Source organism: Paenibacillus sp. Soil750, assembly GCF_001428045.1.
GTDB lineage: Bacteria > Bacillota > Bacilli > Paenibacillales > NBRC-103111 > Paenibacillus_E > Paenibacillus_E allorhizoplanae.
Genome location: NZ_LMSD01000001.1, coordinates 114,862 through 172,532, shown reverse-complemented (window position 1 = coordinate 172,532; position 57,671 = coordinate 114,862). Strand labels below are relative to the sequence as shown.

The window sequence follows — 57,671 nt, the reverse complement described above, 5'->3', positions numbered from 1 at the left end:
ATTGTTTCAAAGGAAACCACTACATCTACAGACTGATTTTCAAATGGTAATTTTCCAATAGAGGCAACTTGAAAAGATAGGTTTTCATTTTCATAAGAATTTCTCGCATGATCTATGGCTTCAGTACTGATGTCTATTCCAATAACTTTGGCAGCAGTTTCAGAAAGAATAGAAGATCCGTATCCCTCTCCACATGCCGCATCCAGAACCATTTTACCTTTTACTAACTCTGTTATCGCGAAATATCGCTGAAGATGTTCTATTTTTATTTGTTCTTCTGTTAGATGGGGGACAAACCTCTCACCTGTAAATTCCATATATTTCCCTCCTTATTCTAAAGAGTAAAATTTAACATTATCCATAACAAAAAAGCCACTTAATTGATATTTTTGCACAGGCAATACCTGAATAATAATGGCATCATGTACCCAGCTATGTTGGGTATGTACTTCCTGCGACCCTGAAGCTATTGCCGGAGAAATTGAATATTGACCTATGTTTAATGGAGGGAATTCAAATTCGAAACAAAACCCATAGTATGTGTCCTGTTTCATTTCTGGAACCACTTTTTCAAGGACAAAGCTATTTGACTGAGTCACTACATTACCTAATCTATCCTTTAATGAAAAACCAATAATGGGATTTTCTATATTCGTATTCGATTTTATTTTAATATACATTTTAACAGCTTGACCTGGCTCTACAATTGAGATTTTCTGATCAGACTTCACATCGAAAAGTGATATACCTGAAATTCTTGCATCGTCATCTCCTAGCACATCCAAACTCTCATGAATATCATCAATTAGATTAATTTTATCATTCAACTGTTTTTGAGTTTCATCATTAACAGTTGTTGTTTTAGACAAATTAGAGCCAATCATAAATGCCTGGTACCTTTTTGAAAGCTCTTTGGGGATTCCGTCATCCAATACTACACCCTCATTAATCCAAATCGCTCTATTACAGTATTTATTAATCACAGACAGATCATGTGAAACAAACAAAATCGTCTTGCTATCTCTAAATTCATCTATTTTCCGAAAACACTTTTGTTGGAATCTCATGTCTCCTACACTCAAAGCTTCATCTATTATTAATATTTCGGGATCAACATTTATTGCAACGGAAAATGCTAATCGAACAAACATGCCACTAGAATAAATTTTCACGGGTTGATTTATGAACTCCCCGATGTCAGCAAACGACAAAATACCATCTAGCTTCTGGTCCATTTCTGCCTTAGTATAGCCCATTATGGTTCCATTCATATAAATATTCTCAAGACCTGTTAATTCTGGATTAAAACCAGCGCCAAGTTCCAACAAGGCTGAAATTTTTCCATTTACCATGATGTTACCCGATGATGGATTTAACACTCCCGTGATCATTTTGAGTAAAGTTGATTTCCCAGAACCATTCTTTCCAATAATACCTAACGTTTCACCTTTTCTTACTTCAAATGAAACATTGTTCACAGCGTGAAAATCTCGATGATATTTTTTATTAAAAAGGTTTAGTGACTCCAGAAGTCTATCCATTGGCTTATCATATAGCTTATAAACCTTACTTATATCAGTTACTTGAATGGCTAATTCACTCATCAGTTTAATTCTCCTTATAAGACATCCGCAAAATGAGGCTTGAGTTTTTTAAATAATACCCTTCCTACAATTAATAAGATTCCCGTAATCATCCAAAAATTAATGGTTTGATACTCGTGCTGCCAGAACCACTTGTGGTAAATGAATGCTTCTCTATAGCCTTCAGTGATATAGTACATTGGGTTTAGCTTGTAAAAAAATAAAAATTTATCAGGAATGATTTTTAATGAATAAAATATTGGCGTTAACCAGAAACCGAACTGCGTAACCATAGAAATAATTTGTCCAACATCTTTAAAGAATACTGTAATTGAAGAAGTTATCCATCCAAGACCCAATAATAATAAGATCATTGCACCCAAGTAATAAGGAATTTGTAAAAGATAAATCGTTGGTCCGTATCCATACAATAAGAACATTAGAAACAAGAAAACTAAGAAAAAAATATGTACAAAGAGCGCAGAGTAAATTTTAACAATGGGTAAAATACTAACACGAAATACGACCTTTTTCACCAAATAACTACTATCTGTTATTGCATATACGCTCGTTTGTAAACTTTCCGCAAAAAAATTCCACGCAATCATTGCTGTCGAAAGCCATAAAATAAAAGGGAAATTATCGACAGGTGTTGACTTGAAACCGACCTGAAACACAAACCATAGCAGTAATATATTAATTGTCGGTTGAATAAATGCCCAAGTAATCCCCAAATATGATCCGATGTTTTTCTTTTTAAAATCGCTTTTAGCGAGAATCCAAATCAGTTTTTGAGTAACAAGCAAATCTCGCAATCCTGTAAACCGTGACTTTTTCACCTATTTGCAAACTCCTTTGAATAAGATAATCTCGTTAATATCTAAAGCACACAGAAACATCTTATCAAAACAAGGACTTGATTACTACCTACTTAACATATTGTGAAATATGTGGAAACGAATCAAACATTTAAAGTTTATAAATGAATGGTTATTTATAAATTAAATAGCCCCACCTATAAACTACAGTGGGGGCTAATTTTATTAATCTTTATTTGGAAACCATCTTCCAGTATGCTAAAATAAAGTCGAACTTTAGCGAAGAAGGAGACTATCTGGAATGAGTGCAAGTAAGAATCCCTACGCGGCTTCGCGTGCAAAATCGAATGGAACGATAACGACGGATAAAAGCTCTGTCATCTTTTGGGTATTGGCTGTGTTTACGGGCTTGTTTATGTTCTGGGCACCTTTTCAAAGGGCGCTGTTTAATGGCGGTACATTTGAGTTTGAGCGAAGCATTTACTCCGCTTCCGTGTGGTCCTCCATCATCCTTTTACTTGTTGCGATTCTAGCGTTATTTGTGTTTAAGCTTCAAGAAAAGAAAGATATCCTTACCATTCTCGTCTTCATAATGCCGCTTACTTATGTTATTTCGTTGTCGAATTCAGCATCTCACTATTTGGCAACAAATATGGTTTACATCCAAATGCTGTATGCAACTTTCTTCATTTTAGGTGTATTTTTGACAAAAAACAAGCTCGGTGTGTCGATTGTTTCCCAACTATTCATGATCTCAGGATATTTCATCGTGATATTTGGACTTTTGTACTGGTTAGGTAACAAAACCTTCGCAGGACACCTTGTCGGATGGTTTGCACTCATGGATGGAGCCGATGCAAATCTGTACCGCGATGCGATCATGACAGATTCCAACGGTCTACGTTTAACTTCGGTCTTCCAATATGCCAACACGTATGCAGCTTTTTTAATTACGATAACGCTTAGTTCTTTATTCTTTATCATCAAATCTCGTAAATGGTACGTAGTTCTCATTCATGCGTTTTTACTGATTCCAACCATTGTATCTTTCTGGCTGACATTATCACGTGGGGCCATTGTCGTAATCCCAGTGGTGTTCCTCATCATGATGTTCTTCTTCCGGATGAGCCGTCAGATCTTAGCGTTGGTTCAACTGGGATTAGCCTTTATCACATCTCTTATTATTTTAGAAAAAGTAACGGATATTGGCATCGGACTACAAACGCAACCTAGCGCTTTAGAATCATGGCATGGATGGTGGATTCTTCTACTAGCCTCCTTAGTTTTCGCTGGACTGTCCGTCGCTATTCAACGCTTTGGTGAGCCATGGTTGGAGCGCTTAACAGCTCGATTTGACGCCAAAAAGTATGCAACATTTATTCTTCCCATCGCTGCTGTCTTGATTGGTGTGGTTGGTGCCATTCTTATCCTAAGTGACACTGGATTTAAGAACATTCTTCCCGAGAACGTAAAAACACGTGTTGAGAATATTAATTTCCAGCAACACAGTGTCTTGGAGCGTGGAACATTTTATAAAGATGCTGTTAAGCTTTGGTCGGATTATCCAATCATTGGTGCTGGTGGAGGAGCATGGGCTTCCCTTTATGAAAAGTATCAAAATAATCCTTACACAAGTCGTCAAGCCCATAACTTTGCTCTCCAATATTTGGTTGAAGCCGGTGCGCTTGGTTTCCTAGCCTTTATCGGATTTGTCATTGCCGTTAGTTGGATCTATATCAGGAGCTACATTAGAAGCTCTCAGGAAAAGCGAGACTTGCACTTCTTATTTTTCATTATCATGATTTCCTTATTGGTCCACAGTATGATCGACTTTGATTTGAGTTACGTGTACTTAGGTGCGATTCTATTCCTCGCTCTAGGCGGTATGTTGAGTAACAGCTCCTCAGGCGAGCTGCGGTTTAAGTCAAAATCAGCTGTTATTCACAAGATATTCCCTGCAAGTATTGCAGTGCTGTCGCTTGTGATGTTCTTCATCTCAGCTCAGCTTCTTTCAGCCAACGGTTCCTACAAACAAACTATTGAAGTTGTAAAAACGAGCCAAGATTACAATCAAATTGTGAAGCCTCTTGATAAAGCTATTTCGTTGCATCCTGCTCATCCGGACTATTTATTAACAGGTCAAGTGAGTCGAATAGGCGTCCTTCTTCAGGTGTACAATCAAATGCAAAAGGAAAACCCGAATGACCCTACGAAGAGTGAGCCATTTTTTAATCAAGCCCAAGACTTAATGAGTCAGCTTTTGAGAAAAGAGCCTCATAACCGCGTCGTAGCCATGCAGCAGCTAAACATGCTTCTCATCAAAGGTAATAAACAAGGGGCTTTGGATTGGTCAAACGCTCAAATTCCAAACTATCCTTGGTATATGGTTATGTATGAGAAGAGTATTTCACTGAATATTGAGCTAGCAGGAGAAGCGAATTCCAAAGGCAACGCACAAGAGTTCAACTCGAAATTAGAGAATGCTCTTGCCACGTATAACGAAGTTCTTGCGCGTATTGATTCGTTGAAAAACTTACCGAAAGAACAAGCACAAGGACGTGAATTCGCAGTCACTCCATCAATGGCACTCAACATAGGCCAAATCAGCTATATGCGCGGTGATTATAAAGGTGCTATCGCACTGATTCAACCACATATAACTGAGAATATGGATGACCAAGTGAACCGCCTATTAGTCCGCTGGTATCTAGCCATCTTGCAGAAGCAAGGTACTCCAGACCAAGCATTGATGGATAAATTAATTGCGAAGGATCCGGCTGAAAAGCAAAGTGTTGATGCGATTGTTGCAGCTGTTTTTCCAGCAAAATAAGTAAAAGCGCCACATCGCTGTGGCGCTTTTTTTATATAGCTTATTTCTCAATCCACTCACGCCTTAACGCAAAAAGCTCGCGCAGCTCGCTTGTCGACATCTCAGTGACCCAGTTCTCGCCGGTGCCGACGATTTGCTCACTGAGGTCCTGCTTACGCTCGATCATCTCATCGATTCGCTCTTCGAGCGTGCCGAGCGTAACAAACTTGTGCACCTGCACGTTGCGCGTTTGCCCGATGCGGAAGGCGCGATCCGTGGCCTGATTCTCCACGGCCGGATTCCACCAGCGGTCGTAGTGGAACACGTGATTCGCCGCTGTCAGGTTCAACCCTGTTCCTCCTGCTTTCAGCGAGAGGATGAAGATGTGGCAACGCTCCTCCGCTGGGAGCGTCGTGTCCTGGAAGCGCGCGATCATCGCATCGCGCTTCACCGCACTTATCCCCCCGTGCAAGAACTGCACGGGCTCTCCCAACGCCTGCACAAGCGTAGCCTGCAGCAGGTGGCCCATCTCGACGAACTGGGTGAAGATGAGGCAGCTGCCTCCTTCGCTCCTGAGTTCGTCTATCATTTCAACCAAACGCTCCAGCTTCGCTGAGCGTGTTCTCATCTCCGCGGCGGCGAGTGCGCCGCGCCCCTCTTTTGCTTTCGCACCTTCTTTCGTTCCTGCCCTCACGCCTGCTCTCGCGCCCGCTCCATCAATCTCCTTTAAAAACAAACCCGGATGATCGCAAATCTGCTTCAACTTCATCAGCGAAGTAAGAATAAGCCCCTTCTTCTCTATCCCACTGGATTCCTCAATCTTCTCCATCAAACTTTGCACCACATTCTCATACAACGCCCCTTGCTCGGTAGTGAGACGCACAAATGCCTTTCCCTCGTACTTATCTGGCAAATCCAGCTGAATCGCTGGATCCTTCTTCAGGCGTCTCAACAGGAACGGCCTTATCAAACGCTGAACACGAGCCGTCAGCTCCTTCGCGCCATCCCCATTTTTCTCGATCGGACCTACATATTGTCTATTAAAATGAGTCAACGTCCCAAGGTACCCTGGATTCACAAAATCAAAAATCGACCACAACTCGGTCAATCGATTCTCAATCGGCGTGCCAGTCAACGCAATTCGCTGACCCGCTTCTAGTTTACGAATGGCCTGTGATTGCTTCGAATATGCATTCTTGATATTCTGTGCCTCATCCAAGCAAAGCGTATCCCACGTAACGCTCGACAGTTCCTCTTCATCCAACTGTGCGAGAGTATAGGACGTTATCACCAAATCAGCATCACCAATAGATGCTTCGAATGCTTCCCCTTTTGCCCGCTGCGCACCATAATGAAGTTGAATCTGGAGGGTTGGTGCGAAACGCGCGAGCTCCTTCTGCCAGTTACCAAGCACAGAGGTCGGACATATGAGCAAGGAGGGTTTTGATTTTAATTTCTCCTCTGTCTTCCCCTGCTCCCTCACCTTCAACAAATATGCAATAAACTGAATCGTCTTCCCCAGCCCCATATCATCCGCCAGACAACTGCCTAGCCCCATATTACGCAGGAAAAGGAGCCACGACACCCCTTGCACCTGGTATGGTCTAAGCTCAGCGTGCAAGCCATCAATCCGTTCAACGAGTGGAATAGACTTGATCTGACCCAACTGTTTCATCAAACCACGCAAATGAGTATTGAGCTCAATCTTAATCCCGACGGCCTTCTCCTTCTCATCGCTATCCGCCGCGAGAGTCTCCTCGCCTTCTGACAGATGCATTTCCAACACATCCCGGAAAGACAGACCTTTCTTTCGCTCAACCTGCTTCATAGCATCGCGAATTTGTTCCAAATACGCAGGATCCAGCTGCACCCATTTGCCTCGGATATAGATCAGCCGCTTCTTTTCCAACGCCAACTGCCCAAATTCTTCCTCAGACAAATCTACGCCGCCTAACGCCACACGCCAATCAAACTGCATGATTTGATCCATGCCAAACATGGCTTTACGTGTTGAGCCCACGGAGCTTTTGATTTTCGCCTTTAACTGAGGACGACCCATCTTCTGAATCTCTTCCCACCATGATGGTAAAAAGACGGAAATTCCCGCAGCCACAAGCTGCAGACTCGATTCGGTTAGGAACGTCCACGCTGCTTCATCTGACAATTGCTCGATGATTTTGCCTGGTTGATAGGCGCTCTCAAGCTCTGGCAGCATCCGCAAAATACGTTTCGTTTGTTCCTGAAGATGATCAGCAATATCTGATTGCCAAGCAAGCGGTATATCACCAACTAGCACATTTCCTGTGGAACTAAACTCAACGAATCGGTTCGCATCCCGACGATCCTGTGCGATGAAACGTAGACGCCAATCCGCTGCGTTATCCTTAGCCGTTGTCGTACCGTCGACATATGTCTCCGCATATGGCTCCACGAGCTGTACACAGATGCGGTATGGCGCATCATCGTCATGAGTCCAACCAATCGCTAAGAGCCAATCCTCTTCCTGCATCCAAGACGATTCAGACAGCAAAGCCTCGAAACCCCGCGCGTTAACCTGCAGCAGCTTATGCTCTTGAACTAATCCATTCCACAATGAAGATAGCTCGAAATCCGCTTCAGTCTCTAGCATTTCTTCAACTACTCGGCTAAACCAGCTCTGCCAAAAACTTTCCGGGAAAGCCCCGTCGCACAGCTCCTTAAACCTCTCAGCCTGTCCCACAGGCCCCTTAAACTTCCAGCCATTTTTCCCCTCGCGCCAAAGTTCATAGGAAGGCAAATACCAGCCAGCATCGATCGCTTCACTTAGAAAGTTCGCCCCTTTTTGCAGCTCCATAAAACCATCTTCCCAAGTTAAACTGCTATGTAGGAGTACTCCTGGTGCACGCAAATAATCCAAAGCCATAGCCGGAGACAGCAGAATTGCATCCCCATAAGGAATCCGAGTCACTTCTAGCCCAGTCCCATAGAATGATCGCTCATGCCAAGCAAATAGCTGCTTGCGCAGCATATATCCAGGAACCGCATTCGCTTGCTCTGTTTCTCCATACAGGGCAAAACTCCCCGAAGGCAGCCTTTGAATTCTCATATGAATCGGTGCCAAAGTCATCATGGTATCAAATTCCCTTTCCGCAATTCCTCCGTGAAGGCGCGATACCGAGCGTATTGTTTCACGATTTGCTCCAAGTACGCTTCGAAACGAGGGGTTAGCTTCAGCTTTTTATAAGCAGCCGCTAATTTCTTCAACAGCTTTATAGCTTGTATATAATCGGGACGATTTTTCCCTTGAATGAATGCTTCAATAGCGTGATGATAGATCGGCAGGAGGAAGCGAACATTCGCCTTCTCGACGAGTTTTAGCTGCGCTCCATCAATGTGTTCCGTAGTTAGACTCAGAAGAAGACAGAGATCTGCCCATTCCTGGTACTCGCCTTTTGAAAGTAGGAATTTCGCATAGTGATCGTAGCTTGCAGGTAAAAGCGAAATCATGACGGCCCGCTGCTCTTTCTCAACATCTCGCTGTTCCGCTGCCAAACGCCAATAATGCAAAAATTCATCCGCATATACTCGCTCGTTCCACGCCATCTTCGGTTTTAACCACCGCAACCAGGTCAACAAACGATCCCACTGACTCTCAAAAACAAATCCATTCAAATAATCGAACCAATAATCCGGCTCAATTTCAAACATCCCATTATCAGCTCGTTCCCAAGCATTTTCATCCTCACTTCGTCTAATATCCAAATGAATAGAACCGAGAGTAGCGACTTGATGTGCTTGTTGACTCGCTCTCGGATCCGTAAGCACCTGCCTAAGCCTAGCCTTTTCTGCCTCCAGCATGTCCTTATCCTGAAATAACTGTGACCATAACAGCTTATACAAATCGAGCCAATCATAGAGGTACAAGCCTGAGCCATTATCGCAAATGTCAGCCAGATAAGCTGATAATTCCTTTAAATGTTCACCGTATTTTTTGTATGCCCTGTTAACATCCAGCACCTTAAGCGTCACTTCCAGTTGCTCGAGAGCATGCTTCAAGACACGTTTGACATAATAGTTCGTATTTTGATAAAAATCATAGGTGATCGCCTTCGATCCCGCCATCGTATCGCATAACTGTATAACATACAGCGCAACTTGAATATCATACACACCTCGAATGGTCGGCTCCCACGTATCAGCAAGCTTATTGAGCTCACGCCACGCTCGCATACAAACTTCCTCAAGACTAAATGCATTATAAATCTTGGCATTGCCATATTGTTTATGAAAATAAGTCAGCCATTTCTCACAGCTATCCGTCGAATCTGGCAGCCTAGTTGTAGGCTTAGATTTCTGTGAAATTTTCTGATCTACCTGCACCATCTTCATTTTACCAAACCGAAATTCCTCCAGATCATATCCCGCTTGCTTCGCCACTTCAAACAGCACCGCAGCCATATGCTTACAATAATAACCGTAGGGACACGTGCAGCCACTCTTTGTGAAGCTCTCGAGATCCAACGTAACCTTGTACCTTTTGGTTCCGTCCACTCTAGCTTTTATAATCGAGGTACCTTCAACTTGAATATCCCTTACAACATCTTCATTGAAATAGGCCCAACCTCTCGCGATGATCACTTTATCAAATTTAGGACGTATCCGTTCTATCCAAAACGACCAATCAATTTCTAACTCTTGCATGTGCCTTTCCCCCGTTACCAGTCAACATCCTTCCCTTATTATATAATTAACTCCCCTAACAAAAAAACACCCCCCGCCAGAATCATCGAATGATTCTTAGCGAGAAGTGCTTATCTGTTACTTCCTGAGCATACCTTGATGTGGATGTGGGTGAGTTCCGCAATACTCGTCGGTTTCTGTACATGTATACACGTGCTCATAAACCGGTACGCAGTGATGGCGATTTACAATTTGGATTGGATGAATGACTTGAACCTTTTGTGGGTGATAAAAATCTCTAACTACTCTTTCTGGATCTGTCATTATAGGGTCAGCAGGTGGACACTGAAATTGGTTTCCTTGATTTGGTTGTAAAGCCATGAATGCGTCAACTCCTCTGTTAGTATGAGATAGTATACGCCTAACCCTAGTCCAGAGAGTGTACCAATGCCTATCTTTCGCATAAATGGGCTAATGCGTGTGGGCCAAGCAGATAAATGTCCAAGCAGAATGGATGTAGCCAGGCTATGTGCGAAGGCCTATTGGTTAACAGGAGTAAACATAAGTAAGTATTCGTTATCGTTCACAGTATGGGGAATTACGCTGTAATATTAGCTGTAGTTGCTTGTCACATCATTACATAAAAAATATAAAAGAGAGGTGCCATACATGGAAGAACTACTAAATAAAATAAGGTTGCAACTAGAAACTGTGGATGCAAAAATTGACCGTATTCAGCTTACATTAGACTCACATTATCTCGAAAATATCGAATCAGATGACCGTCAACTTGAAGCAATTTACACAACCAACGACCGCTTAGACTTTCAAAGGAACAAGATCTCCAAGATCGAAGAAGACTTGTACTTACTTAAACAAAAACACTAGGAAAGGAAGGCTTTCCCCATGAGCGATTATTTATTGCTACAAATTCTAGAAGAAGTAAAAGAAATGAAAACAATACAACAAGAAATGAATGCGCACTTAAATTCAATCAAAGCTCTTGCATACGACATTCCCTTAATTAAACAAGCAGTTCTAGAAACGCGAGAAGATCTCAAACAACTAGAAAACTTTTCATAGACATTTAGCGACCGAACATCATACTTTCGCCCATCATTTTAATGTCATCGAAAAACAACTCGTTGATCACGCAATTGAAATAGACAAGTCTCTGCATTCGCAGAAGCTCTAAAGAGCATGCTAGAATCATAGTTTCACTATTTATATCCGTTCACAGTGGAACGGAGTTTTTGTGATTTTTTTGTGAGTTATTTTTATAGATTCCATCCCAGTCAGGTCCTAGTTGCTACGGCTTGGGAAGTTAGCTGATGATAGGTTAAAAGTATCAGATGCATAATCTGGAGCAATAGAAAAGGGATCGAATTTGTTCGATCTTTACACACCCGCTGTGTAATTGGTGGTCTGCTTTTAATAGGCGGCCAGTAGTTCATTGGATCACCCCAACAAAAAAGAGAGCTATCCGCTCTCTTTTTTGTTATTTTGTTCCTCAATTGATCTTTCAATTAAATATTATTCCCTACAGGCATAGTAACAATTTTTTTATTCGGCACATCCAATTTCAAAAATATAACTTTATCATTCAGAGATACCGACACTTTCGAAAAGTCATCGACATATTGAAATTCAAATTTACGATCTCCCGTATAAAATTGGAAATACAATTGTCCGTAAAGTGGCCAGTCTAGCATCCCATCTCTCAAAATATAAATTTTATAGTTGCTCAGACTTGTCCCATATTTCCCTATAGTTTCGTCGTACATCGAATTCATGAAAGTTTGATAGCCTACAAAAAAAGTATCCTTCATTTTTTCTTTGTAATAAGCATCATTTCTAAATGTAAATACTACTAATAGAATCAATACGGTATACTTGAGGTAGCTTGAAGCTATAGATTTATTAATTGAATAAGCAATAAAAATAAGAAATGCTGCGTATGGTGCGTATAGCCATCTGAATTCAAGTCTAATCGTAATTGATGAAATGAACACTAATGCTCCAACTGTTAGAACAACTAAGAGACAAATTAACAATTCTCGTGTTTTATTTGATGTCTCTTTTTGTTTTAAGATGTGCACTACATACAAGATCATAGTTAATAAAATGATGGTTGAGATTAAGATACTTGTCCAGATGGTAATATTGGTTGATTCTTGAAAAGGCTGGCCGCTTAAATAATTAGGACCATCATTGAATCCGATCATATTCACAAACCCAGTCTTTATAAATCCAACGATCAATTTTAAATGAAATTCAACCGTTGTTCCGCCTGTACCAGATAGTATTTTGCTGTCCATAAAGGATTTGATTAATAGGTTTCCTACGAAAGGAAGCACTGAAACAATAGAATATTTTATCTTTCTATTCCAATCTGTTTTAATCCCATTCTTAAAAATAACCAGTACAATAATGACTGGCGTGAGGATCAAGTATCTCTCGTGTGTAAACACGAGTAATAAATCATAGAATACTAACCAGTAGAAATATATGTTCCGATTTTCTTTATAATATAAGATTGAATAGTAAACAATCACCAGAAATAATAAAAGCCCCATCGCTTCCATTATCCCCATTATTTGCAGGATATTGTAGTACGAGAATCTAGTAGTTATTAAAATCAAGCTAAACAAGAAAGCGAAGAAGATGTTATTTGTAGTAAGCCTTATGATTTTAAAGAATAAACATGCAATAACAAAGTTTAACGCAATGCTGAAGTAATAGTACAAGGGTAAATTTGCGCCAAATAATTTAAATATAATGTAAGACACAAATGAAAATACGGGTCTGTATCTATCAAATGTGAAATCTAAAAATACATACCTCCAGAACGAAGACCCATAATTATTAAATGCGTCCAACGCTCGTAAGTCGTCACCCATTAATGAGTGGAATTTGTAGTTAGAGAACCAACTTACATTTATGACAAATAAAATAAAAAACATAATTCGAACTATAATTTTCCTATCAATCCTACTAAACATGCATATTTCCCCTTAAATTGGTTTTAATAGAGGAAATTCGACATTTTCCTTATGTTTCCTTCTTTTGTAGTTCTACCACAAATGTCATATTGCGCAAATCAATGAAATAAATGCGTTTAAAGCTGCTGCTGGAGCTAATCCCGCGGAAACAATTTCAAACGACAACGCTTGACTGTTTGGAATCCCGTTGTTATTGCTTTGAGCGACCGCGAAAAATGTATTGTTACCACTCGGATAGGTAATCGTATTCGACCAAATAATTGTCGATCCATTCGCTTTAACGTTCACAGTCAGAGTCCCTGCTGACATAGCCTGAAAGCGACAGCGATAATCCAATCAGATAGTGATGCAAAGGAACAACTATCCATTGAATTTTGTTCAAAGACCTTCTTGAGAGGAGGAAAATAATTGTCTTCCTTTGATGAAAGACTCTCAGAACTCAGGACAGAAAGAAAGAAAACGCATCAAGTTAGAATAAAATCATTCTTTTCTTAACTTACAGATTGCTATTACTATTGCCTTATTATATCATCGATTTACAAATTAAGGATAATAACTCCAGCACAAAAAAGCCCCTTAGTGGGCTTTCAGTAATATCTATAACCGCTGACACAACCATTAATAAAATAGGGAGCGTAAATTTACGCCCCTCCCCTTTTTCCTAAGTTGATCACTCCCCAATAGGAATAACTATCCCCTCCTCTATCTCACTTTCCCTAAACTATAATTTCCGTACTCTTCTACCAAATTCCCACTACCATGTACGCAGGTGTAAAGTTCGGTCGCCCTAAGAAGTCAATTTCCACAGCATTTAAAGAGAAGTATAAGGCTTGGAATAGTGGCTAGATTACCGCGACTGCTGCGAATAAGGCTCTTGGTATGAGTATACAGAAGAGTTAAAGAATACGAAGTGCAGTTAATAAGGCAATTACTCAAATACTCACTATTATCCTCAGTTATCTCCTCATCGTATCCCAAATATATTTGCGTATCAAAATGTCCCTTCAGTCTGCTCAAGCTATATATGTCTATTCCATTCCTCAATTGCTTCTATTCGATATAATGGTGCCAATGTTCTTTTAAGATCTTTTTGATACGAGAGCACGACAACCTTATAGCAGATTGATCTAGAACATATTACTCCTCCACTTCATCTCGTTGTCTTCTTTTGAATCGCTCCTGTTTTAATGCTTCATACATTCTCATAATATTGCTAATGTACACCAGACGCTATTTAGAGCCTTTTCCGTGAATTAGAATGTGTCGCCTAACTACATGTCATTTTTTATATAACATTACTCAGAGACACTTATACTCTTGTCAAAAAGAATAATGAGTATTTAGCTTGTCGCGGATGAAACCTAATTCTTTAACTGTGAATTCCTCCCACCTGTACAATTGGAAGACACAAAGATCGACATATCTCTTTGCCCTGACTAAAATTTCTTGGTTTAACTTGAAGTCCTCAATAAGTTCTTTAATTTTGGTCATAAAAATACTCCCTTCTATTCGCTAAACAACGCAAATAAAAGAGAGTATTTTTTGCACTCTATTGTTGCAGGTGTACTTCGGATTTCAATAGCATAAACGCTGTAAAGCCTTATGTAGAAAGGCTTCCGAGCGATTTACACAATTAATTAATTCCAACCTATTCCCACTCAATCGTTGTACGTGAATTTTAAGTGACGTCCTAAAACTAACATTTCAATTCAGAAGCACAACTTATTTTATTACTAAATATCTAAATTATTCAACGGATTATACTTATCATTCTGCTCTCGTAATTCTAATTTGTTCATCTGAACATTCGACAATCTTAATATCTGTCTTTTGAAATTTTACTTTTTGGGCTGGATTACTCTTAATAACTTCACATTCCACTATATAGTTGAGGAATGCTCTTATTCTCAAGAGCTTCGTATTAATTGTGCCAGCTTGATTACCTTTATCCTGACAAAAAATCAAATAATCCCTCACACGGCTTTGTGTAATGTCTTCTACGGTTACTATCTCATGATCATTACAGTAGTTAACAAACTCACCAAGTAAAGTCTGATAGTTCCTAATATTCTTCTGTGTGGTGTTCTTAAACTTACGGTCATCAAGAAAATCCTTAAATGCAAACTTTAACAGCACAAAAAACCACTCCCTAATAGAATTATTAAGAAGTGGTCATTGCTTGATTTATTATTTATAACTGTGACTACTTCTTAAATCGGGGTTGGAGTAACCTCAATTCAAGAAGATAAATGACCTGATTTTTTAGAGCAGCACGGCTGAAAAGCCTTACCACTACTTACATCATGCCACCCATACCGCCCATGCCGCCCATATCAGGCATACCTGGTTTGCTTGCTTCTGGTTTATCAGCGATAACCGCTTCAGTAGTCAAGAACATAGCTGCTACAGAAGCTGCGTTTTGAAGTGCGGAACGTGTTACTTTCGCAGGGTCAACGATACCAGCTTCGAACATGTTTACCCATTGTCCAGTAGCTGCATTGTAGCCGATGCCTACTTTTTCGTTTTTCAAGCGCTCAACGATAACGGAGCCTTCTTGACCAGCGTTAGCTGCGATTGTACGAACTGGCTCTTCAAGGGAACGAAGGATGATGTTAACACCCGTTTGCTCGTCACCAGTTGCTACTACCTTCGCTACTGCGTTGTATACGTTAACTAGGGCAGTACCACCACCAGAAACGATACCTTCTTCAACTGCTGCACGAGTCGCGTTCAAAGCATCTTCGATGCGAAGTTTGCGCTCTTTCAATTCAGTTTCAGTCGCTGCTCCAACTTTGATAACAGCTACGCCGCCAGAAAGTTTAGCCAAACGCTCTTGTAATTTTTCTTTATCGAAGTCGGAAGTTGTTTCTTCCAATTGGGAACGAATTTGTGTAACACGAGCCTTGATATCTTGTGGGTTACCAGCACCATCAACGATGATTGTGTTTTCTTTGGTAACACGGATTTGACGAGCGCTACCCAGTTGATCAGGAGTAGTGGATTTCAGATCCAATCCAAGCTCTTCTGTAATCACTTGGCCACCTGTTAGAGCAGCGATATCACCCAACATCGCTTTACGACGGTCACCGAAACCTGGAGCTTTAACAGCTACGCAAGTGAATGTACCACGAAGTCTGTTAACTACAAGCGTAGCTTGCGCTTCGCCTTCAACATCTTCAGCGATGATCAGAAGTTGTTTACCGGATTGAACCACTTTTTCAAGAACAGGCAAGATTTCTTGGATGTTCGAGATTTTTTTGTCAGTGATCAAGATGTACGGGTTGTCTAGAACTGCTTCCATTTTATCCGTATCAGTGATCATGTATGGGGATGTGTACCCACGGTCGAATTGCATACCTTCTACAACCTCAAGCTCCGTCAAGAAGCCTTTGGATTCTTCAACTGTGATAACACCGTCTTTACCTACTTTTTCCATAGCTTCAGCGATCAATTCGCCTACTTCTTCGTCAGCAGCAGAGATTGCCGCTACTTGTGCGATGGATTGTTTGCCTTCGATTGGCTTGGCGATAGCTTGAAGCTCTTCTACAGCCGCTTTAACAGCCTTCTCGATACCTTTGCGGATAACCATTGGGTTAGCGCCTGCAGTAACGTTTTTCAGACCTTCACGGATCATAGCTTGTGCAAGAACCGTTGCAGTTGTTGTACCGTCACCAGCAACATCGTTTGTTTTGGTAGCAACTTCTTTAACAAGTTGAGCTCCCATGTTTTCGAAAGCATCTTCAAGCTCGATTTCTTTCGCGATAGTAACACCATCGTTAGTGATCAACGGGCTACCAAATTTTTTCTCAAGAACTACGTTACGGCCTTTTGGACCTAGTGTTACTTTAACGGCATTCGCCAAAGCATCTACCCCGCGAAGCATCGCGCGGCGTGCGTCTTCACTGAACTTAATTTCTTTTGCCACGATAGGAAACCTCCTCTAATTAAAAACCTAGATAAATTGGTAATAACGTAAAGCCGATCTATATGCTGCTCTAACTTAGGCTAATACAGCGAGGATGTCGCTTTCGCGCAAGATCAACAGTTCGCGGCCTTCGTATTTCACTTCAGTTCCAGCGTATTTGGAGAAAATGATGCGGTCGCCTTCGCTTACTTCAAGCGGAACACGTACGCCATCTTTCAACGCGCCAGCGCCAACGGCTACAACTTTACCTTCTTGTGGTTTTTCTTTAGCTGTATCTGGCAGCACGATGCCACTTGCTGTAGTCTCCTCTTTCGCAACGGCTTCAATGATAACTCGATCACCTAACGGTCTGATCATGGAAAAATAGCCTCCTTTAGAAAATTGGTCTTGGGTATATTTCTTTGTTATTAGCACTCGAATGTGTTTAGTGCTAACAACACCTCTTATGATACTCATTCTGGGAGTAATTTGCAAGTCCTTTTACACATTTTTCATTCTTATCGACACCCCCCTCATTCTACCCAAATGATAACCAAATATTCCCTCTGTGTATGAAAAAAAATAGCCCACCATGAAGGCGGACTGTGTTCAATCATTTCCTCATTTAGGACCAAACTCCAGTTCCCAAGCGGCATCGTTCGCAAGCTGTTTGCGATAAATGAAGCCTGACATGAAGACACTGAATTCATATAGAATAATGAGCGGTACTGCAACTAATATCGCTGAAATCGCATCCGGCGGTGTAATAACGGTCGCAAGAATGACCATCAGCATGTAGGCATATCTTCTAAACTTATGTAGGCGCTTCGGATTCAGGAGCTTAATCTTCGTGAGAAACATCACCACGATCGGCATCTCAAACACACAGGCCAACGGAAGAATAATGTTAAACATAAAGGTAAAATACTGCGCAGCACCGTACATCTCCGTAATTTCTAGACTCTTACTAATCGACGAAGTAAAATAAAACGCCATTGGGAAGACAACCCAATACCCGAAAGACAGTCCCAATAGAAAGAGCAAAAATGCGTAGGGTACGTAGAGGAGTGAAGCCTTCTGCTCCGTCTCCCGTAGGCCTGGCTTAACGAAAGCCCATATATGGTACAGAATAACGGGTAATGTGATCAGAAGACCAACAGCTAAACCAAAATTCATATACAAACGCAAGGCATCCCAAGGGGAGAACACGTTCCAACCGATGCCATCTGCTGGCGGGATACTTTTGAGATACCGAATGATAGGTTTAGCAGCAACAAGCCCACCCACCATACCAATGACCAGAACAACTAAGATCCACATGATTCGCTTGCGAAGCTCGCCAAGGTGCTCTACAAGAGACATTTCTTCATTCTTCAACCGATTTCACCTACCTAATCTAGTGCATCCAGCCCGCAGGCTGAACCACTTCTTAATCTGCTGACAAAAAAACTAATCCGGTAACCGTCGGGAATTGCCTGTATTGCCTGACTGCTGCGCTGGCGCCGGGGTAGGGGCCGAGGCTTGTGCAGGAGCGGAGGACAACACAGCGCTGTCTGCTTGTGGGTCTAATGCTTCAACGGCCGTCCCAGTAACATGGACAACCTCTGAAGACTTGTTAGAGACGAAAGTCACAGCAGGCTTCACGGTAGGTGAGCTGGCCGATTCGACCTCCACTTTAATCTCAGCTACTGCGTCCATCGAGCCTTGTTCTGACTCCGACGGTGTAAGAGTAGGCTCAGAAACGCCATCAGCAGCAACCATGCTAGCAGCCTCCACAGGTGTAACCGGGTCAGGTACAACGGGTGTTTTGGATGCTAACGGTGCTTTAGGCTCGTCACTCATCAGTTCATTCGTCGCTTGCTTGAAATCCCTTAACGTCTTACCAAGCATTCTGCCAATCTCTGGGAGCTTTTGCGGACCGAAGATGACAAGTGCAACGACCGCAATCAATAAGAGCTCGGTAAATCCTATATTTTGAAACATGGACTTCATCTCCATTATGTGTTGCGTTATGAATACAGTAAGTCAATAAAAGAATGCAAGTTAAGGATGCCTCAGTAAGTATGCTCATTGGATAAATCCATTAAAATCTCACATTTAACGCTCGAAAAGGGACTTTCATTGGATAAATCCAATATAGTTCCCGGTAACGCCCGAAATATGGTTTATTTTAATCATACTGAGTGGATAAATCCAATAGAAGGGGCTAAATCAGCTGACAAAAAAGGATAATGACTGGATAAATCCAGTGAAAAGAGTTGTTTTGGTATTAGAGCAAGAATCTGCCCCTTAGATTTTCTCTTCTAACATTGATAAAATCCGCCGTAGCCCATCTCCGTGATGTCAGTACGCACGATTTCTTCGCCTGCGCAGATGCGCGGCAGCAGCACATCAAAGGACGTGTACGGGTCGTGCATCACACAACCCGGCAGTCCCATGATCGGTAGATCGCCCAGATAGGCGATCATCAGCATCGAGCCCGGCAGCATCGGCGTGCCGTAGCTGACCACGCGGGCGCCGGCCGCCTTGATCGCACCCGGCGTGCGATCATCCGGGTCCACGGACATGCCGCCCGTGACCAATACCAGATCCACGCCGAGCGCCTGCAGCGCGTGGATCTCACCCACAATCGCTTCACTGTCATCCGACACGAAGCGTTGGTCCACAACCTCGGAGCCGAGCTGCGCGATCTTCTCTTTCACAACCGGGCCGAATTTATCCTTGATTCGGCCCTTGAAGACCTCGCTGCCCGTCGTAATCACGCCGACGCGCAGCTTGCGAAACGGCTTCACCTCGAGCAAGGTGAAGCCCTCCGCACGTCGAGCTGCAGCTAACCGCTCGACCTCGACAACCTTCGCTTCGTCAACGATCAGCGGGATCACCCGCGTACCAACCAGCGAAGCGCCGCCTTGAACGACCGTGTTGCTACGAATCGTCGACAACACGACCTCATCGATCGCGTTTACGCTGTCCACGAACGCTTTATCGATCTTCACCAAGCCGTGAATCTCCGACTTCACATTCACTTTGCCCTCATGCGGATCAGTAAGTCTGAGATCCGAGCACTTATCTGTTCCCGCAATGGCCCGCGCCATGCGCAAGGCAGCCTCGTCCTCATGGAGATAGCCGGGCTGCAGCTCCATCACATAAATATGTTCCTTGCCAATGCTGAGCAGGGCAGGAATATCCGCTTCCGTGACTTGATGACCTTTGCGGAACAGACGGCCTTTGAACTTACCTGGCAAGATCTGCGTGAGATCATGCGGAAGAATCATGCCGATCGCCTCTTCCACTTTGACCTCGCGCAGCATGGAAGTATCTTTACTCATCACGAGTCACCTTCTGACTTGTTCCTATTACTCCACACTTCATCATGCGGCAGCTTACACGCTTCATTTTCCCATTCACCCGTGATCGCCTTCTTTGCCTGTTAGAATACCAAGCGCATGAGGAAGTTGATCAATGATCGCCATGAGATTCTCTTGAACACCCTTTGGACTGCCTGGCAAATTAATAATCAACGTGCGTCCGCGAATGCCAGAGACTGCTCGGGAGAGCATCGCTTTCTTCGTTTTTTGCATCGAGATCATGCGCATCGCTTCGGCAAAACCAGGGGCAACACGATCAATCACATTGAGCGTTGCTTCCGGTGTGACATCTCGCGGAGCCAAACCTGTTCCACCAGTTGTTAAAATTAAATCCGCTTGATAATAATCAGTCATTTCTATTAAGGAAGCCATAATTTCGTCCATCTCGTCCGGAACCACCCGATACTCGATGATCTCGCCTTGAATTTCCTCTTCAATCAGCTCGCGGATTACCTGAGCGCTAGTGTCTTCTCGTTCTCCTCGGTAACCGCGGTCACTGGCTGTCAAAATCGCAACTTTCCAGTGCATCCTTCGTCACCTCTCCCTTGTTCACTGAATGAGATCAACCCACTAACCGGCGTGATACGCAGAACAGAACCTCACCCAATTAACGATATGTTCGCACTGGGGCTTAGTCCCTCACGCTTTGTTGTCTTGCCTGTGAAAATCCCCGTTTTTACCGCCTGTTTTCATAACAAGCAGGGTCGAGTTAATCATCATGTCTTTTTCTACAGCTTTGCACATGTCGTATACGGTCAATGCCGCGGCAGAAACAGCCGTTAGGGCTTCCATTTCTACCCCTGTAGGACCTGTTGTACGTACAGTTGCTTCTATGTATAGTTCATTGATGCCATTATTCGAGAACTGAATATCTACCCCAGTTAAAGCGATAGGATGGCACATCGGTATCCAGTCTGACGTTTTCTTGGCGGCCATAATGCCAGCCACTTGAGCCACGGCGAGGACGTCGCCTTTTTTCATTTTACCCTGCAGGATTAATTCAAGCGTCTCTGTCTTCATTAATAAGGTAGAGCGAGCAGTGGCTGTGCGCTTCGTCTCTTCTTTATCCGATATGTCGACCATTCTCGCTCGTCCTTGCTCATTAAAATGCGTCAATGGTGAAGAATCGGGCACTGCAATCACCTCTATATTAGGATTCTGTTTTGAACACCATCTTACTTTCGGTTACGATGCCATCCACTCGGAAATCATGCCAAGAAGAAGGCACAGCAGGAATCAATTGATTATCGAAAGCAGCTGCAACGGCAAAAGGTCTTTTCAAACCGCGCGCAGCGAATAACTGCATAAAGCGATCATAGAAGCCTCCGCCATAACCTAAGCGACCGAAATCCAGATCAAAGGCTAAACCTGGCACCACAATCATGGATATCGTGCCCAAATCATGTTCAATGGGAACATCACTTCGCGGCTCTCTAATCCCATAAGCACCACTTTCGAGGTCCTCATAGCGGCTTATGATGTGTAAGTTCATCGTTTTCGTATCTGCTACTACCTTCGGTATCAGCACACGAATTCCCTGCTGCCAACACCATTCCATTAATGGGGCAACGTCGGGTTCAGAACGAAAAGGCATATAGCTCATCAGCGTAGGCTGAGAATTGGACGGTATTTGTCCCTGTTCAAACAGCTTATCCGAACATAACTTCACCATTCTTTGGTTGATTAGTTGTTGCTTCTCATCACGTATCTCAGCAACAATCGAAGCACGTCGTATTTCCATTTCCTTGCGTAATTCTATTTTCCGCTCTCGGATGTTCATCATAAGCTACAGCCCTTCCTAGCGAGGAGTGGTTTCCCCCATTTTAACATAAATAAAGTAAAAAACTATACTCGTACCAGAGACCCCGTCGAATGGCCTATATTTCATGTCTAAATTAAGCAGGCGTTGCCCTCATTCTTCGTGTATACTAATGATTTGATGGGATTGAAACAGCGACTGAAGGTCAACTTAACTAGGTTCTTACATTAATATGTATCTAAAACGCAGGAGGTAGCAGCAACATGCTATTACAAGTTTCTAACATATCCAAAAGCTATGGGGTACGCTCCGTACTCTCTAATATAACGCTTCAAATTGAAAATCGGGAACGCATCGGACTCGTCGGAGTCAATGGCGCCGGGAAGTCTACTCTTCTTCAAATCATCGCGGGTGAGATGTCATATGACAGCGGTGATCTTTTCAAAGCAAAAGAAACCAAGATCGGCTATCTCAAGCAAAACAGCGGACTTAACACAGATAAATCCATTTGGAATGAGCTGCTGAGCGTATTCAGCTCCTTATTGGAAACAGAGCGCGAACTGCGTGAGCTGGAAGCCTTGATGGCGGACCCTGACCTCATCTCCGATGAGAAAAAATATGAAACCACCATGAATCGGTATGCACTGCGCTCCGAATGGTTTCGTGAGCATGGCGGCTATGAAATCGAGGCCAAGATTCGCGGTATTTTGCACGGAATGGGCTTCGGACAGTTCGCACCAGAGACCTTGGTCAACACCCTCAGCGGAGGGCAGAAGACCAGATTGGCTCTAGCTAAAATGCTGCTGGAAGAACCCGATCTGCTCATGCTCGATGAGCCTACCAACCATTTGGACATCGCCACATTGACGTGGCTCGAAGGTTATCTGCGCGGCTATCCTGGCGCTATTCTCGTCGTATCACATGACCGTTACTTCCTTGACGCGTTGGTGACGTCGATCTATGAAATTGAACGCCATGCGTCCAAACGGTATACGGGCAATTATTCCCGTTTTATCGAGATTAAAGAAGCGAATTATGAAATTGAATTGAAACAGTTTGAAAAACAGCAAGAAGAGATCTCAAAACTGGAGGATTTCGTTCAGCGCAACATTGTGCGTGCCTCGACAACGAAGAGAGCGCAGTCCCGCCGTAAGCAGTTGGAGAAAATGGACCGTTTGGATAAGCCGATGGGCGATTTGAAACGGGCTTCCTTCTCTTTTGAAATTGAGCAAACTTCCGGGAAAGAAGTATTGCAGGTTGACCGACTTTCCCTTTCCTATGATGGCCGAAACCGTCTTCTCGACGGGGTCTCATTCCAGCTTCGCCGTTCCGAAACCGCTGCGTTGATTGGGCCTAATGGGGTCGGAAAATCTACGCTGCTCAAAACCTTAATCGGTCAACACAAGCAAGACGCCGGTACATTCAAATGGGGAGCTGGTGTCACGATCGGCTACTACGATCAAGAGCAGAAAGGCTTGAACCCGTCCAACAGCGTGTTGGAGGAAGTGTGGAACACGTATCCTCATTTGGAAGAAGCGCGTATTCGCACGGTGCTTGGCAGTTTTCTTTTTAGCGGCGAGGACGTATTCAAGAAGATTGCTGCATTAAGCGGAGGGGAAAAAGCCCGTGTCTCCCTCGCTAAGCTCATGCTTCAGAAGGCTAACGTTTTGATTCTCGATGAGCCTACCAACCATCTGGATTTATATAGTAAAGAAGTGCTGGAGTCCGCTTTGATGGATTACGAGGGCACCTTGTTATTCATCTCCCATGACCGGTATTTCCTCAATAAAATGGCTGAGAGCATGCTTGATCTGCAAAAGGATGGCTTAACAAGCTATCTCGGCAACTATGACGATTATGTGGAGAAAAAAGCGGAGCTTGCTGAAATGGAAGCCAAGCGTCTAGCCAAAGAGGCGGAGAAGAAATCTGCCGGAAGTTCCTCTTCCGTTGCTGCGGTGAAAGCTGAGGCTGCTGGTGGTGGCAGTTACGAGGCGGACAAGTTAGCTAAGCGTGAAGAACGCAGTCGTCAGCGGAAGCTAGAACAGCTAGAGCTGGATATTGCTCGACTTGAAGAAGAAGTTACAGCACTTGAAGCCGAGCTAGCTGATCCCGCTGTGTATAACGACTATATGCTTGTGCAGGAGAAAACAGCCGAGGTTGATAAACGTAAGAGTTCACTTGCTGCTTGTTATGAGGAATGGGAAGTTTTATTGGCCTAAAATAGAGAGAGCCCACATCGGATGATGTGGGCTTTTTTGTAGTTTGATCGGATTTCAATGGAAGTAGAGGCGTCACCCTGTGGACAAGTTCACAAAATGTTCAAAGTTACCCACAGGAACAGCAGATATCTTCTACCTTGTCTTGAAATATCCTAGCGCCCCCTTCCTAAATCGTACTTTATCACCTGCTAGAGCCCTCTTATACACAAAAAAATAATGACGAATTGTTCCGATAATTTCAATCGTTCTTAGTAGAACCCTATTTTGTTATACACAACGTTATCCACAGAAAAAAGGAGGCATTTTCCGCCCCCTATCTCGCTTTCACTTATTTTTCCACAAGGTTATCCACATTACCCACATTTTTTTGTGAAAAAGTTATTCCTCTTACATGCCCTTCAAAAAGGTTGATATGTCGGGTTTTCTTCGAGTTATACACATTGTACACAGGGGGTGTGCATAACCTTGCTCACACGGTGTGTATATATCTAAGTTTTCTTACAATTTAGGTACATTAGACGGAATCTGTCGATTACGAAGCTGTTATGACCGTCTCCGCCCCATCGGACGTCACGCTATTTTGCATCCGAATCACTTGATTACAAGCCGATATGAACGCTTTGGCAACCGCAACAAGGACATCTTGGTCGATCCCTGTGTTCTTATAAGTTTGACCGCCAACAGAGATCGTAACCTCAGCTTCTCCTGTTGCTTTCTCACCTGTGGACAAAGAGTGCAGCTCAAGATCCGAGAACTCCACATCCATAGGAATGGCTTGCTGTAGACAATGCACGATAGCCTCGATCGGACCTTCTCCTGTGCCGGAGTAGACACTCTCTGTGCCAGTCTGATTATTTCTAACCGAAACGGAAGCAACGCGATTGCGATCACTGCTCGAAATCACCTGCATATGCGACAGCGTGAATGGCTCCATTTGCCCATCGACTGTGCTGCCTACAAGCTCCATCAATTGGTCGTCTGTGACCATTTTCTGCTCATCGGCTTTTTCTTTGAAACGCGTATATAGTGAATCTAGTTCCTCGCCTGTAAGTTCAATGCCGAACTGTCCAACACGATGTTTCAGCGCATGGCGGCCCGAGTGCTTGCCAAGGATAATCATGGAGCGTGGGATGCCCAGCTTTTCTGGATCCATAATCTCATACGTATTGCGGTTTTTCAGAAGTCCATCTTGATGAATGCCCGCTTCATGCTGGAAGGCATTGCGGCCGACAATCGGTTTGTTGTAGGCAATTGGGAAGCCCATGATGCGGCTGACCATTTTGGACGTGTTAAAAATCTCACTCGTCACGATGCCCGTTTCAACGCCCATCGAATGCTTCCGCGTCTCAATCGCCATGACTAGCTCTTCAAGTGAACAGTTACCAGCACGCTCACCGACGCCGTTCACCGTTACCTCCACATGCGTGACACCTGCCGCAATAGCAGCAAGGCTGTTGGCAACAGCAAGGCCCAGATCATTATGACAGTGGGCGCTATACTCGACCGTATCGCCACCTCTTACACTTTGGCGCACTCTGCGGAACATCGCACCATACTCTTCAGGAAGCGCATAGCCCACTGTGTCGGGGATGTTCAGAATAGTCGCACCTTCCGCGATGACTGCTTCCAGCACTTCAAAAAGGAACTCATCTCCCGTACGCGTCGCATCCATCGGCGAAAACTCGATCCGATCGACGAATTGCTTCGCATAACCGACCATAGCGCGAGCCATCTCCACCACCTGCTGACGCGATTTGCGCAGCTGGAAATCCAGGTGGATGTCCGACGAGGACAGGAACATGTGAATGCGTCTGGATGCCGCATCCTGCGTAGCTTTGACCGCTGCATCGATGTCGGCTTTGACGGCGCGGGCGAAGCCGCAGATCTCAACACCTTGCAGCTCGCGTGAAATCTGCTGCACAGCTTGGAAATCGCCAGGACTTGAGATCGGGAAGCCCGGCTCAATAGTGTCGATGCCCATAAGAGCAAGCTGTCTCGCGATGCGAATTTTCTCCTCTGGGTAGAGAGATGCGCCCGGTGCTTGCTCACCATCACGAAGTGTTGTATCAAAAATGCGAATGCGTCGATTAGCAGTTGTGTTGTTTTCCATGGTTAATTCCTCCTAAGGTATGCCCGTGGGCGATGTTTATGTGGCGTGAATCAGATACTGATCGACTATGATGCTGTAAGCGTGGTTTTCGCTCTTACAGCGATGCATTCGACCGGATCCGGCGGGGTTTCCATGCTGTAGTGATGTTTTTCATCACTACAATCCTGAATTTGGAGGGAGCGACGTGTAGTCAGTTATAAAAGTGGCTGCAGCGCACTTTTCACAGACGACAAAAAGACCCGTCATCTCCACATAAGAGACGACGGGTCTTCACCCAGCGCGGTACCACTCTTGTTGACTCCGTTAAGGAGCCCACCTCAGATGTAGCCAGCAAGCTGCTCGCTACATCACCCGATCACGGAGGTCATCCGTTCATCCCTAACAGCTGTTACCAGCCGATCAAGATGACCGCTTCCAAGCGAGTTCGGGGCGTTCTCGGTCTGCGTCGCATCAACCCGCAGCTTTCTGTACCAGAGACATGAGCCCTTACTACTCTTGTTCATCGCGTTATTTATATGTTTGCCAAGTTTACATTTGTTTCAGAACAACCAAAAAAGCCTGCCATCTCTATAAAAGAGACGACAGGCTTGAACCTTCCGCGGTACCACTCTAATTGATCCGAGCTATTAGACTCGAAACCACTCATGTACCTGATCACGGGGGTCAACCGTCAAGACCTACTTGGGTGCTGGATCCTTGGCATCCTTATCAGTCCTACCGCTCCCGGGCGAGTTCAGGTGACGTTTCGTCTGTGCTTTCACCACATGCACAGCTCTCTGAGCGAAACTAATCATGCCTTACTATTCCCGTTCGTTGCGTTTGAAAGTATTGATTGTGATTATAATATGCACTTTTTTCAAAGTCAATACACTTATCTGAAAATTAATTTTATTCGATTACCTGTCACGAATGCTCAAGAAGCAACTAAATTACAAAATCTCTATGGACGCAGAAGTCGATTTAGTCCGATTCTAACTAATCACTTCAAGAAATTCTCGTCTGCTCCAACAACGAACGTATGGAACTCATAGAATAATCAACAAGCCGGGATGCCCGACAAAATTACCACTCTTCCAGCTTCAGCTGTGGCTCGGCCTTCAACTCCATCGAGTCGAACTCCTGCTTGTCCCACTTCAAGAAAGCGGCGGCTCCAATCATTGCCGCATTGTCTGTGCAGAGCCGGTGCGGCGGCACCAGCAGCGGCACACCCAGCTGCTCGCAGCGCTCGGCGAGCCTGCTGCGCAGCCCTTTGTTCGCGGCGACACCGCCCGCGAGCAAGAGTTGTTTCGCGCCGTATTCCTTCACGGCGCGACTTGCCTTCTCCACAAGCACGTCGATGACGGATGCTTGAAAGCCCTTGGCAATCTGCGCGACCTGAACGGTCTCGCCGCGCATCTTGCTTTGGTTGACGACGTTCAGCACCGCGGATTTCAATCCGCTAAAGCTGAAGTCGTAGGAGTCTGCCTCGAGCCAGCTGCGAGGCATTTTGATCTCAGAATCGGCTTCCTGAGCAAGCCGATCCACGTGCGGGCCGCCCGGGTAAGGCAATCCCATTGCCCGGGCAATTTTATCGTAGGCCTCGCCGGCCGCATCATCGCGTGTGCGCCCGATGATACGGAACTGGCCGGGGCCTTCGAGCAGAATGAGCTCGGTGTGTCCGCCGGACACGACGAGCGAAATCGACGGATACACCAGCTCATGCACGAGCTGGTTGGCGTAGATATGTCCCGCGATATGGTGGACACCAATCAGCGGGAGGTCTAGGGCGCAAGCGAGGGCTTTGCCCGCAACGACGCCAACGAGCAGGGCCCCGATTAATCCGGGGCCTTCGGTTACGGCAATGGCGGAAAGCTCATGGAGCGATACGCCCGCTTCCGTAACAGCTTCCTCCAGCATCCATGTGATCGATTCCACATGCTTCCGGGAAGCCACCTCCGGCACAACGCCGCCATAGCGTTGATGCGTTTCGATCTGGCTGGAAATCACATTCGAGCGAATGATTTTCCCATTTTCAACAATGGCCACGGAAGTCTCGTCACAGCTCGTTTCGATGGCGAGAATATACACCGGCTTTGATGTTATGTCTTTATCTTGATCTCTCATACTTTCCTCTTGTCTATCTTGTTGCATTTGTTCATTACCCACACTATTCACCTATTTGAAAGCCTCAGTCACTGAGACTATCCTTTCTACGATTGGGCAGATCTGCCCACATAACGACAGCGTCCTCGCGATTATCTGTATAATAGCCTCTACGAACACCAACGGAGCGGAAGCCTAGTTTTTCGTATAAATTTTGCGCCACATAGTTCGAAGTTCTCACTTCCAGAGTGATGCGGATCGCACCAAGGAAAGCGGATGTTTTCATCAACTCGCGCAGGAGTCTTTCTCCAAGCTTGCGTCCACGATAGGTATCTTTTACAGCGATATTCGTGACATGCGCTTCCTCCATAATGAGCCACATGCCGCCATAACCCGCGACTTCCCCATCGATGTCCATAATCATATAATGCGCAAATTGGTTATTCGTCAGCTCATTCTCAAACGCACCTCGTGTCCAAGGTGTCGTGAACGCTTCCTGCTCGATCTCGACAATAAAAGGAATGTCTTCCATGGTCATTGAGCGGAATACCAATGAATTTTCTATGGCATGCGGCTGTCTCTGTTCCATGATTACTGTTCCCCTTTCTTCGTCTGCAGACCAGCCAGCAGATTAGCTTCTGCTTCTGGAAGCCTTGTGTAATTCGGTACAAATGAATGAACGTCTGCCTTCTCGCCTCGCGCTAATCTTGGATTAGCCAGCAGACCAATATACTCCGCTTCGATGCCATAAGGGACAACGCTCACATGTCCTGCAAAATCTTCCGCAAACTGGGCCAGCTCAGCTGCAAAGCCCGCTGTCTCACCGACGAACAGTATGTGATCAGGCGCTAAACGACCAGCTTGCGAGAGAATCTCCTCCGTCCACGCACCGATGACCCGAATACCATCGGGCAATACTTCACGCCAAGTCTCATCGGGCTCTCGTGCAGCAGTAATAGCAGTTGCCCCTTCATAAGCATACACAGCTGTAAAAGCTTGTTTACGCCTTCCATCCATTAACGGAACAACCCATGTCACACCGTTTCCTTCATAGTCGTTCTGTACAGAACCACCAATGGCCATAGCCTCTAAACTAGAAATACCAATCAAGTCTAGTCCTAACGACCATGCAAATGTTTTGGCTACAGAAACAGCTATCCGCACGCCTGTATACGAGCCTGGCCCTTGGCCAGCGGCAACCGAGCTCAGATCTCTCGGCTTCATACCTAAACGAGCCAGTAAATCTTGAATGTGGGGAAGCAATCCTAGAGAATGATTCCTTTCTGCATGGGAACTAATCTCCCCGAGCAAGTGTCCATTTTCCAATATAGCAACTGTCATTGCCGATGTAGAGGTATCGATCGCTAAGCATCGCCCCGTATTAGTTATCCGTTCCGTCATGTAAATGTCCGTTCTCCTTCATCTGTACACACCAGCTCTCATACGGCGAACCGTGCGGAATCAAGTGAAATACGCGGGTTTGATCAACCTCTTGGGTGATCGTAATACTTAATCTGTCAGGTGGCAGCAGATCCTCAATTAAACTCGACCATTCAATCAGAGTTACACCTGATCCATAGAAATAGTCCTCTAATCCCAATTCATCTGCTTCCTCTTGCGAAATGCGATACATATCCATATGGTAGAAGGGGAGCCCAGCTCCCTCGTATTCTTTGATAATGGTAAATGTAGGTGAGTTTACGTGCTCCGAAATCCCCATCGCTCTAGCGAATCCTTGCGAGAATCTCGTTTTGCCAGCACCCAAATCTCCGTCTAATGTTAAGACCGTCCCTGGCTGTAGATACGTTGATAATAGGGTTCCCAGCTTATCCGTATCTGCTTCATGCTCAGAATAGAACTTATATGTGGATTGAGCCAAATATCTCATCCCTTTCTTCCGCGTGCGCGTGCTGTTTCTATTATAGTCCTCGCTAGCAGGTGACAGCAACCTGTATGTAAAATCCTCATGCGAGAACATGAGAAATTATGAAAAGCCCTCCCCGATACCCTATCGGAGAAGGCTTGTTTTGCCCATGCGGACCTTTAGTGTACCTCTTCAAGCTCCCTAGCTGGGACGACCCGAGCATCTGCGGGATTGCCTTCCGCATGCACTTTGACTAGACCTTTCCCAGAGTCTACACTGTCAATCCAGACAGCCAGACCGTTCAGATCCACTTCAATTTTCTCATCTGCAGCTAAAATTTCCTGAGCACGGTGAACATTCATGGTTCATCCAGTACGGATTCCGGATAATCCATCGTATCCGTCGTTGAGTGTTCAATTAACCCACCCTGCATGGTGACGTTACCGCCTCCAAGCCCCTCATTAATCATACGATCAATGTCCATATAACAATCGTCCCTATCTTCATTGTTCGTGTCTTGCGACAGATTTGATTCTGATGCCATCCGTAATCCCTCCTTAGGTTCGCTATTTGGGTTATCATGTTGCATTTATAAACTCTCCAAACTCCCCTCTAACCATTCTCTTAAATAACAGCCGTATAAAGGTAACCCATCAAGAGAATACTAGTACAATTACGTGTGTTGGGGAGGAATTACATCGATGCATACCGTGTGGAAAGGCGCAATCAGCTTCGGGCTTGTTCATGTTCCTGTTAAAATGTTTTCGGCCACAGAGGATAAGGATATCTCTATGCGCTATATTCACAAAACGTGTATTACCCCGCTATCCTACGTCCGGAAGTGTCAGACTTGCGAGAAGGAAGTTGAGTGGGAGGAAATATCGAAAGGCTACGAGTTTGAGCCTGGGCGGTTTATTCTTTTTGAAAAAGATGAGCTGGAGGAAATCTCCGGTGAAGCGAATAAGGAAATTAAGATTTTGGACTTCGTAAATTTAACTGATATTGACCCTGTTTATTTTCAAAAGACGTACTATCTCGGCCCCGGCGATACGGGCGCTGGTGCTTACATGCTGCTGCTCGATTCCATGCGCCAGACGGGTAAAATCGGAATCGCCAAGGTGTCGATCCGCTCCAAAAGCTCGCTAGCCGCTATCCGTGTCATCGACAATTGCCTTGCCATGGAAACCATCTTCTATCCGGATGAAATTCGTCCGATTTCGCAAGTGCCCAACCTTCCTGAGAAGGTTACCGTGAATGAACGGGAGATGGAAATGGCGAAAATGCTGATCAATCAGCTCTCCACCCCTTTCGAACCTGAAAAGTATAAAGACGAGTACCGCGCTCGCTTACTGGATGCGATTGAGCATAAAGTGGCAGGTGAAGAAATTCAGTCTGCACCTGAAGTGCAAAAAACGAGTGTCATCGACCTCATGGCCGCGCTTCAAGCCAGCTTGAACGCGACGAAACCATCTGAGGCTAAAGTAACGCTTGGCGCAGATGCTTCGGTTACAATCGAACCCACGACCGAGAAGAAGCCCGCGGCGAAACCCCGCGCAAGAAAGACGAAAGAGCCGGTTACGTAATAACAATATAAAAGTGCCCTGTCTTGGATTCCAAGATAGGGCACTTTTGATTCTGGCTGTTTGGATCAATTCCTTGCATATCTCCCCGTTCTCCAACTCATCCCCGAGAAGCCAATTTCAACCTCCTATTCCGCAGTAGCGCCAGCATAAGCAGAATCACAGGCAATGCGACCATAGAAATTGGAAGAATGAACTGAACAGCTATTTTCCTTGGGAAGATAACAGAAATCTCCTCATAGTTCACAGGGATGAAAGATAGGAGCAGCACAACAAAAGCAGTAATCCAAGTGACTATTTTCCAATTACGCAAGCCCAACAGCTGTGTCGTTCCATAACTAGCAACAAATAAATACAGCCCTAATTTGGTGAATATACTCATCATCCAGATCGTAACAACAATGGCGTCTAGATTCTCAATAATGCCACCAATGGAAATGGAACGTACGATCATGAGCATCGGATAGGGATAACCAGCTGAGACATGCGGACCGAACATCAGGATGCTAACGATCATCGATAGCACAGTAAGTATGCCTGAGAGCATAACACCGCATATAGCAAATCGAATAGTGTTCTTCCGCTTGCTCACAAAAGCGATTAACATCATGATCATGATGCAATCACCTAAGAAAGCCGCTGTCGGAAGCGCGCCATTCATTAATGTCATCATGTCATTATCTCCAAAAATCGGAAACAGTCGATCCCAATTCATTTGATTAATACCTAGAAACATTGGGCCTAGAACACAGAGTAAGATGATTGGCCCTGTAATTTCACAAATACGTGCCAAGACCCCCACCCCATGTACCGTAGGATACACTACGATGAGTAGCATCGGCACCTGAATCACATAGAGGGGAGTCTTTGGCATAATGGTCCCCGTAATAAATAAGCTGAATTGTCTCAAAATCACGGTTAGGATAACAAACCAAACAAGAATGTAGAGGGCCGAAATCAAGCCACCAACCCATTTACCTAACAGAATGCGATTATATTCAACTATGGTCAGACCAGGAAACATCACACTTAACTTCCCACATATATAGGCAACGAATATCCCGATTCCTGTCGCCATTAAGATCGATATCCACGCATCTTGCTTAGCGATTTGAGCAGCAGGAGCAATCGTGAGAAGTATGGTCATAATAATTTGCGTACTAACCATTAACCAGAATATTTGCCGGTTCGATAACGCCATGTCGCTCATTGACTACCCCTATTCTCTACCTCGATTGCATGTTGGTAAAAGGAAAATTTGATATTCCCGGTCTTTTGATAATAGTTTTCACTTCCAGTTGAACATCCATTGTTGGAAAGATGACGTTCCAATTCCCCTTGGCTTGCTTCCATTCCTGAGGATATTTTTTGTGAAATGCGCGGGCAAAGCCCAGAACGTCAGCTTTCTGATTTGTTTGTAATTGCTGTAACGTGTCCCTCAAAATTTTCTTAATCTTCTTATCAAAGGGTTCTTCTAACTTTTTCATCGTGTCCGTACCGTCGGCGAGGATGATATGGGTAGAATTTTGAACGACATCCGCCTCTAGTTCCAATTCCACGGTCATCTTCCAAATACCGTTCTCAATCAAAGGATGGAGATGGAGATGCGTGGTAATGATTTTGATCACCACTTTCCCACCCGCTTCCTCTTCGGTGATCGTAATATTCCGACCAAGATTTTCATGAATAAACAAACGAATCCCCGTTTGTTCTTCTTGTGTCAGAAAACAGGCTAGTTTCCCTTCTTTAATCACCGACAGTCCTTCTATGGTCAGAATAGTCTTCTTAGTTTGATTCGATATCAACTTGCTTTTATTCGCAACCGGTAGTAAGAATGCCCCCGATTCCCCATTTAACACTTCCTCAATATCATGCATGGTAGCCGATTGAATCAATGGCTTTTGCGAAAGTTTAATTAAGGTTTCATAGGTATTAGGATCATTTTGCGACTCTAGCAGCTCCTTGGCTGTTCCTCTGCACACGAAGAAATTTGCTTGTTCCCGTGGTTGGATATCCCTGAATAAGAAATCAAAGTTGTCAAACATCCCGCTGCGAGCCAGTTCTTCTCCAAAAAAATATGCTTTGGCATGTCCCCATGAGAAATAGCGGGGAAACTTCTTTTGCAATTCCGTTAACGCATCTGGCATGGAGCTTCCTTTGGTCGATACCGTGTACACATTCCCCTGCCCTGTACCTCCTTCTGCCGAAGAAGCAGCCGGATTGGGTATGAACACTTGAACAGTCACTTCAATTTCATCCTCCGCGAGCTTGTCGACTCCTGCGGCTATGATAAAAGCCATATCGTTCACCTCGACACGATCCCAACAACCAGTTATGAGCAGCACGCACAGTGAAATGACAGGTACGGATACGTATAACCTCATAGTTAGCCCCTCCTAACGGCTTAATTCTTATTCCGTTCATCCGAATGCTCGGGCTGCCTTTTCAAATTTTCTTTGTCAGCATAGAAGGCAGGACGTGTATTCATTTTGCTAATAGGAGCACGAAACAAAACATCTTTGATTCCTTTGGGATATATCGGAGCAAATGGAGCCAAGTAAGGTACACCGAAAGATCGAAGAATACACAGATGACTTATGATTAACAGCAACCCAAGAACGAGACCAAACAATCCTAGAATGCCGGATAGAATCATAATTGGAAACCGAAGCATACGTAAGGAGATACCCGCCGAATATTGCGGCATCATGAACGAGGAAATACCCGTAATGGCTACAACCATAACCATAGGAGCAGATACCAAGCCCGCTTGGATAGCTGCTTGACCAATGACGAGTGCGCCAACGATACTGACGGCAGAACCAACTTGCCTAGGCAGACGAACACCCGCTTCACGCAAAGCTTCGAAAGTAACTTCCATAATTAACGCTTCGACCAAGGCAGGGAAAGGGATTTCCTCCCGAGATTTAGCAACACGAAGCAACAACGTTGTAGGAACCATTTCATGATGAAACGTTAACACAGCCACATAGATCGCCGGAGCCAACATGGCAATAAGAAAAAAAGTATAACGAAGCCAACGAATGAGACTGCCAATCAGGAAGCGCTGATAATAATCTTCAGGAGACTGCATGAGGGACCAAAATGTAGTTGGAGCAATGAGAGCAATAGGCGTATTATCCGTAATAATAACAACACGGCCTTCTAACAAGCTTGAAACTACCACATCAGGGCGTTCCGTTGTTTGTACTTGGGGAAAGGGCGAATAGATATTACTCTCAATCATTTCTTCGATGTAGCCGCTCTCAAGTACCCCATCCAGCTTAATTTGGGAGATTCGCTCTGAAACCTTACTTATGATTTCTGGTTTGGCAATCCCCTGCATGTAGGCCATTGTGACATCTGTCTTCGAATAATTACCGAGAGTGAAGGAAACGAATTTCAACGCGGGTGTCTTTAACCTTTTTCGAATTAATGACGTATTCACGACTAGGGATTCTACAAAGCCCTCGCGTGGACCACGAACGACAGACTCTGCTAATGGCTCTTCTACCGCCCTACCTTCAGATTGCGATAACTCAATGGATAAAGCCCCTTCGATCGTGTCTACAAGTAGAACCGCCTTGCCTCCAAGCACTTCATTGATAACTTCACCAATCATGCGCAGTTCTTTATATTGTGATACCGAAATGCAACTCATCACATTGTCCATGGATGCCACGGTTTCTGTGCTAGCTTGTTTAAGAGGTTCGAGGACATGACCATCAAGCAACTCTACATTCACCATTCCCCGTAAATAGAGAACGGATGCTTGAAGGCCACTCGCCAGATGTATCGACGCGAACACTACATCATCACAAGCTGTCAATACGGTTTGCAAATGAAGGATATTCGAGGAAAGCTCAGTCGACACCAGAGTATGGAATACTTCCTTGTCTATACTCGGATCCTCAGGAAAAGGTTGATTCATACACAACTCCCCTTTAATACTCACTTTCATTTACGTATTGTTATGCTCTCAAAATCACACGGCTATTCAGTTGTTACCAAAGCAGGAGCATTTTAACAGACCGTCCATAGTATCTTGCTTGAAAGAACCTAAATTGGTGAAGAATGGTAGGATAACGACAATGTAAAGGGGTTATGACCGTTGGATTTTAAACCGATCCTCCCATTTGAGCCAGTTAGCACAAATGAATGGCCAGTTGGCACTCATTTTACGAGTCAAATCAAGTGGGATGGGGTAAGAATGTTGCTGTACTTCGATGGAAGTACGACCAAATTAATCAATCGCAGAGCCAATGATCGAACCCTGCAATACCCGGAATTAACGAATCCGCAGGCGTTCTGTACAGCAAATTCAGTCATTTTGGATGGAGAGATTATTGCACTATCCGATGGCAAACCTTCATTTTACGAAATCATGAAACGTGACAGCGCTAGGAAATCCAGCACAGTGACTCGAGCCATTCAGCAAGTCTCCATCACATACATGGTCTTCGATATCCTTTATTTGAACGGAGATTGGTTACTACATTTGAGCCTGAAAGAAAGACAAAATAGGTTAGCATCCATCATGAAGCCGAACCACCTAGTCCAACTCGTCACCAATCATGATGATATGGAAGCACTATTTGCCATTGTGGAGCAGCATGAATTAGAAGGCATTGTGATAAAGGACCTGACAAGCAGTTATGTCATCAACGGTAAGGATAAGCGATGGCTGAAGAAAAAAATTTTCAAGGATCTCTATGCCGTCGTAAGCGGTGTTACCTATAGAGGCAAAATCGTGAATTCCCTTTTATTAGGCTTGTATGATGATCAGGGGCAGCTATGGTATATTGGCCATGCGGGTACTGGCAAACTCACCGTGAAGGACTGGCAACATGTCACCGATCTGGTTCAAAGCATGACAACGCAAGAGCGTCCCTTCATCAACGAACCTGAAAGGTCGAAAGAAGCGGTATGGATAACCCCACAACTCGTTGTGAAAGTTAGCTTTATGGAATGGACACACAACAAAACATTGAGACACCCGAGCATACAATCTTTCATGAAAATGGATGTAAGATTGTGTAACTTCAATCAAAATTAGTTTTGTTGAAGCGAATCGGTTATACTTGAAACTAATCTTATATTTAGTTGCGTTACGGAGGAGCCTGTCACCAAGGGCTCCTTATGTTCTTTTTCGACATAAGGAGTCCTTGGTAGGGCTCTTTTTTTATGCCAAAAAACAAACAAATATCGACATTCAGGAGGATCTAGATCTATGGAACAGCAAGCAATCTTGGCAATTGGCATTTTTTCACTTACGTATGGCATGATCATCACCGAAAAAATACATCGCACTATCGTAGCAATGATTGGCGGTGTCCTAATGGTCGTTCTTGGAGTTGTTGATCAAGGTTCCGCTTTGCATCATATTGATTTCAATACACTGGGACTCTTAATTGGCATGATGATTATTGTAAGTATTACGGCAGAAACAGGATTGTTTACGTATATCGCATTATTAGCAGCAAAGAAAGCAAAGGGTGATCCTGTCAGAATTCTGGTATCACTCGTACTTATTACAGCTATTGGTTCTGCTTTCCTTGATAATGTGACAACCGTATTGCTCATGGTACCTGTCACCCTCAGCATCACGCGCCAATTGCGCGTTAATCCCGTACCCTACCTAATCACACAAATTTTGGCATCTAATATCGGCGGTACTGCAACGCTGATCGGGGACCCACCCAACATCATGATTGGAAGTGCTGTTAAAGAGTTAACTTTCATGGCCTTTATAACTAATCTTGCTCCTGTTGTCGTCATCATCATGGCGGTCACAATTCCGATCTTCGTTATCATTTTCCGCAAGCACATACAAACTACGCCTGAGCTAAAGATGAGTATGATGCAAATTGACGAAAAAAAAGTAATTACAGACCGTAAACTGCTAACCAAAAGTCTTTCCATTCTAGGACTTACCATAATCGGGTTCTTTCTTCACCAGCTACTGCACCTTGAATCCGCGACAGTAGCCTTAGCAGGGGCATTTCTGTTACTGCTACTGACTGGGGAACACTCGATGGAAAAAGCTTTCAACAAAGTTGAATGGTCGACGATTTTTTTCTTTGTTGGACTGTTCATCTTGGTGTCCGGCTTGGTAGAAACAGGCGTAATTTCTAAATTAGCTACTGGGGCAGTAGAATTGACGGGAGGTAATCCGATTGCAACGTCGATGTTAATCTTATGGCTCAGTGCGATCGCCTCAGCATTTCTAGACAATATCCCTTTTGTGGCAACTATGATTCCTATGATTCAGGAAATGGGTACGATGGGCGTGGAGAATTTAGAACCGCTTTGGTGGAGCCTGGCATTAGGCGCTTGTCTTGGAGGTAATGGAACACTTATCGGAGCAAGTGCTAACTTGATCGTCGCCGGCTTGGCTGCAAAAGAAGGACACCCCATCAAATTTATTGCTTTTATGAAATATGGTTTTCCACTTATGCTAGTCTCCGTTGGGTTAGCCAACATTTATATGTATGTTAGATATTTTATGTAAGGAAGAGGAACCCCCTCAATAGGGAGTTCCTCGGTTCCTCTATGTAATACTATTTTAAGTTTTTTATTCATTGTCAAATTTTCATCTATATACAGACATCCAGAAATTTGAGATATTTACATCGTCGTTTATTTATCAGTCGATCTGGAGGCTCTCATGATTTATTTAGCTATTATCATCTTTTTACTTACGATTACCTTCGTCATTTGGCAGCCCAAAGGCTTAAGCATTGGTTGGTCAGCATCAGCAGGAGCTTTGCTTGCCCTCGCTTTCCAAGTCGTTTCGCTGCAGGATGTCGCCACAGTTACTGGCATCGTATGGAACGCCACGCTCACTTTTGTTGGTATTATTTTGATCTCCATTATTTTAGACGGGATCGGTTTCTTTGAATGGTCTGCGCTCCACATGGCGCGCTTGGCCAAAGGAAATGGAAAGCGCATGTTCGTCTACGTAATCCTGCTCGGGGCAGCGGTTTCCGCCTTTTTTGCGAACGATGGTGCGGCCTTGATCCTTACGCCCATCGTATTGGCTATGGTCAGAGCTATGAAATTGCCGGATGCCGCCATTCTCCCGTTTATTATGGCAAGCGGCTTTATCGCGGACACCACATCACTTCCATTTGTCATTAGTAATTTAGTAAACATTCTTACTGCGGATTTTTTCGGGATCGATTTTGTCACCTATGCGAGCCGAATGTTCGTGACGAGTCTGTTCTCGTTAGGCGCAAGCTTGCTGGTTCTCTACCTTTTTTATCGCAAACAAATCCCTAAAAGCTATGATATCGCGGAGCTGAAACGCCCTTCGGAAGCGATAAAGGATATGAATTTGTTCCGTTTGTCTTGGTGGATTCTCGGCATCTTATTAGTTACCTATATCTGCAGTGGATTTATCCAAGTGCCTGTTTCCATACTCGTTGGGACTGCCGCTATTGCCTTCCTCCTCATCGCCAGAACGAGCGACGCGGTGAATACGAGAAAGATTTTGAGAGAAGCTCCATGGGCAGTCGTCATCTTCTCCATCGGGATGTATGTAGTCGTCTATGGACTTAAAAATGTCGGTCTCACTGATGCGCTTGGGGATCTTATCGACATCATTTCTGGTGAAGGTCTGTTCGTAGCCACGATAGGTATGGGATTCCTTGCGGCGATCCTCTCCTCCATCATGAACAATTTGCCAACTGTGCTAATTGATGCTTTAGCCATTCAAGGTACACAAACTGAGGGCATCCTCCGAGAAGCCCTGATTTATGCCAATGTCATCGGGACCGATCTGGGGCCCAAAATGACACCTATCGGCTCGCTAGCCACTCTGATCTGGCTCCATGTGCTTGCCAAAAAAGGGGTGAAAATTACGTGGGTCGGTTATATGAAAGCTGGCGTCATCCTGACGATCCCCACCTTACTCATCACGTTAATCGGTTTGTACCTCTGGTTGCTGGTTATCTCCTAATCTGCAGTCCGGCTTTTGTGTGACTCCGTTTGAGAACCACTCGCCTAGGAAATAATTGTGAATAAAAGCTTAGAAGGAGCGATTCCAAGCCTATGGCGTTTAAAGCAGAGAAAGCTAAGCTTCTCGTGGAGGGCAACGAGTTGACGATCACGAATCCGAATAAGCCGCTATGGCCAGAATTGGGCATCACAAAAGCGGATTATTTGACGACATTAAGTGAACTCTCGCCCTACCTCCTACGTTACTGCCGTAATCGCCATCTAACGACGATTCGATTTCCACATGGGTATGATGATAAGTCTTTTTATCAGAAAAATGCCCCCGATCCTGTACCTAGCTTCGTTAAGCTAGCGCCGCTAGATGGCATCAACTATGTGAATTTGGACTCGTTATCTACGCTCATTTGGCTCGGGAATCTGACTTGCTTGGAATTTCATCCTTCCTTCCATTACATCGGGAAGACGAATCCTGCAGAATGGCTGATTGATATCGATCCAACTTTGGAGGAAGAACCTCGTATCATGGAGGCTGCTCTTATCATTGGTGAAGTGCTCGATTCGCTGCGTATTCAGTCGGTTCCCAAAACATCTGGCGCAACAGGCGTACAAATTTACATTCCAATTCAACCTGGCTATACGTTCGAAGAGCTCCGAAGAGTTGGACATTTCATCGCAACCTACACCGTTAACATGTACCCGAAGCTGTTTACCATCGAGCGCTTCAAGAAAAATCGCGGTGATAAGATTTATATCGACTACCTCCAGCATTGGTATGGAAAAACACTATCTGCTCCCTATACACCGCGTGCCAGAAAAGACGCAACGATCTCAACTCCTTTGCTTTGGAAAGAAGTAGAGCTTCGTCCAAACATTAGCGAGTTCAATCAACTAACCATCATGAGTCGATTACGAACATACGGGGATCTCATCGATCGTGTTCCACCTCAAAATTTGAATGCTATTTTAGCTAAATTAAAAGAGTAGCTCTAATTAGAACTACTCTTTTTTTCATCAAAATAAAGGGGATAACAATCGCGCAATTCTTTCTTTTCTTTTTTCACCGGACGACCTCAGCTCAAATTCAGTTAATGTAACTTCCGTACTCTCCTTTAAGTCCATCTCAAAATCACTCTCTAACCGGGAAATTACATGCCTATCAAACATCACGGCATTCAATTCGAAGTTACTGAAAAAACTACGCATATCCACGTTGGCTGTACCCACCGTCGCCATGATGTCATCCACGATAATAACTTTGGCATGAATAAACCCTTTCCGATACATATAGAATCGAACGCCTACCTGCAATAATTCCTGTAGATAGGACATTGACGCATATTGGACAATGACAGAATCCGCTTTGAAAGGAAGAATGATTCGTACATCTACACCACTGATTGCGGCAGATTTAAGAGCCATCGTGATGCTCGGATCGGGAATGAAATAAGGCGTTGTAATCCAAATTCGATTCTTTGCTGCGATCAAGCCCGCAAAATACATTTCCTGAATGGCATCCCAGCTGGCGTCAGGACCACTAGAAATGACTTGAACGATCGAAGGCTCCTGTTCGGAATGAGCTGGATAGTATCGCTTTTCCCCCAATCTTTCTCCACTAACGAAAAACCAGTCTGTCAGAAAGGTGCGTTGTAAATCATATACCGCGTCCCCATGCAGCATGATGTGCGTATCTCTCCAGAAACCAAGCTTAGGATCCCCGCCAACGTATTCATCCCCAATATTAATGCCTCCAACGAAACCAACCAAGCCATCAACAACCACAATTTTGCGATGGTTCCGATAATTCAACCGTTTATCAAAGAAAGCAATCAATGGCTTTAGGAAAGGCTCAACAGCAATGCCCGCACGCTTCAATGAAGTAATGTAAGACTTAGAAAGCGAATGACTGCCCACACCATCATAAATAACCCTTACAGTTACCCCTGCCTTCGCTTTCGCAATCAAAGCTTCAAGAAATCTCCTGCCAATCGCATCATCACGAATCGTATAAAATTCGAAGTGAATATGATCTCGGGCCTTCCCTATCTCATCAAGCATCGCTTCATATGTCACGTCGGCATTCGTCAGTACATCAACCCGGTTTAATACGGTAATCGGTGCATGAGGCACATGACGCAGCCAATCTCGCAGACGCTGTTCTCCCAGTAAGAAGCTGTCTTCTCCTTTTTTGGAATCTATACTGCCAGTATAAGGAGCTCCCTGGAGCTTTTGTTTATCTGTGTTATCACTGCTATGACCATGAACTTTCTTCCGCCGTACGTATTCCCTTGCAATGAAATAATACATTAGAAATCCAATAATTGGCAAAATAAATAGAATACTTAGCCATGCTACTGACTTGGCAGGCCTTTTATATTCACAAATTAAAATCGTAGCTGCCTGAAAAACAAATAACACCAGTAATAGAATGATCCATACCAACAACACCAGCTCCTATCCCTACATCTGCATGCTGAGATAGCTTTTGCCAAGGCATTAGGCGCTATACCTTTACTTTCCAACAAAACCTCTACAAATAAAATTTTCCAACTTTCGTAATAAAATCCTGCTATTTCGCAGAACATAATCTACGCATTCTAATTTCTTCAACTTGATCGTGGCAGGAGGTGCCTCTCGCTTGGCCAAAACACCTAACTATTTGATGAAAAGCATCCTGCAAAGTCGTAAAACGACACCTTCCAGTGAAGGTACCCCTCCTTCTGATTTGGATCAAGCTCTCGATATTCCGTTTATTGAGGATCTTAAACAGACTAAACTCTCGCTGCTACTCGATGAGAATCATAAATTTATTAAAGACATGTTTCAGGAATGCTCCGATGTCGTTGTCAGAGAATTTGAGATTGACCCTCATATCCCAGCCCTGCTTCTTTTCGTAGATGGCCTAACCAATACACAGCTTCTGAACGATACGATGAAATCACTCATGCTGATCGGAGGCGGTGAAACCTCGATTGAGCGAATTGCTAATGTCATTCTGCCGGTGTCGCAAACGCAGATTTCCGATAACTATGGAGACTTGCTGACCTCTGTTCTTGGCGGTGATGCTGCGCTGCTCGTTGAGGGGAACGCGAAAGCCATTCTACTCGGGATCCGTGGGACAGAGAAGCGATCTGTTGGCGAACCAGAGACAGAAACGGTCGTGCGTGGACCGAAAGAGGGCTTTGTAGAAAGTTTACGTACGAACACTTCAATGATTCGCCGCAAGCTCAAGACACCTCGACTTAAGATGAAATCCATGTGTGTAGGCAAAGAGAGCAATACCAATCTTGTTGTCTGCTATATGGATAACTTAGCTATGCCTTCTTTAATTGAGGAGGTTGTCAAACGACTAGAGTTAATCAAAATTGATGCCATTATGGAATCAGGTATGATTGAAGAACTCATTCAAGACGACGCCTATTCGCCGTTCCCGCAAATGCAATATACAGAGCGCCCTGACGTGGTCGCTTCCGCTTTGCTTCAGGGGAGAGTTGCGATTCTCACAGACGGCACCCCCTTCGCTCTCATCGTTCCCTTTGTATTCATTCAAATTATGCAAACGAGCGAAGACTATTATGAACGCTTCCAGATCAGCACACTCTTGCGTATGCTTCGTTATATCTTCATGTTTCTGTCGTTGACAACACCTGCGCTCTACGTTGCAATAACGACGTACCATCAAGCGCTACTACCAACAACTTTGATGCTGAGCGTAGCTGCCTCCCGTGAGGCGATTCCGTTCCCAGCGGTCGTTGAAGCCTTCATCATGGAAATCACCTTTGAGGCCTTGCGCGAAGCTGGCATCCGACTTCCTAAGGCGGTTGGCTCCGCGGTATCCATCTTGGGGGCGCTCGTTGTCGGACAAGCTGCTGTCCAAGCAGGAATCGTATCCGCACCGATGGTTATTGTCGTCTCGATTACGGGTATTGCTTCCTTCACCATTCCACGATTTAATGGGGCAATTGCCATTCGGATGCTTCGTTTTCCCATTCTTATTGCCGCATCCGTATTTGGATTCTTCGGTATTTTTTTCTCATTGATGATTCTGATAGGGCACATGGCGAATCTCCGTTCCTTCGGAGTTCCTTATCTGTCTCCTGTTGGCCCCTTATCCGCTACGGATATGAAGGATGTCCTGGTCCGTGCACCATGGTGGCAATTGAGGAAGCGTCCGGAGTTTATGGCTATTCAAGATAACACCAGTCAAGACGATGCCCTTGCGAAGCAAATCAAGAAAGCGGGAGGTTTAGACGGCAGCAGTATCGACCACGTACACAAAGCCAATAAGGAGGAACAGTCCAATGATTCATCCTAAACAGCGTGTTAGCCTAGTGGCAACTCTACTACTATCCACGACGCTTCTTCTTACTGGTTGTTGGGATCGAACGGAGACCAATGACGTCGCATTTGTACTTACTTCATCGGCTGATTTAGAGGATGACGGCAGATATCGTGTTACGTATATGTTCCCACTCCCAGGTTCCATGGGTGGAGCTAGCGGTGGAGGTGGCGGCACTGCTGGTGGGAAAAGCTATTACATTGATTCCGAAGTCGGGATCACCTTCCGCGATGCAGTCAGTAAACTTCAAACGCGTATGGCCAGACGCATCTTTCTCTCACACCGCAGAACGATCGTCATTGGTGAAAAGTTAGCGGAAGCTGGCATTAATTCTTTATTCGATGTTCTTCCGCGTTCGCCAGAGAATCGGATGACAAGCTACCTGATCGTAACCAAAGGCAAAGGGTATGACCTCCTCAATACGGAGCCGAAGTTCGAGCGCTTTCCTGCTGAAGTCATTCGTGAATTAGCGAAGTCCCGTAATTCCATGCCAACTACAATGAAAGATGTTGGCATCTCCTTAAGCTTTAACAGTGATCCAATTATGAGTTATATGGAACCTCGAAATGGACAAGTTTCTAAAGAGCCTTCCCATGAAATCCAATTCGTTGGTTATGGGCAGTTCAAAGGGGATAAAATGGTTGGCATTTATAAGAAGAAAGAAGCATCTGGGCTCTTGTGGCTTCGAAATCAAGTAAAAGAGCAACAGCTCACATTCCCCTTGGAGGAAGGTAAAAATATTTCCATCGCAGTTGTTGGTGGCAAGACGGAGATAACACCTAAGCTCTTGGATGACAAAGTCATGTTCGACATCATTATAGATGCTCGTGGTGCTGTGAGAGAAGACCTCACTGATGAGGATTTGTACAATTCTAATATCCTTCATAACGTAGAAACGAAGTTCGCAGAGCAAATCAAATTATCTGTGCTCGCAACGATTAAACAAATGCAAAAGGAAGGCACGGATTCCGCTCAACTTGGCCTCATTGTTTGGCGAACACATCCTCAGAAGTGGAACGAACAATTCAAGAAGGATTGGGAGCGATATTTTAAAGCAGCTGAGTTTAATATTGTCGTGAAAGCTTCCATTCCTGATACGGGTGTGATTAACCGCAACGTGACCAAAGGAGGGATCTAGGCGATGGATGGGATCTTTATTATCAGCTTTCTTATCATTTTGTTCGGGTCTTTTATTATCGATCGCAAGATGCTGCGGAAGACGGAGACTGGAAACAAAATAACCTACGGTCTTAGCATTGGTTTAATCCTTCTTTTTCTCATCACGAAATATTTCCATGTGAGTATTCCAATGCCTTCCTATTTTTTCGTGCAAGTGGTTTCTCCTTGGTTCATTCGAGTTCTTGGCATTTAAATAGAAAGGTGGTGTTCCTCATCGATAGTAAGCAAGTCATTAACCAACGGCAGCTCTCTTGGCTAGCTTCTTCCATTGTTACCAGCGGAGGCATCCTCACGTTGCAAAATGAATTGATTCGCATCAATCAAATGGATGCTTGGTTCAGCTATCTACTTTCTATTCTCTATGTCTTTCTGATTGCTAGCTTCTTTAGCTATTTGGCGAAGCTCTTCCCCTATAAAAACATTTTTGAAATTTCCAAAGAAATATTAGGTCCTTGGCTGGGCACAGTTATGAATCTACTCATTTTGTTTCATTTCTGGCAAATTGTCGTTCGCGATATTTCCTCTGTATCCAGATTTAGTTCTACCCTTTTACTGCATACAACGCCACTAGAAATTCTAATCTTATTAAACTGTTTGTTGCTTATGTATTTTGGCAAAACGAGTGTAGAAGTTATCGCACGCGTTAATGACCTGTTCTATCCGCTCTTCGTCGTTACGATTACGATTATGCCGTTACTCTTATCGAACGAATTTTTTTTGAGACTAACGACACCTTTACTGACAATGCCGCTTCAACACTGGACAGCTAGCTCCATTCTAACACTCGGGAGCGCGGGTGATGTTTTCATTCTTGGCGCATTTCTCCATATGATTGCCAATTCTAATCATGTTCGTTCGGCAATTCGACACGGCTCCCTGCTAGGCTTTTTTCTACTCACACTCGTCCTTTTTGCCATTATTGCCGTACTCGGCCCTAAGATGCCTGCAAACTTCTCCTATCCTAGCTATAATCTGGTTCAAACGATTCATGTCACTGATTTTCTAGATCGACTTGATCTGGTCATGCTCATGATTTGGTATCCAACCGTAACGTGTAAAATAATCACCATTTATTTAGCACTTCTGCTTGGCATTAGCTCCATCTTCAATGGTCGAAATTATCCGATGATTAACAAACCTATCATCCTGCTTATCGGTCTGTGTACTTGTCTTTCCTTCAAGAGCACCACCGAGCTGCTCAGTTTCTCCAATTTCAGCTCACCCGTAATTGTCCTGGCTTACCAGCCTATCATTATGGTCATTCTCCTTATCGCGGGGAATAGGAAAAAGCGGAAGCATCCAGATGTCTTTCCAGCTTCCCCTGGAGGAACACATGTAAAGGAAGATCCCGAACAAAATTCAGGCAAACTTAGCCAACGTATGTCCTATACAAAATGGTTGTGGGGAGGAAATCTAGTTTTGGTCCTTTGCGTAGCATTTGTTCTAATTGGCCTTATGTTCGGCGAAAGATCTACGATGATTGGTTCGATTTGTGCAATAGGCTTCGGCAGTACGCTGTTGTTGACAACATTGACCACCTATATGGAGCTTACCAAGCTGAAGCAGGCCGAAAGCAGTAACTAAGATGAAATTCTGCCGTGAATTTATATTTGGAGGAATGCTTATCGTTCAAAAAAAAAGAGCACCCGCCTAAGCGGGTGCCTTGTAAGTTAAACAGGAACTGATTGATTTAAACGACTCTTAGCTACCTTTAAGTAGCCATGTACATTTAAGTATTCACTATCATTGGTGAAACGCAATTTCATTGCTCCTGCCGCGTCTTGGATGTACGGCTTCAGTGCAGTCGCACCACCGCCAATCACGTAGAAGCATTGAATATCTGGGCATTTGCGCCAGCGCTTCTTGATCATTTCGACCATGCGTACCGCAGCTCGTCGGAAATGCAGATCTACAATTGGCCGAATATCCACTTGGCCTTCTCCTGGAAGTTGAATCGTGAATTGACGATTCTTCACGCGTTGCGCCAGCTTCGCTCGGCTTGGGAACAAGTGACCGTAGGCATCTTCCACGTCACGAATAATCGCATCCAAATACGTTGCAATACCGATCTGCTCGCCATGGCTAAAATGGTTGTCAATCGCCATGCGTTTGATGACAGGAAAATCTGTCGTCAACGCACCGATTTCACAAACGCCTATGCAGCCATTGTATATTTCTTCGTCTTTGACCTGCAAGCTGTCGTGTGTTGCCATATGGAACATGGCCGCAGCACCTTCAATAGAGACAGCCACTTTGCGGATTGAAACTTTAATTTTACGATTATGGAACTGTGGTGTGGAAAGGAATGTCACTTCGTGCTCACCTAGAAGTCGATGTTCAAATGTCTGACTATATTTCGGGAAAGAACGAACAGGCAAACCCGTACCCAATGTATATTCAACTTCGTCAACATTGCCGTAACCAGGGCCCGCTGCTTGATTCGTGAGACCCTGATAAGCAAGTGCAGTCAGTGCTACAATGAGGGATTGATCCGATAGCGCTTTATTATCCGTGTCTTCTAGCTCTAGGTTATCCTCGTGCTCTAAGGCCAGCTGCCCTACGAAATAACGTTGATTCCGCTGTGAAAGGCTTGGACTATAAATAACGACATCCAATGCCTTCCAAGGCGAATCTTCTTCTTGCAAAATGTGTCTTTCGTAGCCCGGCGCTATGATATTTGGAATTACTAGTGGTTCTCTAGACCCATCTAGCACCAGCTTAATACTATCGTTCCCTATGTCAATACCTGCAAGCTTAATCATGTGTGCCTCCACTCCAAATCTACAGCTTTCTGTAATTGTATTAGTAAATTCGATCATATACGACAGGATTCCTTCCTACTTTAGACTCATTTTCCTAGGACTAGTAGGTAGGAAGGCAGGTTTTTAGCAAAATATGACGAATGATGTACAGAACTTCACTTTACCAAATTCAACCATGACAGGAGATAACTTAGTCCTTATGAAGCTTAAGTGGAAACCCAAAAAACTGACACTGGTTATCATTCCAGATGCTACGCAATCGGTTGTCAGATTTCGCATTTCCCATTTATCTGCCTATATCGCTGCAGCATGCTTTTCCTTGCTAATGCTGATTTCCATAACGATTTACATTTTGCATGCACATACCGTGAAACAAGCAAGTGATTTGCAAACGAAGTTAAGCGGTGTCAACCAGCAATGGAGCGCAACCCTGACTTCTAAGAATGAAGCCATCGAACAATTGCAAAATGAAGTGATTCAACTGTCCCAGCAAGCTGAACAGATGAAAACGAAGGTCGAGGAAGTAAAGAAGCTCGAGAGTGATCTCAAGTCCATTGCAGGGATTGATCACGAACCAAGTAACGTCGCCGTTGCAAGCACAAACTCAGAAGGTAAAGCTAAGAAAGATGCCAATCAGCCGACGGTCGGCGAGTCTCCCCCTTCAACAGGTGTAGGTGGCAGCCCCAATCCCGTCTCACAAGATATCATTCTTAAGCTAGGTCAAGACACACTTGCCTCCTTCTCTGCGCTAAATGGCGAGGTACAAGAGCTGCAAACGAATTTAGTACAAACGAAGCAGAAAGTGGCCGACAAGCAGGAGCAGCTTCGCATCACGCCAACGTTGTGGCCAACGAGCACGAAGGTTGTTACTTCCCCTTTTGGCTATCGATCCGATCCATTTACCAAGATACCGAGCTATCATTCCGGCATTGATTTCGGTGCTCACGAGAATGATCCGGTATATGCAACAGCTGCCGGTAAAGTCGTCAGTACAGGTAAGGACATTTACCACGGCAACAACATTGTGATTGAGCATTCCAAGGGCTTACGCACCTGGTACATGCATTTAAATAAAATTCTAGTTAACAAAGGTGATTCTGTAGAAAAAGGCGGTAAGATCGGTTTAGTCGGATCTACAGGCCGTAGCACAGGGGCACATCTCCACTATGAAATACTCAAAAACGGTGAAAGCGTCGATCCCAAGCCTTATCTTAAATCGATTCGAAAGGATGATAACTAACATGTTCAAAAAAACTAAAAACCTCATGAATCCAAATACAACCGATACACTGATAGGTGAGGGAACCAGCTTTGAAGGCCGTATTAAATCAGAGGCAAGCATTCGTATTGAAGGCGGAATTACGGGTGATATCGACTGCGCAGGCGACGTCATTATTGGCGAGCACGGCGTCGTGAAATCCAATATCTCTGCGCGAGATGTGGTTCTGGCTGGAAGCGTTCAAGGGAATATTACAACCAAGGGTAAGCTGACTATTACCTCTACAGGCTCCCTTCATGGCAATATTAGCGCTGCTTCTTTCATTATTGAGGAAGGCGGCGTCTTCCAAGGCAGCAGTAAAATGGAAACGAAATCGACCGTGCCAGTATCCGTGCCAAACAACGAACCTGAAACGGGGAACCGACCTGTTGCTGCTCCTGAACAAATGTATAAAGGCAACACCGTGGCCATGTAATTCCTTCCTGCTAGGATAGAAGCTTTCCGCATGATATACTAGTTGGAAATTCATTTCTAACTGATGTAGGAGACACGGAACTATGAGAGAACAAGCCATCCTATTTGACCTTGATGACACGTTGGTGCATTGCAATAAATATTTTGACTTCGTCATTGACCAGTTCGTAGATTTGATGCTTACTTGGTATTCAGGCCATGGTCTAACTAAGCAGGATATCAGGCAAAAACAGTTGCAAATCGACCTTGCTGGTATTCAAATTCACGGCTTTATGCCAGAGCGGTTTCCGCAATCGTTCGTTGAGACGTACCAGTGGTTTGCGCAGCACTACAACCGTCCAGTAAGTAGCAAAGAGGTTGACTGGCTCATGCAGCTCGGTCACACGGTTTACAGTTACACCGTCGAGCCATACCCACTGATGAATGAAACCCTTCACAACCTTCAACAAGCTGGTCACAACTTGTTTCTGTATACAGGTGGAGATGTTTCTATTCAAATGAAGAAAATCAAGGATGTCGGTCTAGATCAATTTTTTCAGGATCGTATCTTCGTAACCGTCCATAAGACACGTGAGTTTATGAATACATTGATGCAGGAAAAGCAATTTGATCGACAGCACACGTGGATGATCGGCAACTCGATCACAACAGACGTGCTACCAGCGCTCCATGCAGGTATCCATGCGATTCATATCCCCGTTGCAGATGATTGGGTATTTAACAATGGGACGATTGACGTCACGCCAAAGGGCGCGTTTTACCAACTGCCTTCCTTGTTGGAAGTACCAGAGGCCATCCAATCGTATATTAAGAAATAAAAAAAAGAACGATCCCCCGGTTTAAACTAAACCGGAAGGATCGTTCTTTTTCATTAAGCCGCGACGTCACGTCTGCGAAATATTTCCCAGGAAAGAACATTAAATAACAAGAAGTAGCACACAAGCATTGTGATGGAGAATCCCAACGTCATTCCCTCCGCTAGCGGCTGTCCCTCTAGATACTGAGTGAGATCCGTATTCGCGAATAGGAAGTATTTGCCCCACGTATACCGCAGGAACAATAAGGTAATCACTTGGCCAGCGAACATGATGAAGATACTAAGGCCGATCGCAAGAGAAGCGCTGCGAAACACGGTGGAAATCATAAAGGCCAACGTAACGATCATCACGAGCTCAATTAATTTAAGTCCATAGGTCGCCAACACATAGAGCAGCATGTTTTTCTCCTGCACCTGCCCTGCGGCGTTCACAATTAAATGAGGGAGACTCAGTCGCTCAAAGCCATAGGAGAAGCCGTTCACAATCAGGGCAGTAATGAACAAAATGACCATTAACGTAGCTGCAAAAATAAGTGTTGTCAGATACTTCGACAATAAGATCTTCGACCGGCTAGCAGGACGAATGAGCAGCAGCTTGATGGTTCCCCAAGTAAACTCCCCTGCTACCATATCTCCAGCAATAATGACTGTGAAGAGCGTAACCACAATAATTAACCCAGAAGCAGTGAGCATACCTTCCCATAATGTGTTATCAATCGGTGGGTAATTGTGATCCAGCATGTATTGCTGAAGCGCACTTTGTTCCCGCATCTGCTTCTTAAAATTCTCTGGAATATCCGCATTTGCAAGCTCTGTCTTATTGTGTTCAATCGTTTCTGAAGCCCTTATTTTCCAGCTATCATCATTGTTGTTCGTATCGGAATGCGATAACACACCAGTGAGCACGACAATGACAATTAACAGGATCACTAGAATCCATGTTCGAAGTCGACTATAAATCTTCATATGCTCATTCTTGATGAGATTAAGCAATAGGATCACTTCCCGTCATTTCTAAAAATTGATCTTCCAGCGACTTCATTGTTTTGCGGATGCCATAAACAGAAATCCCCGCCTCTACGAACCGCTTATTCAACAAAGCTATCGCTTGTTTGTCGAGATCCATCACAAGTTCGGCATCGATAACTTCCACTGGATACCCTTGAGCAGAAGCTAACTTCACGGCTTGTTCTATCGCGTCCACCTCATAGACGACCCGCTGTTTGCCGTCCTCCTGAGCATATTCCTTGATAAGTCTAACATCAACTAATTTCCCATTTTGAATAATGGCTACACGGTCACACATCAGTTCCATTTCCGCTAACAGATGCGAAGAAACAATAACGGAAATCCCTTCATCACGGGTAAGCTTACGCAAATGATCTCGAAGCTCTCGTATGCCAGCTGGGTCCAACCCATTAGTCGGCTCGTCCAAAATAAGAACTGACGGCTTATGTAGAAGCGCTTGCGCAATGCCTAGCCGTTGCCGCATGCCCAGCGAGTAGGTTTTCACCTTGTCATGGATACGATTCGTCATCCCAACAAGATCGATCACCTCTCCAATTCGCTCCTCGCCAATACCTGGAATCATCCTGGCATAATGAACCAAATTCTTATAACCGCTTAAAAATTTATACATTTCCGGATTTTCTACAATCGCGCCAATATGACGAATCGCTTGTTCAAAATGCGTGCGAATCGAATACCCGCCAACACGGATATCCCCCTCCGAAATCGACATCAATCCTACCATCATACGGATGGTAGTCGTTTTTCCCGCACCATTGGGCCCGAGAAATCCGAACACCTCGCCACGCGGCACATCGAAACTTAGCTTATCAATAATGGTCTTAGAACCAATACGTTTAGAAATATTATCCACATGTACGATGGGCGTACCAACCTCTTGTGATGCTGACATTCGACATCTCCTCTCTTTTTTAACCAATATAATCCAATCCTAGCTTACTTCGGCTGTCATGCCTAGTGATATTTCAGTCATATGACTGCGCTCACTATGGCTTTTTACTAATTTTATGTACAATAGTAAGATACGAACTGTTAGTAAAAGGAGCTCATCTATGATCCAAAGAAGACCGTGGCACGGTGTAGAGTGGTCACTGTTTATCGTCTTGACCGGCGCTGCACTACTTGGTTTACTGTATAGCTGCCTTCACATCTATGAACAACCATTCTCCCACATCCTGTTAACCATATTGGCCATTTTGCTCTCTTATGGGGTTCCTTTTATATTCTGGCGACCCCACTACATTAATCCGACATGCTATCCAATTGCTGTTCTACTAACTGGAATCCCCCTACAAATTTACTTGGCTTGGATGGAGCAAGACGCCTTACTTACCATTAATTGCCCAATTATGGTTATTGGATTCCTCACCGATCGAAAAAATGCGTGGTGGACCGCCCCTATTTTCATGTTAGGCATGCCGATGACTTACTTTTTCCTTCTCCATAGCGGCATGGGAGTCGGACAACTATTTAGTTTTATCCTAAATGCTGTTCTCTTCTTCGCAATCGGATTAAGCTTACAACGCGCCGTCACTTCTAACGAGAAGACCGAGAAGCTTCTAGGCGAGAACCAACGTCAATACCATTTGATCCATGAGCAAAATAATGTTCTTGAGCAGTACGCGAATCAAATTGAGCAGCTTACTTTAGTTGAAGAGCGCAATCGGATGGCCCGTGAGCTTCACGATACGGTAGGACATACATTCACATCCGTCATCATGGGAATGGACGCCGTCTCGTATTTGATCGAAGTTTCGCCCGAGAAAGCCAAGGAGAAGCTCGACGTCCTGCGCAATGTGACTAGAGGTGGTCTAGAAGAAGTGCGCCGCAGCATTCATCAGATGGTCCCCCAAGAGGGCGATCTGATGCTATCTCAGCAACTGTCACGACTTGCCAATGAATTTGCTTTGCACACAGGAACACAGATTCACTTCACGACGGTTAGTGACGAGTTCGAAATTCCCAAACAAACCAAGCTTTCATTAATTCGTTGTCTACAGGAATCACTGACGAATGCCAAGCGCCATGGTAAAGCAGCTTCTATCGAAATTGTACTAACCTATGCCGATGACCAAATCTCCCTACGCATTGAAGATGATGGTATAGGCACCGATCAATTGAAAATGGGCTTCGGGATTGCCGCGATGCAAGAACGGATAACGGCGCTGCAAGGCACTTTACAAGTACGTTCTTTGCCTGAAGAAGGGACCGTTGTCCATTGTTTTATTCCTGTCAAACGTTTTCCAACCTTTTAAACCTATAAACCCTTTTAATAGCTGTGAGGAGGATTTGCTATGACTGTAACCCAAGCTCCGCTCAAACTTCTCCTGGTCGATGATCAGGATTTGATTCGTGAAAGCTTACACATTGTACTGGGCATGGACCCCGATATTGAGGTTGTCGGCTTAGCTGAAAACGGGCATGTCGCTGTAAAACTGAGTGAAGAAGTGCAACCCGATGTCGTTCTAATGGATATTCATATGCCGATTATGGATGGCGTTGAGGCTACACGTCAGATTAAAGATACCTGGCCGCATATTCGTGTCATCATTTTGACTACCTTCCAAGAAATTGGTTACGTCGTAGATGCACTTAGTGCTGGAGCTGAAGGCTACTTGCTCAAAGCCATTCATCCCAAAGATCTTGCTACAGGGATTAAATGGGTTCATCATGGCGGCACCTTAATTCCGCATGATATTGCCAAAATGCTTGTCCAGCAAGCTCGTGACGGCGGAAGCGGGGCTTCCACAGAAGATAAGGAAGAGAGCAACGTTCGAACAGAGACTTACGGCCTCAGCGAACGTGAGTTACAGGTACTTCACAGCATCGCCGACGGCCTCAATAATCGTGAGATCGCAGAGAAGCTATTCTTGTCTGAGGGTACAGTGAAAAACTATATCTCCAACATCTACTCGAAAATGGACGTCCGAGACCGTGTTCAAGCTTCGAAAAAAGCACATGATGAGGGGATTCTGTAATCGAGAGGAATTTCATAAATAAAGACCGCTCTTCATCTAAGAAGAAGCGGTCTTTGCTGTTACACGACTATTCAAAGAGCTTCTCGAGAAAACCCTTTTTTCTTTTCCGAATCTTACTATAGCTCTTTACTCTTGAAAAGGGTAGGGGCGTATCTTCCGTTGACGAATTATGGATTGGCCCAGCGCTAAGGCTGACTTCTTCCGATACCACTGGCGTATGTTGAAGCTCCATCTTATCTTCTTGATTCGCCGCATGCTGATGGACAACAATGGTGTTAACCAGCTGCTCATGCAGTTTGTTCTCAAGCTGGTGCCTGCATAATCGCAGAAATTGCTCTTGCTGTCTATTCTGGAGTTCAAACTGCTCATGAAGTTGCGCTTGGAGCTCTTCTACCTGCTTGGAAAGTAGCATGACGGTCTTTTGCAAAGAATGCAGATCCTGCGCCCTGACTGGCTCATCGCTGCCAACCTCATCAGAATATTCCTCATTCCCGACCATTAATGCTTGTAACTCCTCAGCTGTAAGAAGATCTTCTTTCCTCATGCGCTTCCCTCCATTCCGTACAACTTGCAGTCTATGCTTGGACTGCTCTTTCTTCTATTGTACATGAGTTTACAGAAATGTTCACGTTTATTAGTCTAATGAGGCGAACCAACTGATGGGCACAATCTCGCTTTATCCACTAGACAAGAAAAAACTGCTCACAGGTAACTCTCTACCCGCAAGCAGTCTAACAAAGCTTATGGCAAATTCGACGATCCCATCAAGAAGCGATCCACTTCGCGTGCTACAGCACGACCTTCGTTGATCGCCCATACCACGAGACTTTGTCCGCGACGCATGTCGCCAGCGGCGAAAACGCCATCTACGTTCGTAGCGAACTTCCCGTAATCCGCTTTCGCGTTGGAGCGCTCGTCTTTGGCTACGCCGAGCTGATCTAAAACGGTGCTTTCTGGTCCCGTGAAGCCCATCGCAATCAACACCAGCTGCGCTGGGTATACCTTCTCGCTGCCAGGCACTTCAACAGGCACGAACGCGCCTTTCTCGTTCTTCTGCCACTCGATCAGAACCGTATGCAGCTCCTTCAAGTTTCCGTTCTCATCCCCCACGAATTTCTTCGTGTTGATTAAGTATGTCCGCGGGTCTTCACCTTGAAGCGCAGCCGCCTCTTGCTGACCGTAGTCCACTTTCAACACCTTCGGCCACTCTGGCCAAGGGTTGTTCGCTGGACGTGTCTCTGGTGACTTCGGCATGATCTCAAACTGCGTCACGCTCTTACATTTATGACGAATGGAAGTTCCTACACAGTCGGTTCCCGTATCACCACCACCGATAACGATTACGTCTTTGCCCTCAGCGGAAATGAATTCACGATCCGCATGCTCGGAATCAAGCAAGCTCTTCGTGTTCTTGCTCAGGAATTCCATCGCCAGATGCACACCACCGAGCTCACGACCCTCGATCGGTAGATCACGGCCCTTCGTTGCTCCGCCGCACAGAACGATCGCATCGAATTCCTCTTGCAGCTTCTCAATCGGGTAGTTCACCCCGACGTGAGCGCCCGTTACGAAGGCAATACCTTCGGCTTCAAGCAGATCTACACGACGCTGGACATACTTTTTGTCCAGCTTCATGTTCGGGATACCGTACATCAGCAAGCCGCCAACGCGGTCTGCCCGTTCAAATACGGTAACCCAATGCCCTGCTTTGTTCAGCTGCGCTGCTGCCGCAAGTCCGGATGGACCTGAACCCACAACCGCAACCTTCTTCCCTGTACGCGTTTCCGGCGGTTCAGGCTTGATCCAGCCTTCATCGAAGCCTTTGTCGATGATCGCTTTCTCAATGCTTTTGATCGTAACCGGTGTGTCCTTCAAGCCTACTGTACAAGAGCCTTCACAAGGCGCCGGACATACACGGCCTGTAAACTCCGGGAAATTATTCGTCTTGTGCAGACGATCCAAAGCTTCACGCCATTGACCGCGATACACGAGATCATTCCATTCTGGAATGAGATTGTTCACCGGGCAACCAGCGGCCATGCCGCTGATTAATGCCCCTGTGTGGCAGAAAGGAATCCCGCAATCCATACAACGAGAACCTTGTATCTGCAATTTATCTTGCGTAAGTGGTGTCGCAAACTCTTTCCAATGGCCGATTCGGACCAACGGAGAAGCTTCGGATGCCACTTCACGAGCATGTTCTATAAAACCGGTTGGTTTACCCATTTACGTTTAATCCCTCCTGAGTTTCGTTAATTTCCACCGACACGGGAAACATCTCTCATATTCGCCTCGAAAGCAACCATGACCGCTTCTTGTTGGCTTAGACCGGAGCGTTTCACTTTCTCGATAGCATCAAACATCCGTTTGTAGTCCTTCGGTATAACCTTCACGAACTTCCAAACGTACTCATCCCAGTGCTGAATAACCTGGTGGGCAACGCTGCTATCCGTAAATGTGGCATGATGTTGGATCATCGTTTTCAATTCATTCATCTCATACGTTTCTTCCAACTGCTCGAGGTAAACCATCTCTTTATTCACTTTGCTTTGGAAGTCACCATTCACATCCAGTACGTAGGCAATACCGCCTGACATACCCGCTGCGAAGTTACGCCCTGTTGGACCAAGGACAACGACTCGACCACCCGTCATATACTCACAGCCATGATCGCCGACACCCTCAACGACGGCACGCACACCACTATTTCTTACGCAGAAGCGTTCGCCAGCGATACCACGGATGTAAACATCTCCATCTGTAGCACCATATAAGGCAGTATTGCCGATAATCACGTTATCTTCAGGTACAAAAGTCGACTTACTGGATGGGAAAATCGCCAGCTTACCGCCAGACAATCCTTTCCCTACGTAGTCATTGGCATCTCCTTCGAGGGAGAGTGTGATCCCTTTCGGTACAAAAGCACCAAAGCTTTGACCTGCTGATCCTTCAAAATGTAGACGAATCGTATCGTGCGGCAAGCCATCAACGCCGTGACGGCGTGTGACTTCGCTACCCACGATCGTTCCGACAACACGGTTCACGTTCGTAATTGGCAGAATCGCGTGTACATGCTCTTTGCGCTCAATTGCTGGCTCACAAATAGCAAGCAGCTTCGTCATATCCAAGGAGCGATCTAAGCCATGATCCTGCTCCATTTG

The 57,671-nt window shown here is 44.7% G+C and carries 51 protein-coding genes and 2 other annotated features (2 of these 53 only partly in view); of the genes, 18 read left to right on the top strand and 33 right to left on the bottom strand.

What is annotated here, in order from left to right; all coding sequences use genetic code 11:
- The 3 genes in view from ASL11_RS00785 to ASL11_RS00775 are tightly spaced (at most 14 nt apart) and all read right to left on the bottom strand, a layout consistent with a single transcriptional unit that may run on beyond the window.
- Positions 1-317 carry the 5' portion of a glycosyltransferase gene (locus ASL11_RS00785; protein ID WP_056608574.1) on the bottom strand. 3,034 nt of this gene lie to the left of the window's left edge, so 317 of the gene's 3,351 nt are visible here — the first part of the coding sequence; the start codon lies at positions 315-317; its stop codon lies off the left edge, out of view.
- Between the two features lie 12 nt (positions 318-329).
- The gene (locus ASL11_RS00780; protein WP_056608571.1) at positions 330-1,604 is read right to left on the bottom strand and encodes an ABC transporter ATP-binding protein; all 1,275 of its coding nucleotides are present in this window, start codon (positions 1,602-1,604) and stop codon (positions 330-332) included.
- Positions 1,605-1,618: 14 nt separating this feature from the next.
- Positions 1,619-2,422 (bottom strand): ABC transporter permease, encoded by an 804-nt coding sequence (locus tag ASL11_RS00775; protein ID WP_056608568.1) that lies wholly within the window; start codon positions 2,420-2,422, stop codon positions 1,619-1,621.
- A gap of 280 nt (positions 2,423-2,702) precedes the next feature.
- On the opposite strand from ASL11_RS00775, the gene ASL11_RS00770 reads away from it, so the two are divergent.
- Complete coding sequence (locus ASL11_RS00770) at positions 2,703-5,231, top strand: O-antigen ligase family protein (protein ID WP_056608566.1); 2,529 nt, start codon at positions 2,703-2,705, stop codon at positions 5,229-5,231.
- 40 nt (positions 5,232-5,271) lie between these two features.
- On the opposite strand, the gene ASL11_RS00765 is transcribed toward ASL11_RS00770, so the two are convergent.
- Together ASL11_RS00765 and ASL11_RS00760 are read right to left on the bottom strand one after the other, a co-directional pair.
- Positions 5,272-8,319, bottom strand: coding sequence for a DEAD/DEAH box helicase (locus ASL11_RS00765; protein WP_056608563.1), 3,048 nt, complete (start codon positions 8,317-8,319; stop codon positions 5,272-5,274).
- On the bottom strand, positions 8,316-9,890 hold the full coding sequence (locus ASL11_RS00760; protein WP_056608560.1) for an SWIM zinc finger family protein: 1,575 nt from the start codon (positions 9,888-9,890) through the stop codon (positions 8,316-8,318). Before ASL11_RS00760 ends, ASL11_RS00765 begins: the two co-directional genes overlap by 4 nt.
- 648 nt (positions 9,891-10,538) lie before the next feature.
- On the opposite strand from ASL11_RS00760, the gene ASL11_RS00755 reads away from it, so the two are divergent.
- Together ASL11_RS00755 and ASL11_RS36225 are read left to right on the top strand one after the other, a co-directional pair.
- On the top strand, positions 10,539-10,757 hold the full coding sequence (locus tag ASL11_RS00755) for a hypothetical protein (protein ID WP_056608557.1): 219 nt from the start codon (positions 10,539-10,541) through the stop codon (positions 10,755-10,757).
- Positions 10,758-10,775: 18 nt separating this feature from the next.
- A complete protein-coding gene (locus ASL11_RS36225; protein ID WP_157256757.1) occupies positions 10,776-10,952 on the top strand; it encodes a hypothetical protein in 177 nt (58 codons plus the stop codon).
- 443 nt (positions 10,953-11,395) lie between these two features.
- On the opposite strand, the gene ASL11_RS00750 is transcribed toward ASL11_RS36225, so the two are convergent.
- The 11 genes from ASL11_RS00750 to ASL11_RS00700 form a co-directional block, all read right to left on the bottom strand.
- Positions 11,396-12,454, bottom strand: coding sequence for a hypothetical protein (locus tag ASL11_RS00750; protein WP_157256756.1), 1,059 nt, complete (start codon positions 12,452-12,454; stop codon positions 11,396-11,398).
- 501 nt (positions 12,455-12,955) lie between these two features.
- Complete coding sequence (locus ASL11_RS00745) at positions 12,956-13,159, bottom strand: hypothetical protein (protein ID WP_056608550.1); 204 nt, start codon at positions 13,157-13,159, stop codon at positions 12,956-12,958.
- 1,479 nt (positions 13,160-14,638) lie between these two features.
- Entirely contained in the window at positions 14,639-15,007 is a 369-nt protein-coding gene (locus ASL11_RS00740; protein ID WP_056608547.1) for a tyrosine-type recombinase/integrase, read from the bottom strand.
- A gap of 160 nt (positions 15,008-15,167) precedes the next feature.
- The gene (groL, locus tag ASL11_RS00735) at positions 15,168-16,796 is read right to left on the bottom strand and encodes a chaperonin GroEL (RefSeq protein WP_056608544.1); all 1,629 of its coding nucleotides are present in this window, start codon (positions 16,794-16,796) and stop codon (positions 15,168-15,170) included.
- 75 nt (positions 16,797-16,871) lie between these two features.
- Positions 16,872-17,153 (bottom strand): co-chaperone GroES, encoded by a 282-nt coding sequence (gene groES, locus ASL11_RS00730; protein WP_028553854.1) that lies wholly within the window; start codon positions 17,151-17,153, stop codon positions 16,872-16,874.
- Positions 17,154-17,396: 243 nt separating this feature from the next.
- On the bottom strand, positions 17,397-18,137 hold the full coding sequence (gene tatC / locus ASL11_RS00725; RefSeq protein ID WP_420851967.1) for a twin-arginine translocase subunit TatC: 741 nt from the start codon (positions 18,135-18,137) through the stop codon (positions 17,397-17,399).
- 87 nt (positions 18,138-18,224) lie between these two features.
- Positions 18,225-18,758: a twin-arginine translocase TatA/TatE family subunit gene (gene tatA / locus ASL11_RS37955; RefSeq protein ID WP_056608538.1), complete on the bottom strand. Its 534-nt coding sequence runs from the start codon at positions 18,756-18,758 to the stop codon at positions 18,225-18,227.
- A 320-nt stretch (positions 18,759-19,078) separates the two neighbouring features.
- On the bottom strand, positions 19,079-20,104 hold the full coding sequence (locus ASL11_RS00715) for a molybdopterin-binding protein (RefSeq protein ID WP_082595182.1): 1,026 nt from the start codon (positions 20,102-20,104) through the stop codon (positions 19,079-19,081).
- A 75-nt stretch (positions 20,105-20,179) separates the two neighbouring features.
- Positions 20,180-20,671, bottom strand: a complete 492-nt coding sequence (locus ASL11_RS00710; protein WP_056608535.1) for a MogA/MoaB family molybdenum cofactor biosynthesis protein — start codon at positions 20,669-20,671, stop codon at positions 20,180-20,182.
- Between the two features lie 111 nt (positions 20,672-20,782).
- The gene (gene moaC, locus ASL11_RS00705; RefSeq protein ID WP_327205080.1) at positions 20,783-21,277 is read right to left on the bottom strand and encodes a cyclic pyranopterin monophosphate synthase MoaC; all 495 of its coding nucleotides are present in this window, start codon (positions 21,275-21,277) and stop codon (positions 20,783-20,785) included.
- Positions 21,278-21,293: 16 nt separating this feature from the next.
- Positions 21,294-21,926: a 5-formyltetrahydrofolate cyclo-ligase gene (locus tag ASL11_RS00700; RefSeq protein ID WP_056608533.1), complete on the bottom strand. Its 633-nt coding sequence runs from the start codon at positions 21,924-21,926 to the stop codon at positions 21,294-21,296.
- A gap of 239 nt (positions 21,927-22,165) precedes the next feature.
- On the opposite strand from ASL11_RS00700, the gene ASL11_RS00695 reads away from it, so the two are divergent.
- The gene (locus ASL11_RS00695; RefSeq protein WP_056608530.1) at positions 22,166-24,121 is read left to right on the top strand and encodes an ABC transporter ATP-binding protein; all 1,956 of its coding nucleotides are present in this window, start codon (positions 22,166-22,168) and stop codon (positions 24,119-24,121) included.
- Positions 24,122-24,653: 532 nt separating this feature from the next.
- Here ASL11_RS00695 and ASL11_RS00690 read toward each other — a convergent pair.
- From ASL11_RS00690 to ASL11_RS00660, 7 genes are all read right to left on the bottom strand, one after another.
- On the bottom strand, positions 24,654-26,231 hold the full coding sequence (locus tag ASL11_RS00690; RefSeq protein ID WP_056608526.1) for a 2-isopropylmalate synthase: 1,578 nt from the start codon (positions 26,229-26,231) through the stop codon (positions 24,654-24,656).
- A 252-nt stretch (positions 26,232-26,483) separates the two neighbouring features.
- Positions 26,484-26,743 (bottom strand) — a binding site (T-box leader).
- A gap of 59 nt (positions 26,744-26,802) precedes the next feature.
- Positions 26,803-27,054, bottom strand: a binding site (T-box leader).
- Positions 27,055-27,293: 239 nt separating this feature from the next.
- A complete protein-coding gene (gene tsaD / locus ASL11_RS00685) occupies positions 27,294-28,334 on the bottom strand; it encodes a tRNA (adenosine(37)-N6)-threonylcarbamoyltransferase complex transferase subunit TsaD (RefSeq protein WP_056609570.1) in 1,041 nt (346 codons plus the stop codon).
- A 64-nt stretch (positions 28,335-28,398) separates the two neighbouring features.
- On the bottom strand, positions 28,399-28,902 hold the full coding sequence (rimI, locus tag ASL11_RS00680) for a ribosomal protein S18-alanine N-acetyltransferase (RefSeq protein ID WP_056608522.1): 504 nt from the start codon (positions 28,900-28,902) through the stop codon (positions 28,399-28,401).
- A 2-nt stretch (positions 28,903-28,904) separates the two neighbouring features.
- Complete coding sequence (gene tsaB, locus ASL11_RS00675) at positions 28,905-29,714, bottom strand: tRNA (adenosine(37)-N6)-threonylcarbamoyltransferase complex dimerization subunit type 1 TsaB (protein ID WP_056608518.1); 810 nt, start codon at positions 29,712-29,714, stop codon at positions 28,905-28,907.
- Positions 29,695-30,192, bottom strand: a complete 498-nt coding sequence (gene tsaE, locus ASL11_RS00670) for a tRNA (adenosine(37)-N6)-threonylcarbamoyltransferase complex ATPase subunit type 1 TsaE (RefSeq protein ID WP_442953003.1) — start codon at positions 30,190-30,192, stop codon at positions 29,695-29,697. Before tsaE ends, tsaB begins: the two co-directional genes overlap by 20 nt.
- A 164-nt stretch (positions 30,193-30,356) precedes the next feature.
- The gene (locus ASL11_RS00665) at positions 30,357-30,539 is read right to left on the bottom strand and encodes an H-type small acid-soluble spore protein (protein WP_056608515.1); all 183 of its coding nucleotides are present in this window, start codon (positions 30,537-30,539) and stop codon (positions 30,357-30,359) included.
- Positions 30,536-30,721, bottom strand: a complete 186-nt coding sequence (locus ASL11_RS00660; RefSeq protein ID WP_056608512.1) for a hypothetical protein — start codon at positions 30,719-30,721, stop codon at positions 30,536-30,538. The genes ASL11_RS00665 and ASL11_RS00660 overlap by 4 nt, the downstream gene beginning before the upstream one ends.
- A gap of 157 nt (positions 30,722-30,878) precedes the next feature.
- Here ASL11_RS00660 and ku point away from each other — a divergent pair, with 157 nt between their 5' ends.
- A complete protein-coding gene (ku, locus tag ASL11_RS00655; protein ID WP_056608508.1) occupies positions 30,879-31,760 on the top strand; it encodes a non-homologous end joining protein Ku in 882 nt (293 codons plus the stop codon).
- Positions 31,761-31,857: 97 nt separating this feature from the next.
- Here ku and ASL11_RS00650 read toward each other — a convergent pair whose 3' ends face one another.
- The 3 genes from ASL11_RS00650 to ASL11_RS00640 are packed head-to-tail and all read right to left on the bottom strand — an operon-like array spanning position 31,858 to position 35,688.
- Positions 31,858-32,967, bottom strand: coding sequence for a GerAB/ArcD/ProY family transporter (locus ASL11_RS00650; protein WP_056608505.1), 1,110 nt, complete (start codon positions 32,965-32,967; stop codon positions 31,858-31,860).
- Positions 32,968-32,983: 16 nt separating this feature from the next.
- On the bottom strand, positions 32,984-34,141 hold the full coding sequence (locus tag ASL11_RS00645; protein WP_056608502.1) for a Ger(x)C family spore germination protein: 1,158 nt from the start codon (positions 34,139-34,141) through the stop codon (positions 32,984-32,986).
- Positions 34,142-34,161: 20 nt separating this feature from the next.
- Entirely contained in the window at positions 34,162-35,688 is a 1,527-nt protein-coding gene (locus tag ASL11_RS00640) for a spore germination protein (RefSeq protein ID WP_056608499.1), read from the bottom strand.
- A 180-nt stretch (positions 35,689-35,868) separates the two neighbouring features.
- Here ASL11_RS00640 and ASL11_RS00635 point away from each other — a divergent pair, with 180 nt between their 5' ends.
- The 4 genes from ASL11_RS00635 to ligD all read left to right on the top strand — a co-directional run bounded on the left by ASL11_RS00635 (position 35,869) and on the right by ligD (position 40,700).
- Positions 35,869-36,813, top strand: coding sequence for an ATP-dependent DNA ligase (locus tag ASL11_RS00635; RefSeq protein WP_056608496.1), 945 nt, complete (start codon positions 35,869-35,871; stop codon positions 36,811-36,813).
- Between the two features lie 174 nt (positions 36,814-36,987).
- Positions 36,988-38,268, top strand: coding sequence for an SLC13 family permease (locus ASL11_RS00630; protein WP_056608493.1), 1,281 nt, complete (start codon positions 36,988-36,990; stop codon positions 38,266-38,268).
- Between the two features lie 156 nt (positions 38,269-38,424).
- Positions 38,425-39,717, top strand: coding sequence for an arsenic transporter (locus tag ASL11_RS00625; protein WP_056608490.1), 1,293 nt, complete (start codon positions 38,425-38,427; stop codon positions 39,715-39,717).
- 92 nt (positions 39,718-39,809) lie between these two features.
- Positions 39,810-40,700, top strand: coding sequence for a non-homologous end-joining DNA ligase (gene ligD / locus ASL11_RS00620; protein ID WP_056608487.1), 891 nt, complete (start codon positions 39,810-39,812; stop codon positions 40,698-40,700).
- A 27-nt stretch (positions 40,701-40,727) separates the two neighbouring features.
- On the opposite strand, the gene cls is transcribed toward ligD, so the two are convergent.
- Positions 40,728-42,155, bottom strand: a complete 1,428-nt coding sequence (gene cls / locus ASL11_RS00615) for a cardiolipin synthase (RefSeq protein ID WP_056608484.1) — start codon at positions 42,153-42,155, stop codon at positions 40,728-40,730.
- A gap of 220 nt (positions 42,156-42,375) precedes the next feature.
- Between cls and ASL11_RS00610 the strand changes: the two genes are divergently transcribed.
- Genes ASL11_RS00610 through ASL11_RS00595 form a run of 4 tightly spaced genes read left to right on the top strand, consistent with a single transcriptional unit; the run spans position 42,376 to position 46,815 of the window.
- Positions 42,376-44,028 (top strand): spore germination protein, encoded by a 1,653-nt coding sequence (locus ASL11_RS00610; RefSeq protein ID WP_063795452.1) that lies wholly within the window; start codon positions 42,376-42,378, stop codon positions 44,026-44,028.
- Entirely contained in the window at positions 44,015-45,190 is a 1,176-nt protein-coding gene (locus ASL11_RS00605; RefSeq protein ID WP_056608481.1) for a Ger(x)C family spore germination protein, read from the top strand. The genes ASL11_RS00610 and ASL11_RS00605 overlap by 14 nt, the downstream gene beginning before the upstream one ends.
- Before the next feature lie 3 nt (positions 45,191-45,193).
- Entirely contained in the window at positions 45,194-45,424 is a 231-nt protein-coding gene (locus ASL11_RS00600; RefSeq protein ID WP_056608478.1) for a hypothetical protein, read from the top strand.
- A complete protein-coding gene (locus ASL11_RS00595) occupies positions 45,397-46,815 on the top strand; it encodes a GerAB/ArcD/ProY family transporter (RefSeq protein WP_162261617.1) in 1,419 nt (472 codons plus the stop codon). Before ASL11_RS00600 ends, ASL11_RS00595 begins: the two co-directional genes overlap by 28 nt.
- An 86-nt stretch (positions 46,816-46,901) precedes the next feature.
- On the opposite strand, the gene ASL11_RS00590 is transcribed toward ASL11_RS00595, so the two are convergent.
- Positions 46,902-47,993 (bottom strand): ParM/StbA family protein, encoded by a 1,092-nt coding sequence (locus tag ASL11_RS00590; RefSeq protein WP_056608471.1) that lies wholly within the window; start codon positions 47,991-47,993, stop codon positions 46,902-46,904.
- Between the two features lie 199 nt (positions 47,994-48,192).
- Between ASL11_RS00590 and ASL11_RS00585 the strand changes: the two genes are divergently transcribed.
- The 3 genes from ASL11_RS00585 to ASL11_RS00575 all read left to right on the top strand — a co-directional run bounded on the left by ASL11_RS00585 (position 48,193) and on the right by ASL11_RS00575 (position 50,504).
- Complete coding sequence (locus ASL11_RS00585) at positions 48,193-49,233, top strand: M23 family metallopeptidase (RefSeq protein WP_056608468.1); 1,041 nt, start codon at positions 48,193-48,195, stop codon at positions 49,231-49,233.
- A gap of 1 nt (position 49,234) precedes the next feature.
- Positions 49,235-49,687: a bactofilin family protein gene (locus tag ASL11_RS00580; protein ID WP_056608465.1), complete on the top strand. Its 453-nt coding sequence runs from the start codon at positions 49,235-49,237 to the stop codon at positions 49,685-49,687.
- A gap of 82 nt (positions 49,688-49,769) precedes the next feature.
- Positions 49,770-50,504: an HAD family hydrolase gene (locus ASL11_RS00575; RefSeq protein WP_056608461.1), complete on the top strand. Its 735-nt coding sequence runs from the start codon at positions 49,770-49,772 to the stop codon at positions 50,502-50,504.
- 53 nt (positions 50,505-50,557) lie between these two features.
- On the opposite strand, the gene ASL11_RS00570 is transcribed toward ASL11_RS00575, so the two are convergent.
- Both ASL11_RS00570 and ASL11_RS00565 read right to left on the bottom strand, forming a co-directional pair.
- Positions 50,558-51,496, bottom strand: coding sequence for an ABC transporter permease (locus ASL11_RS00570; RefSeq protein ID WP_056608457.1), 939 nt, complete (start codon positions 51,494-51,496; stop codon positions 50,558-50,560).
- A complete protein-coding gene (locus ASL11_RS00565; RefSeq protein ID WP_056608454.1) occupies positions 51,489-52,424 on the bottom strand; it encodes an ABC transporter ATP-binding protein in 936 nt (311 codons plus the stop codon). Before ASL11_RS00565 ends, ASL11_RS00570 begins: the two co-directional genes overlap by 8 nt.
- 160 nt (positions 52,425-52,584) lie before the next feature.
- Between ASL11_RS00565 and ASL11_RS00560 the strand changes: the two genes are divergently transcribed.
- Both ASL11_RS00560 and ASL11_RS00555 read left to right on the top strand, forming a co-directional pair.
- Complete coding sequence (locus ASL11_RS00560; protein WP_056608452.1) at positions 52,585-53,787, top strand: sensor histidine kinase; 1,203 nt, start codon at positions 52,585-52,587, stop codon at positions 53,785-53,787.
- Between the two features lie 39 nt (positions 53,788-53,826).
- Positions 53,827-54,510 (top strand): response regulator, encoded by a 684-nt coding sequence (locus tag ASL11_RS00555; RefSeq protein ID WP_056608449.1) that lies wholly within the window; start codon positions 53,827-53,829, stop codon positions 54,508-54,510.
- Positions 54,511-54,577: 67 nt separating this feature from the next.
- Here ASL11_RS00555 and ASL11_RS00550 read toward each other — a convergent pair whose 3' ends face one another.
- The 3 genes from ASL11_RS00550 to gltB all read right to left on the bottom strand — a co-directional run.
- Entirely contained in the window at positions 54,578-55,054 is a 477-nt protein-coding gene (locus ASL11_RS00550) for a hypothetical protein (protein WP_056608446.1), read from the bottom strand.
- Between the two features lie 197 nt (positions 55,055-55,251).
- A complete protein-coding gene (locus ASL11_RS00545; protein ID WP_056608443.1) occupies positions 55,252-56,736 on the bottom strand; it encodes a glutamate synthase subunit beta in 1,485 nt (494 codons plus the stop codon).
- A gap of 26 nt (positions 56,737-56,762) precedes the next feature.
- On the bottom strand, positions 56,763-57,671 hold the end of the coding sequence (gltB, locus tag ASL11_RS00540; RefSeq protein ID WP_056608440.1) for a glutamate synthase large subunit. The gene runs 3,684 nt beyond the window's last position; the window shows 909 of its 4,593 coding nt (coding positions 3,685-4,593); its start codon lies beyond the right edge, outside the window — the gene reads right to left on this strand; its stop codon occupies positions 56,763-56,765.

Excerpts from the sequence above, each read along its gene's own strand:
- ASL11_RS00560 (WP_056608452.1), top strand. The coding sequence starts at position 52,585 with ATGATCCAAAGAAGACCGTGGCACGGTGTAGAGTGGTCACTGTTTATC.
- ASL11_RS00750 (WP_157256756.1), bottom strand. The coding sequence starts at position 12,454 with ATGGAAGCGATGGGGCTTTTATTATTTCTGGTGATTGTTTACTATTCA.
- ASL11_RS00555 (WP_056608449.1), top strand. The coding sequence starts at position 53,827 with ATGACTGTAACCCAAGCTCCGCTCAAACTTCTCCTGGTCGATGATCAG.
- ASL11_RS00695 (WP_056608530.1), top strand. The coding sequence starts at position 22,166 with ATGCTATTACAAGTTTCTAACATATCCAAAAGCTATGGGGTACGCTCC.
- ASL11_RS00645 (WP_056608502.1), bottom strand. The coding sequence starts at position 34,141 with ATGAGGTTATACGTATCCGTACCTGTCATTTCACTGTGCGTGCTGCTC.
- tsaD (WP_056609570.1), bottom strand. The coding sequence starts at position 28,334 with ATGAGAGATCAAGATAAAGACATAACATCAAAGCCGGTGTATATTCTC.
- ASL11_RS00665 (WP_056608515.1), bottom strand. The coding sequence starts at position 30,539 with ATGAATGTTCACCGTGCTCAGGAAATTTTAGCTGCAGATGAGAAAATT.
- ASL11_RS00765 (WP_056608563.1), bottom strand. The coding sequence starts at position 8,319 with ATGATGACTTTGGCACCGATTCATATGAGAATTCAAAGGCTGCCTTCG.
- ASL11_RS00755 (WP_056608557.1), top strand. The coding sequence starts at position 10,539 with ATGGAAGAACTACTAAATAAAATAAGGTTGCAACTAGAAACTGTGGAT.
- tatC (WP_420851967.1), bottom strand. The coding sequence starts at position 18,137 with ATGTCTCTTGTAGAGCACCTTGGCGAGCTTCGCAAGCGAATCATGTGG.
- ASL11_RS00640 (WP_056608499.1), bottom strand. The coding sequence starts at position 35,688 with ATGAATCAACCTTTTCCTGAGGATCCGAGTATAGACAAGGAAGTATTC.
- ASL11_RS00690 (WP_056608526.1), bottom strand. The coding sequence starts at position 26,231 with ATGGAAAACAACACAACTGCTAATCGACGCATTCGCATTTTTGATACA.
- tsaB (WP_056608518.1), bottom strand. The coding sequence starts at position 29,714 with ATGACGGAACGGATAACTAATACGGGGCGATGCTTAGCGATCGATACC.
- ASL11_RS00600 (WP_056608478.1), top strand. The coding sequence starts at position 45,194 with ATGGATGGGATCTTTATTATCAGCTTTCTTATCATTTTGTTCGGGTCT.
- ASL11_RS00715 (WP_082595182.1), bottom strand. The coding sequence starts at position 20,104 with ATGAGTAAAGATACTTCCATGCTGCGCGAGGTCAAAGTGGAAGAGGCG.
- ASL11_RS00760 (WP_056608560.1), bottom strand. The coding sequence starts at position 9,890 with ATGCAAGAGTTAGAAATTGATTGGTCGTTTTGGATAGAACGGATACGT.
- ASL11_RS00580 (WP_056608465.1), top strand. The coding sequence starts at position 49,235 with ATGTTCAAAAAAACTAAAAACCTCATGAATCCAAATACAACCGATACA.
- ASL11_RS00565 (WP_056608454.1), bottom strand. The coding sequence starts at position 52,424 with ATGTCAGCATCACAAGAGGTTGGTACGCCCATCGTACATGTGGATAAT.
- ASL11_RS00625 (WP_056608490.1), top strand. The coding sequence starts at position 38,425 with ATGATTTATTTAGCTATTATCATCTTTTTACTTACGATTACCTTCGTC.
- ASL11_RS00550 (WP_056608446.1), bottom strand. The coding sequence starts at position 55,054 with ATGAGGAAAGAAGATCTTCTTACAGCTGAGGAGTTACAAGCATTAATG.
- ASL11_RS00575 (WP_056608461.1), top strand. The coding sequence starts at position 49,770 with ATGAGAGAACAAGCCATCCTATTTGACCTTGATGACACGTTGGTGCAT.
- ASL11_RS36225 (WP_157256757.1), top strand. The coding sequence starts at position 10,776 with ATGAGCGATTATTTATTGCTACAAATTCTAGAAGAAGTAAAAGAAATG.
- ku (WP_056608508.1), top strand. The coding sequence starts at position 30,879 with ATGCATACCGTGTGGAAAGGCGCAATCAGCTTCGGGCTTGTTCATGTT.
- ASL11_RS00770 (WP_056608566.1), top strand. The coding sequence starts at position 2,703 with ATGAGTGCAAGTAAGAATCCCTACGCGGCTTCGCGTGCAAAATCGAAT.
- ASL11_RS00700 (WP_056608533.1), bottom strand. The coding sequence starts at position 21,926 with ATGATGAACATCCGAGAGCGGAAAATAGAATTACGCAAGGAAATGGAA.
- ASL11_RS00590 (WP_056608471.1), bottom strand. The coding sequence starts at position 47,993 with ATGATTAAGCTTGCAGGTATTGACATAGGGAACGATAGTATTAAGCTG.
- ASL11_RS00610 (WP_063795452.1), top strand. The coding sequence starts at position 42,376 with ATGAAAAGCATCCTGCAAAGTCGTAAAACGACACCTTCCAGTGAAGGT.
- rimI (WP_056608522.1), bottom strand. The coding sequence starts at position 28,902 with ATGGAACAGAGACAGCCGCATGCCATAGAAAATTCATTGGTATTCCGC.
- ASL11_RS00585 (WP_056608468.1), top strand. The coding sequence starts at position 48,193 with ATGAAGCTTAAGTGGAAACCCAAAAAACTGACACTGGTTATCATTCCA.
- ASL11_RS00545 (WP_056608443.1), bottom strand. The coding sequence starts at position 56,736 with ATGGGTAAACCAACCGGTTTTATAGAACATGCTCGTGAAGTGGCATCC.
- ASL11_RS00605 (WP_056608481.1), top strand. The coding sequence starts at position 44,015 with ATGATTCATCCTAAACAGCGTGTTAGCCTAGTGGCAACTCTACTACTA.
- tatA (WP_056608538.1), bottom strand. The coding sequence starts at position 18,758 with ATGTTTCAAAATATAGGATTTACCGAGCTCTTATTGATTGCGGTCGTT.
- ASL11_RS00650 (WP_056608505.1), bottom strand. The coding sequence starts at position 32,967 with ATGAGCGACATGGCGTTATCGAACCGGCAAATATTCTGGTTAATGGTT.
- ASL11_RS00780 (WP_056608571.1), bottom strand. The coding sequence starts at position 1,604 with ATGAGTGAATTAGCCATTCAAGTAACTGATATAAGTAAGGTTTATAAG.
- ligD (WP_056608487.1), top strand. The coding sequence starts at position 39,810 with ATGGCGTTTAAAGCAGAGAAAGCTAAGCTTCTCGTGGAGGGCAACGAG.
- ASL11_RS00630 (WP_056608493.1), top strand. The coding sequence starts at position 36,988 with ATGGAACAGCAAGCAATCTTGGCAATTGGCATTTTTTCACTTACGTAT.
- groES (WP_028553854.1), bottom strand. The coding sequence starts at position 17,153 with ATGATCAGACCGTTAGGTGATCGAGTTATCATTGAAGCCGTTGCGAAA.
- ASL11_RS00710 (WP_056608535.1), bottom strand. The coding sequence starts at position 20,671 with ATGCACTGGAAAGTTGCGATTTTGACAGCCAGTGACCGCGGTTACCGA.
- ASL11_RS00660 (WP_056608512.1), bottom strand. The coding sequence starts at position 30,721 with ATGGCATCAGAATCAAATCTGTCGCAAGACACGAACAATGAAGATAGG.